47 protein-coding genes (2 of these 47 only partly in view) are annotated in these 57,671 nt (G+C 63.8%); 30 read left to right on the forward strand and 17 right to left on the reverse strand.

Annotation, left to right across the window (positions count from 1 at the left end; all coding sequences use genetic code 11):
• Positions 1–539: the 5' portion of a polyprenyl synthetase family protein gene (locus tag HF916_RS26980; protein WP_168791782.1), read on the reverse strand. It extends 343 nt beyond the left edge of the window; 539 of the gene's 882 nt are visible here — the first part of the coding sequence; the start codon lies at positions 537–539; its stop codon lies beyond the left edge, outside the window.
• Positions 536–844 (reverse strand): exodeoxyribonuclease VII small subunit, encoded by a 309-nt coding sequence (locus HF916_RS26985; RefSeq protein ID WP_007178839.1) that lies wholly within the window; start codon positions 842–844, stop codon positions 536–538. The genes HF916_RS26980 and HF916_RS26985 overlap by 4 nt, the downstream gene beginning before the upstream one ends.
• Before the next feature lie 285 nt (positions 845–1,129).
• Here HF916_RS26985 and HF916_RS26990 point away from each other — a divergent pair, with 285 nt between their 5' ends.
• Positions 1,130–2,236, forward strand: a complete 1,107-nt coding sequence (locus HF916_RS26990; protein ID WP_168791783.1) for an aromatic ring-hydroxylating oxygenase subunit alpha — start codon at positions 1,130–1,132, stop codon at positions 2,234–2,236.
• A gap of 164 nt (positions 2,237–2,400) precedes the next feature.
• Positions 2,401–3,270 carry a sulfurtransferase gene (locus HF916_RS26995; RefSeq protein ID WP_168791784.1) on the forward strand — a complete coding sequence of 290 codons (870 nt, stop codon included), beginning with the start codon at positions 2,401–2,403 and terminating at the stop codon, positions 3,268–3,270.
• 109 nt (positions 3,271–3,379) lie between these two features.
• Here the strand turns inward: HF916_RS26995 and HF916_RS27000 are convergent, their stop codons facing one another.
• From HF916_RS27000 to polA, 3 genes are all read right to left on the reverse strand, one after another.
• The gene (locus tag HF916_RS27000) at positions 3,380–4,264 is read right to left on the reverse strand and encodes a dienelactone hydrolase family protein (RefSeq protein ID WP_168791785.1); all 885 of its coding nucleotides are present in this window, start codon (positions 4,262–4,264) and stop codon (positions 3,380–3,382) included.
• A 113-nt stretch (positions 4,265–4,377) separates the two neighbouring features.
• Positions 4,378–5,727, reverse strand: coding sequence for an NAD(P)/FAD-dependent oxidoreductase (locus HF916_RS27005; protein WP_168791786.1), 1,350 nt, complete (start codon positions 5,725–5,727; stop codon positions 4,378–4,380).
• Positions 5,728–5,892: 165 nt separating this feature from the next.
• Positions 5,893–8,634, reverse strand: a complete 2,742-nt coding sequence (polA, locus tag HF916_RS27010) for a DNA polymerase I (RefSeq protein WP_168791787.1) — start codon at positions 8,632–8,634, stop codon at positions 5,893–5,895.
• Position 8,635: 1 nt separating this feature from the next.
• Between polA and HF916_RS27015 the strand changes: the two genes are divergently transcribed.
• From HF916_RS27015 to HF916_RS27025, 3 genes are all read left to right on the forward strand, one after another.
• Positions 8,636–9,379, forward strand: coding sequence for a TIGR00730 family Rossman fold protein (locus HF916_RS27015; RefSeq protein ID WP_106313288.1), 744 nt, complete (start codon positions 8,636–8,638; stop codon positions 9,377–9,379).
• A gap of 215 nt (positions 9,380–9,594) precedes the next feature.
• Positions 9,595–10,164, forward strand: a complete 570-nt coding sequence (locus HF916_RS27020) for a chromate transporter (RefSeq protein WP_168791788.1) — start codon at positions 9,595–9,597, stop codon at positions 10,162–10,164.
• Positions 10,161–10,685 (forward strand): chromate transporter, encoded by a 525-nt coding sequence (locus tag HF916_RS27025; RefSeq protein WP_168791789.1) that lies wholly within the window; start codon positions 10,161–10,163, stop codon positions 10,683–10,685. The genes HF916_RS27020 and HF916_RS27025 overlap by 4 nt, the downstream gene beginning before the upstream one ends.
• A 64-nt stretch (positions 10,686–10,749) precedes the next feature.
• On the opposite strand, the gene HF916_RS27030 is transcribed toward HF916_RS27025, so the two are convergent.
• Positions 10,750–12,276 carry an AMP nucleosidase gene (locus tag HF916_RS27030; protein WP_168791790.1) on the reverse strand — a complete coding sequence of 509 codons (1,527 nt, stop codon included), beginning with the start codon at positions 12,274–12,276 and terminating at the stop codon, positions 10,750–10,752.
• A gap of 199 nt (positions 12,277–12,475) precedes the next feature.
• On the opposite strand from HF916_RS27030, the gene HF916_RS27035 reads away from it, so the two are divergent.
• From HF916_RS27035 to HF916_RS27065, 7 genes are all read left to right on the forward strand, one after another.
• Positions 12,476–12,871, forward strand: coding sequence for a hypothetical protein (locus tag HF916_RS27035; RefSeq protein ID WP_168791791.1), 396 nt, complete (start codon positions 12,476–12,478; stop codon positions 12,869–12,871).
• A gap of 224 nt (positions 12,872–13,095) precedes the next feature.
• On the forward strand, positions 13,096–14,091 hold the full coding sequence (locus HF916_RS27040) for a homoserine kinase (protein ID WP_168791792.1): 996 nt from the start codon (positions 13,096–13,098) through the stop codon (positions 14,089–14,091).
• Positions 14,082–14,888, forward strand: a complete 807-nt coding sequence (locus HF916_RS27045) for a BPSS1780 family membrane protein (RefSeq protein ID WP_168791793.1) — start codon at positions 14,082–14,084, stop codon at positions 14,886–14,888. The genes HF916_RS27040 and HF916_RS27045 overlap by 10 nt, the downstream gene beginning before the upstream one ends.
• 170 nt (positions 14,889–15,058) lie before the next feature.
• Entirely contained in the window at positions 15,059–15,511 is a 453-nt protein-coding gene (locus tag HF916_RS27050) for a MarR family winged helix-turn-helix transcriptional regulator (RefSeq protein ID WP_168791794.1), read from the forward strand.
• Between the two features lie 174 nt (positions 15,512–15,685).
• Positions 15,686–16,105 (forward strand): organic hydroperoxide resistance protein, encoded by a 420-nt coding sequence (locus HF916_RS27055; protein ID WP_106282649.1) that lies wholly within the window; start codon positions 15,686–15,688, stop codon positions 16,103–16,105.
• A gap of 202 nt (positions 16,106–16,307) precedes the next feature.
• The gene (locus HF916_RS27060) at positions 16,308–17,807 is read left to right on the forward strand and encodes a cryptochrome/photolyase family protein (protein WP_168791795.1); all 1,500 of its coding nucleotides are present in this window, start codon (positions 16,308–16,310) and stop codon (positions 17,805–17,807) included.
• 54 nt (positions 17,808–17,861) lie between these two features.
• Positions 17,862–18,320, forward strand: coding sequence for a TspO/MBR family protein (locus HF916_RS27065; protein WP_168791796.1), 459 nt, complete (start codon positions 17,862–17,864; stop codon positions 18,318–18,320).
• A gap of 85 nt (positions 18,321–18,405) precedes the next feature.
• Here the strand turns inward: HF916_RS27065 and HF916_RS27070 are convergent, their stop codons facing one another.
• Both HF916_RS27070 and HF916_RS27075 read right to left on the reverse strand, forming a co-directional pair.
• The gene (locus HF916_RS27070; RefSeq protein WP_168791797.1) at positions 18,406–18,582 is read right to left on the reverse strand and encodes a DUF3563 family protein; all 177 of its coding nucleotides are present in this window, start codon (positions 18,580–18,582) and stop codon (positions 18,406–18,408) included.
• A gap of 107 nt (positions 18,583–18,689) precedes the next feature.
• Entirely contained in the window at positions 18,690–19,886 is a 1,197-nt protein-coding gene (locus HF916_RS27075; protein ID WP_168791798.1) for an extracellular catalytic domain type 1 short-chain-length polyhydroxyalkanoate depolymerase, read from the reverse strand.
• Between the two features lie 410 nt (positions 19,887–20,296).
• Here HF916_RS27075 and HF916_RS27080 point away from each other — a divergent pair, with 410 nt between their 5' ends.
• From HF916_RS27080 to HF916_RS27095, 4 genes are all read left to right on the forward strand, one after another.
• Positions 20,297–20,998 (forward strand): phosphatase PAP2 family protein, encoded by a 702-nt coding sequence (locus tag HF916_RS27080; protein WP_168791799.1) that lies wholly within the window; start codon positions 20,297–20,299, stop codon positions 20,996–20,998.
• A 135-nt stretch (positions 20,999–21,133) separates the two neighbouring features.
• Positions 21,134–21,907 carry a molybdate ABC transporter substrate-binding protein gene (gene modA / locus HF916_RS27085; RefSeq protein ID WP_168791800.1) on the forward strand — a complete coding sequence of 258 codons (774 nt, stop codon included), beginning with the start codon at positions 21,134–21,136 and terminating at the stop codon, positions 21,905–21,907.
• A 23-nt stretch (positions 21,908–21,930) separates the two neighbouring features.
• Positions 21,931–22,605 (forward strand): molybdate ABC transporter permease subunit, encoded by a 675-nt coding sequence (gene modB / locus HF916_RS27090; RefSeq protein ID WP_168791801.1) that lies wholly within the window; start codon positions 21,931–21,933, stop codon positions 22,603–22,605.
• Position 22,606: 1 nt separating this feature from the next.
• Positions 22,607–23,308: a sulfate/molybdate ABC transporter ATP-binding protein gene (locus tag HF916_RS27095; RefSeq protein WP_168791802.1), complete on the forward strand. Its 702-nt coding sequence runs from the start codon at positions 22,607–22,609 to the stop codon at positions 23,306–23,308.
• A 99-nt stretch (positions 23,309–23,407) separates the two neighbouring features.
• Here HF916_RS27095 and HF916_RS27100 read toward each other — a convergent pair whose 3' ends face one another.
• Entirely contained in the window at positions 23,408–24,244 is an 837-nt protein-coding gene (locus tag HF916_RS27100; RefSeq protein ID WP_168791803.1) for a TOBE domain-containing protein, read from the reverse strand.
• A gap of 203 nt (positions 24,245–24,447) precedes the next feature.
• Here HF916_RS27100 and HF916_RS27105 point away from each other — a divergent pair, with 203 nt between their 5' ends.
• On the forward strand, positions 24,448–25,242 hold the full coding sequence (locus HF916_RS27105; RefSeq protein WP_168791804.1) for an SDR family NAD(P)-dependent oxidoreductase: 795 nt from the start codon (positions 24,448–24,450) through the stop codon (positions 25,240–25,242).
• 71 nt (positions 25,243–25,313) lie between these two features.
• On the opposite strand, the gene HF916_RS27110 is transcribed toward HF916_RS27105, so the two are convergent.
• Complete coding sequence (locus HF916_RS27110; RefSeq protein ID WP_168791805.1) at positions 25,314–25,697, reverse strand: tautomerase family protein; 384 nt, start codon at positions 25,695–25,697, stop codon at positions 25,314–25,316.
• Between the two features lie 101 nt (positions 25,698–25,798).
• Between HF916_RS27110 and HF916_RS27115 the strand changes: the two genes are divergently transcribed.
• Both HF916_RS27115 and HF916_RS27120 read left to right on the forward strand, forming a co-directional pair.
• Positions 25,799–26,650: a LysR family transcriptional regulator gene (locus HF916_RS27115; protein WP_168791806.1), complete on the forward strand. Its 852-nt coding sequence runs from the start codon at positions 25,799–25,801 to the stop codon at positions 26,648–26,650.
• Positions 26,651–26,735: 85 nt separating this feature from the next.
• A complete protein-coding gene (locus HF916_RS27120; RefSeq protein WP_168791807.1) occupies positions 26,736–27,659 on the forward strand; it encodes an HTH-type transcriptional regulator ArgP in 924 nt (307 codons plus the stop codon).
• Between the two features lie 7 nt (positions 27,660–27,666).
• On the opposite strand, the gene HF916_RS27125 is transcribed toward HF916_RS27120, so the two are convergent.
• Positions 27,667–28,290 carry a hypothetical protein gene (locus tag HF916_RS27125; protein WP_168791808.1) on the reverse strand — a complete coding sequence of 208 codons (624 nt, stop codon included), beginning with the start codon at positions 28,288–28,290 and terminating at the stop codon, positions 27,667–27,669.
• A 112-nt stretch (positions 28,291–28,402) separates the two neighbouring features.
• Here HF916_RS27125 and HF916_RS27130 point away from each other — a divergent pair, with 112 nt between their 5' ends.
• Both HF916_RS27130 and HF916_RS27135 read left to right on the forward strand, forming a co-directional pair.
• Positions 28,403–28,840 carry an MbcA/ParS/Xre antitoxin family protein gene (locus HF916_RS27130; RefSeq protein WP_168791809.1) on the forward strand — a complete coding sequence of 146 codons (438 nt, stop codon included), beginning with the start codon at positions 28,403–28,405 and terminating at the stop codon, positions 28,838–28,840.
• Positions 28,837–29,538, forward strand: a complete 702-nt coding sequence (locus tag HF916_RS27135) for an RES family NAD+ phosphorylase (protein WP_168791810.1) — start codon at positions 28,837–28,839, stop codon at positions 29,536–29,538. Before HF916_RS27130 ends, HF916_RS27135 begins: the two co-directional genes overlap by 4 nt.
• Positions 29,539–29,593: 55 nt before the next feature.
• Here HF916_RS27135 and HF916_RS27140 read toward each other — a convergent pair whose 3' ends face one another.
• The 4 genes from HF916_RS27140 to HF916_RS27155 all read right to left on the reverse strand — a co-directional run bounded on the left by HF916_RS27140 (position 29,594) and on the right by HF916_RS27155 (position 34,227).
• A complete protein-coding gene (locus tag HF916_RS27140) occupies positions 29,594–30,331 on the reverse strand; it encodes a metallophosphoesterase (RefSeq protein ID WP_206001865.1) in 738 nt (245 codons plus the stop codon).
• Between the two features lie 144 nt (positions 30,332–30,475).
• Positions 30,476–31,903, reverse strand: coding sequence for a cytochrome c (locus tag HF916_RS27145; protein ID WP_168791812.1), 1,428 nt, complete (start codon positions 31,901–31,903; stop codon positions 30,476–30,478).
• Between the two features lie 19 nt (positions 31,904–31,922).
• Positions 31,923–33,524, reverse strand: coding sequence for a GMC family oxidoreductase (locus tag HF916_RS27150; RefSeq protein WP_168791813.1), 1,602 nt, complete (start codon positions 33,522–33,524; stop codon positions 31,923–31,925).
• A 109-nt stretch (positions 33,525–33,633) separates the two neighbouring features.
• Positions 33,634–34,227 (reverse strand): sugar dehydrogenase complex small subunit, encoded by a 594-nt coding sequence (locus HF916_RS27155; protein WP_168791814.1) that lies wholly within the window; start codon positions 34,225–34,227, stop codon positions 33,634–33,636.
• A gap of 359 nt (positions 34,228–34,586) precedes the next feature.
• Here HF916_RS27155 and HF916_RS27160 point away from each other — a divergent pair, with 359 nt between their 5' ends.
• The 9 genes from HF916_RS27160 (at position 34,587) to HF916_RS27200 (ending at position 55,884) form a co-directional block, all read left to right on the forward strand.
• On the forward strand, positions 34,587–35,249 hold the full coding sequence (locus HF916_RS27160; RefSeq protein ID WP_168791815.1) for a DUF1345 domain-containing protein: 663 nt from the start codon (positions 34,587–34,589) through the stop codon (positions 35,247–35,249).
• Positions 35,250–35,717: 468 nt separating this feature from the next.
• The gene (locus tag HF916_RS27165) at positions 35,718–39,161 is read left to right on the forward strand and encodes a maltotransferase domain-containing protein (protein WP_168791816.1); all 3,444 of its coding nucleotides are present in this window, start codon (positions 35,718–35,720) and stop codon (positions 39,159–39,161) included.
• On the forward strand, positions 39,158–42,622 hold the full coding sequence (gene treS, locus HF916_RS27170; RefSeq protein ID WP_168791817.1) for a maltose alpha-D-glucosyltransferase: 3,465 nt from the start codon (positions 39,158–39,160) through the stop codon (positions 42,620–42,622). The genes HF916_RS27165 and treS overlap by 4 nt, the downstream gene beginning before the upstream one ends.
• Positions 42,615–44,825: a 1,4-alpha-glucan branching protein GlgB gene (gene glgB, locus HF916_RS27175; protein WP_168791818.1), complete on the forward strand. Its 2,211-nt coding sequence runs from the start codon at positions 42,615–42,617 to the stop codon at positions 44,823–44,825. The genes treS and glgB overlap by 8 nt, the downstream gene beginning before the upstream one ends.
• Before the next feature lie 107 nt (positions 44,826–44,932).
• The gene (glgX, locus tag HF916_RS27180; protein ID WP_168791819.1) at positions 44,933–47,152 is read left to right on the forward strand and encodes a glycogen debranching protein GlgX; all 2,220 of its coding nucleotides are present in this window, start codon (positions 44,933–44,935) and stop codon (positions 47,150–47,152) included.
• A gap of 145 nt (positions 47,153–47,297) precedes the next feature.
• Positions 47,298–49,220, forward strand: coding sequence for a malto-oligosyltrehalose trehalohydrolase (treZ, locus tag HF916_RS27185; RefSeq protein WP_168791820.1), 1,923 nt, complete (start codon positions 47,298–47,300; stop codon positions 49,218–49,220).
• Positions 49,217–51,427: a 4-alpha-glucanotransferase gene (gene malQ, locus HF916_RS27190; RefSeq protein ID WP_168791821.1), complete on the forward strand. Its 2,211-nt coding sequence runs from the start codon at positions 49,217–49,219 to the stop codon at positions 51,425–51,427. Before treZ ends, malQ begins: the two co-directional genes overlap by 4 nt.
• A complete protein-coding gene (treY, locus tag HF916_RS27195; protein ID WP_168791822.1) occupies positions 51,424–54,282 on the forward strand; it encodes a malto-oligosyltrehalose synthase in 2,859 nt (952 codons plus the stop codon). Before malQ ends, treY begins: the two co-directional genes overlap by 4 nt.
• Positions 54,283–54,450: 168 nt before the next feature.
• Positions 54,451–55,884 (forward strand): dipeptidase, encoded by a 1,434-nt coding sequence (locus HF916_RS27200; protein ID WP_168791823.1) that lies wholly within the window; start codon positions 54,451–54,453, stop codon positions 55,882–55,884.
• Positions 55,885–55,904: 20 nt separating this feature from the next.
• Here the strand turns inward: HF916_RS27200 and HF916_RS27205 are convergent, their stop codons facing one another.
• Positions 55,905–56,627, reverse strand: coding sequence for a sulfite exporter TauE/SafE family protein (locus HF916_RS27205; protein ID WP_168791824.1), 723 nt, complete (start codon positions 56,625–56,627; stop codon positions 55,905–55,907).
• A 60-nt stretch (positions 56,628–56,687) separates the two neighbouring features.
• A protein-coding gene (locus HF916_RS27210; protein ID WP_168791825.1) for a hemolysin family protein crosses the window boundary here: on the reverse strand, positions 56,688–57,671 show its 3' portion. 360 nt of this gene lie beyond the right edge of the window; only the last 984 of its 1,344 coding nucleotides appear in the window; the start codon falls outside the window, past its right edge; its stop codon occupies positions 56,688–56,690.

Genomic DNA, 57,671 nt, shown 5'->3' on the forward strand with positions numbered 1-57,671 from the left:
CCGGTCTTTAGACGGTGCATGGTTTCGAGTTGCGGGCGCGTCAGCGTGTGGCCGACGCTCGCCAAGTCGATAGCCTGCCCGCCGCACATGCCGATCGAACCGCTCGCCAGCGCCAGTTCGCGCACGAGCGCGGCCTGCTGCGCCGGGGCCAGAACGTCCGACGTGAGCGAGACGAACGCCTGAGATTGCAGCGCGTCGCCAACCAGCAATGCCGTGGCTTCGTCATATTTGACGTGTACCGTGGGCTTGCCGCGACGCAGCGCGTCATCGTCCATGCACGGCATGTCGTCGTGGACAAGCGAATACACGTGGATCATTTCCAGTGCCGCTGCTGCCGCGTCAAGGCATTCGGCGCGCGCGCCGGTCAGCTCGCCGGCCGCGTGGCACAACAGCGGGCGAACCCGTTTGCCGCCGCCCAGCACCGCGTAGCGCATGGCTTCATGCAGCGTGGCGGGCTCGGTTGCCTCGGTCGGCAGGTAATGTTCTAGTGCCGTTTCGACGCGCTCCAGTACCGAGCGCATCCATTGTTCGAATGTCATAGGTCGTCCCCGCTTTCAGTAGCGGCTGTGCCTGCGGTATTCATGGGCAGCGGTTTGAGCGTCTCGCCGTCGAGCACGCGCACCTGCTGCTCGACTTTCTCGAGCTGTTGCTGGCAAAACGCCACGAGGGCGGCGCCGCGCCGGTAGGCGGTGAGCGACTCCTCGAGGCTGAGATTGCCGCTTTCCATGCGTGCAACCAGCCCTTCCAGCTCCGCCTGAGCGGCCTCGTAATTCTCGGGCAGCGGCGTGGTGTCGACGCCTTCGGCTGGCGTGGCAGCAGTATCTTTCGACGCGGTCTTCGCCATGAATAGTCGCAAAATTAAAACAAGTCGAACATTCTACGGCAAAAGCGATATTTCCGAGCCGCCGCCGCCCTACGCCTCGCCTTCCCGCTGTGCGCCGTCCCAGCAGTCTCGCAGAAAAAAAACGATCGGTCTGCGGCTAAAAAGCCGAACTTTCCTGAGATTTTTGACCCAAATCAGGCACTTAACGGCCCCAAACAAGGGGAAACGGGTATAATCGCGGGCTCCCTAAATCGAATCTTCGATGGTTGGGTTGTTCACTGCTTTCACGTCTTCACGGGAGTGGGAATGTCCAATCTGAGCAATGCATTGCAGTTGCGGTCTGTCCACAGCCAGCTGCCAGTCACGGCTTACTTTGACGAAGCGCTTCTAACGCGCGAAATCGACACCCTTTTCAAGAAAGGTCCTCGTTACATCGGCCACGATCTCATGGTGCCCGAGGCGGGGAATTATTTTGCTTTGCCGAGCGAGAGCGAAGGGCGTGTGCTCGTCCGTAACCAGCAGTCGCAAGTCGAACTGCTGTCGAACGTGTGCCGCCACCGGCAAGCCATCATGCTCAACGGCCGCGGCCAGACGGAGAACATCGTCTGCCCCCTGCACCGTTGGACGTACGACCTGAACGGCCAGCTCCTCGGTGCGCCCCATTTCGCGGATAACCCCTGCCTGAATCTCGGCGCCACGTCGCTGCAGAACTGGCAAGGCCTGCTGTTCGAAGCGCAGGGGCGCGACGTCGCGCGCGATCTGGCGCGGCTCGGCACCAAGGAACACTTCGATTTTTCGGGCTTCATGTTCGATCACGTCGAAGTGCACGAGTGCAACTACAACTGGAAGACCTTTATCGAGGTCTATCTGGAGGACTATCACGTCGCGCCCTTCCATCCGGGCCTCGGCAGTTTCGTCAATTGCGACGACCTGACGTGGGAGTTCGGCGAGTGGTACAGCGTCCAGACGGTCGGCGTGCACAAGGATCTGGAGCAACCGGGCAGCCCCACGTACCGCAAGTGGCACGACGAAGTGCTGCGCTTTCGCGGCGGTAATCCGCCGGAATTCGGCGCGATCTGGATGGTGTACTACCCGGGCATCATGATCGAGTGGTATCCGCACGTGCTGGTGGTGTCGTGGCTGATTCCGCGCGGTCCGCAGAAAACCACCAACGTCGTGGAGTTCTATTACCCTGAGGAAATCGCGCTGTTCGAGCGAGAGTTCGTCGAAGCCGAGCGCGCCGCCTACATGGAAACGGCCCGCGAAGACGACGAGATCGCAGAACGCATGGACGCGGGACGCCGCGCGCTGATGAATCGCGGCGAATCGCAGGTCGGCCCGTATCAGAGCCCGATGGAAGACGGCATGCAGCACTTCCACGAATTCTTGCGGCGTGAACTCGGTACGATCTGATCGGCGATGGCCAGATTCACCAGATTTTTCTGGCAGCAATCAACGCATGGAAAGACGGGCTTCGGCCCGTCTTTTTTTGTTTAGACTAACGACATAGCTCGGCCATCCGTTGCCGGCGGCAAGCCGCCAAACGGAGCCGCCATCGCCCGCATCGAGGAGACGTCATGCCCCACACTCATTACACCACTCTGATTTCCGCGACCAATCTCGCGGAACGGCTTGCCGCTGCGCCGGGCAGCGTGTTCGTCATCGATTGCCGGTTCGATCTGGCCGACACGGAAGCGGGCGAAAAAGCCTATCTGGCCGGGCATCTGCCGGGCGCGCATTACCTGCATCTGGACCGCGATCTGTCGGGGCCGAAGAACGGTCACAACGGCCGCCATCCGCTGCCGGATCGCGCGCGGCTGGTGGAGACGCTGGAGTCGCGCGGCCTGAAGCAGGGCCAGCAGGTCGTCGCATATGACGCGCAAGGCGGCATGTACGCCGCCCGTGCATGGTGGCTGCTGCGCTGGCTCGGTCACGACGCGGTCGCGCTACTCGACGGCGGGCTGCAGGCATGGGAAGCCGGCGGTCATCCGCTGACGCAGGACGCGCCGGCCCAGAACACGGGCGACTTCAAAGCAGGCGCGCCGCTGTCCGTGACGGTCGATGCGCAAACGGTCGAGCGCAATCTGGGCTCGAAAGAGCGCGTGGTGGTCGACGCGCGCGCGGCCGACCGTTATCGCGGCGAGAACGAGACACTGGACCGTGTCGGCGGCCACATTCCCGGCGCGCTCAACCGCTTCTTTAAAGACAACCTCACCGCCGACGGCCGCTTCAAGCCGGCTCATACGTTGCGCGAGGAATACCACGCGCTGCTTACCGACACGCCGCCGGAGCACGTGGTCCTGCAATGCGGCTCAGGCGTGACGGCATGCGTGAATGCCCTGGCGATGGAAGTCGCCGGCCTGCATGGCGCGGCGCTGTACGCGGGATCGTGGAGCGAGTGGAGTTCTGATCCGAAGCGGCCCATCGCGACGGGCGCGAATCCTTGAGCGCCGTAGCGAAAACCGCAGCGCGCCATTAGCAAAAAGCCGTTGCCGCCCGAAAGCCGCAACGGCCTTTTTTTATCGCAAGCGAGGAAACGCGGGCCCGCTGGCCGCCTTAAGTCGCAATCCCAGCCACCCCATGCTGTTTGAACCACGCCAGCGCACGACGCCAGCCATCTTCCGCATCGGCCTTCTTGTAGCTCGGCCGGTAATCCGCAAAAAACGCGTGACCCGCATCGTCATACACGACGAACTGCGAACCGCGTCCCACTTGCGGACCTTGCGCGATAGCCTGCTTCATCTGTTCGAGCGTGGCCTGCGGGATGCTCTGATCCTGCAATCCGTAAAGCCCCAGCACCGGCGCACGAAGCTGCGCGACCTCATCGAGCGGGTTCTCCGGCGTCATCGCGTTTTTTTCGCCCGTTACCCGCCCATACCACGCAACCCCCGCTTTCAGCCCCGGGTTATGTTCGGCGTACAACCACGCAATTCGCCCGCCCCAGCAGAAGCCATTCACGCCTAGCCGGTTCAGATCGCCGCCATGTTCGCCAGCCCAGGCGACGGTCGCGTCGAGATCGCCCATCACCTGTGCGTCCGGCACTTTGCTGATCAGTTGCTCGCTGAGCTGCTGAATGCTCGTGTACGCAGTCGGATCGCCCTGCCGTTCGTACAGATTTGGCGCGATCGCGAGATAGACTTGCTTGGCGAAGCGCCGGCACACGTCGGCGATATGCTCGTGCACGCCGAAAGCCTCGTGCACGACGACGATCACCGGCAAGTGCGTCTTGCCCTTCGGCTGCGCGCGATAGGCCGGCACCAGCGTGTCACCGGAGCGCACCGCCACTTCGCCGGCTTCGAGGCCGTCACTGTTGGTATGAATGGTTTGCGCCGAGACCGGCAGCACGGCGGCGGCGAAGCCGGTGCCGAGCGCCGCCTTGATGAAGGTACGGCGGTCAAAGGGAACGTGCGGGACCAGGCTGTCGATCTCGGGTTTCAGCATGCGGCGCCCCTCGGTTGAACGTTGGAGGCAACAGGATACGCCTGACACGCATCCTGTTGCAGATGCAACGTTCCCGAGCGACGGCCGGGCGCATCAGCGCACGTCAGCGCGCCTCAGTGCAGCTTGACGCGCGGTAGCGTGGTGCGGCGCAACCAGTGCGCGAAAGTATCGAGCACCATCCGCGCGTAGCCGTGCAGCGCGGCGATATGCAGCCGGTACAGCGACATGTACATGAAGCGCGCGAACAGCCCTTCGATCAGCATATTGCCGCCGATCACCCCGCCCATCAGATTACCGACGGCGCTGAAATGCCCAAGCGACACCAGCGACCCGAAGTCGCGATAGGTGAACTCCGGCAGCGGCTTGTTTTCGAGCCGCGCCGCCAGCGCCTTCATCAGGAAGCTCGCCTGCTGGTGAGCAGCCTGCGCGCGCGGCGGCACGTTGCGCTCGTTGCCCGGCCACGGACAGGCGGCGCAATCGCCGAGCGCAAAGACGTTATCGTCGGTTTCGGTTTGCAGCGTGCGGCGCACGATGAGCTGGCCCAGCCGATTGACCGGCAGGCCATCGAGCTCGCTCAGAATCGGCGGCGCCTTGATGCCGGCCGCCCACACCGTCAAATCGGCGCGCACGGTTTTGCCGCTCGCGGTGCGGATCATGCCGGGCGCGACTTCGGCCACGGTTTCGCCGATCATCAGCTTCACACCGAGCTTGGTGAGCAACTCGGCCGTGGCGGTCGAAACCCGTTCCTGCAAAGCCGGCAGAATGCGCGGCCCGGCTTCGATCAGCACGATGCCGACGTCATGCCGCGGATCGAGCTTGTGCAGACCGTAGGCGGAAAGCACTTGCGCCGTGTTGCGCAATTCCGCCGACAGTTCCACGCCCGTCGCGCCGCCGCCGACAATCGCCACCTGAATGCGCGGCTCGCCCGGCGCGCCAGCGTCCGGCACTGCTTCAACGGGCTCATGCACCTGATGCTCGGCGCGCATGCACGCCGCGATCAGACGCTTGCGAAAACGCTCGGCCTGGCTGACCGTATCGAGTGCGAGGGAAAATTCAGGCGCGCCTTTGACGCCGAAGAAGGCGGTCGTGCTGCCGATCGCGATGATCAGCGTGTCGTATTCGAGTTCGCGTACGGGCAGCAATTCGGCGCCGTCGTCGTCGAGCACGGTGCCGAGCGTGAGGCGCTTGTTCGCGCGGTCCAGCCCCGTCAGGTCGCCCTGCTGAAATTCGAAGCCATGCCAGCGCGCTTGCGCCGCATATTCGAGTTCCTGCGTGAACGGGTCCATGCTGCCCGCCGCCACTTCATGCAGAAGCGGCTTCCAGATGTGCGTGGGGTTGCGGTCCACGAGCGTGACCTGCGCCTGCACACCGCCCTTGTTCTTGTGGGGTGCATAGCGATCGCCCAAACGCGTCGCCAACTCCAACCCCCCCGCGCCTCCGCCAACGACGATAAAACGATGCATGGAACTCTCCGTGTTTGCCGATGGGTTATGCGTCGTGCGGCGCCCACTAGATTTCACATAAGCGCCGTCTTTCAGCGATTGTCCGCGAGCAGCACGGGTTGTCACAAGCCATCAATACGCATGTGTGACATGCGCACGACGATATCGCGTCCCGTCACACGCACGTCAATGCGCTTCTTCCCAGTTCAGACCGGCGCCCACTTCGGCGACCAGCGGCACTTTCAGGTCGGCGACACCGCACATCAACTCGGGCAAGCGCTTGCGCACGTCGGACAATTCCGCGTCCGGGACTTCGAGGATCAATTCGTCGTGCACCTGCATGATCATGCGCGTGCCGATCTTCGACGCTTCGATCCAATCCTGCACCGCGATCATCGAAAGCTTGATCAGATCGGCGGCCGTGCCTTGCATCGGCGCGTTGATCGCGGCGCGCTCGGCGGCTTGACGACGCGGGCCATTGCCGCCGTTGATCTCCGGCAGCCACAGGCGGCGGCCGAACACCGTCTCGACGTAACCCTTGGCCTTCGCGCTCACACGCGTTTCGTCCATATAACGCGCCACGCCCGGATAACGCGCGAAATAGCGGTCGATATAGAGCTTGGCTGCGTCGCGCGTGATGCCGAGGTTCGCGGCGAGACCAAACGAACTCATGCCGTAGATCAGACCAAAGTTGATGACCTTGGCCACGCGGCGTTGATCGTTCGAGACTTCGAGCGGCGTCACGCTGAAAATCTCCGCCGCCGTGGCGCGGTGAATGTCTTCGCCCTGCGAGAACGCGCGCAGCAACGATTCGTCGCCGGAAATGTGCGCCATGATGCGCAATTCGATCTGCGAATAATCCGCCGACACCAGCTTGTGTCCGGGCGGTGCAATAAACGCTTCGCGAATACGGCGGCCTTCACCGGTACGCACGGGAATGTTCTGCAGGTTCGGATCGTTCGACGCCAGACGCCCCGTGACCGCCACGGCCTGCGCATAGTTCGTATGCACGCGGCCCGTGGTGGCGTTGACCATGCGCGGCAGCTTGTCGGTGTAGGTCGACTTCAGCTTCGACAAGCCACGGTGTTCGAGCAGGATCTTCGGCAGCGGATAGTCTTCGGCGAGCTTTTGCAGCACTTCTTCGTCGGTGGACGGTGCGCCGCTCGGGGTCTTCTTGATGACCGGCAGTTCCAGCTTCTCGAAGAAGATCTGCCCGATCTGCTTCGGCGAACCGAGATTGAATTCGCCGCCGGCCAGCACGTACGCTTCGCTTTCCAACTGGATCAGACGCGTGGCGATTTCGCTGCTCTGCCGACGCAGTTTCTCAGCGTCGATCAACACGCCGGTGCGCTCCATCTTGCGCAGCACGCGCGAGGTCGGCAGTTCGATGCCGCGATAGACGTATTCGAGCGTCTTCTCGGCGGTCACTTGCGGGTAAAGCGCCTGATGCAGCCGCAAGGTGATGTCGGCATCTTCCGCCGCATATTCGGCGGCCTTGTCCAACGCAACTTCGTCGAAGCCGATCTGCCCCGCGCCCTTGCCCGCGACCTCTTCGTACTTGATCGTCTTCACGCCGAGATGGCGCAGCGCGAGGCTGTCCATGTCGTGCGTGCGATGCGATTCGACCACATACGATTGCAGCAGCGTGTCGTGTTCGACACCGCGCATTTCAATGCCGTAGTTCGCCAGCACCTGCTCGTCGTACTTGAGATGCTGGCCGACCTTCTTGTGCTCGGCGCTTTCGAGCCACGGCTTGAGCTTGGCGAGGACTTCGTCGCGTGGCAATTGCACGGGCGCGTCCGGGCCGCGATGCGCGAGCGGCACATACGCCGCCCGGCCGGCTTCCACCGACAACGAAAGCCCCACGATCTGCGCGGTCATGGGATCGAGCGAGGTGGTTTCCGTATCGAACGAGGTCAACTCGGCCGCATTGATCGTTTCGAGCCACGCGTCGAATTGTTCCCACGTCTGCACGGTGTCGTAGTGCCGCTCGTGATCCACCGACAAAGCCGGCGGCACATCCGTTTCCGGGCCTTCCACGGCGTCCGCGATTTCCACTTCGCGCAGCCACGTCTTGAAGCCGTGGCGCGTGAACACCTCGCGCAACTCCTCGCGCGATTCCGGCCGGCTTTGCAGGTTTTCCTCGATCGACACGATATGGTCGGTCATGTCGCAGTTGCGCTCGACGGTGACGAGTTTCCTTGCCATTGGCAGAAAATCGAGCGCTCTGCGTAGATTGTCTCCTACCGCACCTTTGATTTCGTCCGCATGTGCGACGATGCCATCTAGCGAATCGAATTGCGTCAGCCATTTGATCGCTGTTTTCGGCCCGCATTTCTCGACGCCGGGCACGTTGTCGACGGTATCGCCGATCAACGACAGGTAGTCGATAATGCGCTCCGGCGGCACGCCGAACTTGGCGAGCACGCCGGCGCGGTCGAGCGTTTCGTTAGTCATCGTATTGATGAGGGTGACATGATCCGACACAAGCTGCGCCAGATCCTTGTCACCCGTCGACACGATCACATTCATGCCACGCTTTTCTGCTTCCGTGCTGAGGGTGCCGATCACGTCGTCGGCCTCGACGCCCTCTATCATCAGCAAGGGCCAGCCGAGCGCGCGCACGGCCACATGAATCGGCTCGATCTGGCGCGAGAGGTCGTCCGGCATCGACGGGCGATTCGCCTTATAGTCGGGATACCAGTCGTCGCGAAACGTTTTGCCCTTGGCGTCGAACACGCACGCGCTATACTCTGCTGTGACTTCCTTGCGCATGCGCCGCAGCATGTTGATCATCCCGTAGAGCGCGCCCGTCGGACCACCGTCGGGGCTCCGCAGATCCGGCATCGCATGGTAGGCCCGGTACAGATAACTCGAACCGTCGACCAATAGCAGGGTCTTACCTTCAAGGCTTCGTTCTTCAGGCATTATGACTAAGAGAAAAGTGATTCCGAGTCTGCGATCACTCGCAGATCAAGAGCGCGCAACGGCCAAAAAGGCCCGCGCATCGTGGCAGATGTTCACGATTATGGCAGAGTTTATCGAGGCGACCGAGTACCTCTCGGAGATTCGTCCGGCTGTCAGCATCTATGGTTCAGCGCGCCTGAAACCGAACTCGCCCTACTACAAACTTGCCACGCAAATCGCGCGCAAGCTCTCGGACGCCGGCTTCGCAGTGATCTCGGGCGGCGGCCCGGGCATCATGGAAGCGGCCAACAAGGGCGCGCATGCGGGCAAGGCGCCTTCGGTCGGCCTGAACATCGAATTGCCGCACGAGCAGTCGGGCAATCAGTGGCAAGACATCTCGTTGCGCTTCCGCCATTTCTTCACGCGCAAGGTCACGTTCGTGAAGAACTCGGACGCGGTGATCGTCATGCCCGGCGGCTTCGGCACGCTGGACGAACTCGCCGAAGTGCTCACCCTGATTCAGACCAAGAAGTCGCGCCACGTGCCGATCATTCTGGTGGGTGCCGAGTTCTGGGAAGGCCTGCTTGCGTGGTTCAAGAACTCGCTCACGCCCATGGGCCTGATCAATCCGACCGACATGGACCTCATGCAGGTCATCGACGATCCGGACCAGGTGCTCGAAGCAGTGCTCAAGTTCTATGAAGACCGCGAAGAAGCCGAGCCGCAACCGACCAAGTCGGACGAAGACCGGATGTTCTATCTGTGAGGCTGCCGCTTCGCGCTCCTGCGCGAGGTGAATGCAACGCAACGCGACGAACACGCGGACGCAAACGGGCAGCCTCAAGGCTGCCCGTTTGCGTTTCATCGGTTTGATCGCCTTGCGCATGTGACTCCAGATCACAAGGGCGACGTTCAAAAAAGCGTTTTCCTCGACGCTGGTTCGGCGCTAACCTCCTGAGCTTGAACCGGAAGCTAACCGACATGGACCACGATCTCACCTCTTCCGAGCCCGCGCTGGCGCCTACGCCCACATTGCGGGAAATCTTCGGCGGCTTTCTCGGCCTCGGGCTGATCTCCTTCGGCGGCGCACTGCCGCTGGCGCGGCGCGCACTGGTCGAACAACGCCGCTGGCTGAGCGCCGACGAATTCACCGACTTGCTGGGCCTCTGCCAGTTTTTACCGGGCGGCAATGTGATCAACCTCTCGGTGGCCATGGGCATGCGCTTTCGCGGCGTGCCGGGCGCGCTGGCCGGCCTGCTCGGACTGATCGCGGGACCGTCGCTAGTGGTGATCGGCCTCGGCGTGCTGTACGAACACACGCAAAACGACCCGCACGTTCGTCGTCTGTTTGCCGGTCTCGCCGCCGCCGCGGCCGGCCTGTTGATCTCGATGGCCGTGAAAATCCTGCTGCCGCTGCGGCATAGCCCAATGGCCGCGCTCATCGCGGCACTCGGCTTCATCGCGATTGCGATGATGCGGCTGCCGCTTCTGCCCACCATGCTGGTGCTGACGCCGCTCAGCATCTATATCGCGTCGAGGAGCGCACGATGAACGACACGCTCATTGCCCTCGCCGTTATTTTCAGTCAGCTTTCGCTGCTCGCGTTCGGCGGCGGCAATACGATTCTTCCGGAGATGCAGCGTCAGGTGGTGGACGTGCATCACTGGATGCCGGCCAGCGAATTCAGCGCCCTGTTCGCGCTTGCGCAAGCCGCGCCGGGGCCGAATCTGATGATCGTCACACTGATCGGCTGGCACGTGGCCGGTTGGGCGGGCATGCTGGTGACGTCGGTGGCGAAGTTCGGGCCCTCGTCGCTGGTGACGATACTTGCGATGCATGCGTGGGAGCGATTCAAGGACCGCCCGTGGCGACGCTACGCGCAGCTGGGACTGGTGCCCGTAACCGCCGGCATTATCGCCGCGAGCGCGGCGCTGATTGCCGAAGCCTCGAACTCGACGGCAATCACGTGGGCGATCACCTCTTTCACCGCTGTCATGGCAATGAAGACGCGCATCCATCCGCTTTGGCTTCTGGCGGCCGGCAGTTTGATCGGGCTGATCAGTCTCGGGTAGCGTTGACTTTGATCGAGCAGGAGCGAGCCGAAGCAGCGCTCGCCCTTGCCTGCCAAAAACGCGCTTACTGAAACGCGACTTCCGCGAAGCTGCGCAGTTTGCGGCTATGCAAACGATGCAGCCCATTCATCCGCAATAGTTCCATCGCCTTCACGCCGATCTGCAGATGCTGATCGACCTGCGCGCGATAGAACTGATCCGCCATGCCGGGCAACTTCAATTCGCCGTGCAAGGGCTTGTCCGACACGCACAGCAAGGTGCCGTAAGGCACGCGGAAACGGAAGCCGTTCGCGGCGATGGTCGCGCTTTCCATGTCGAGCGCAACCGCACGGCTTTGCGAGAGCCGCTGCACCGGCTCGCGATGATCGCGCAACTCCCAGTTGCGGTTGTCCACACTCGCCACCGTGCCCGTACGCATCACGCGCTTCAGTTCGACGCCGTCAAGCTGCGTGACCTGCGCGACCGCGCGCTCCAGCGCGACCTGCACTTCGGCGAGCGCCGGAATCGGCACCCACAGCGGCAGGTCGTCGTCGAGCACGTGATCCTCGCGCACATAGCCGTGCGCCAGCACATAGTCGCCGAGACGCTGCGTATTGCGCAGGCCCGCGCAGTGGCCGAGCATGATCCACGCATGCGGGCGCAGCACGGCGATGTGATCGGTAATGGTCTTCGCGTTCGACGGCCCGACGCCGATGTTGACCATCGTGATGCCGCTGCCGTCCGCGCGCTTCAGGTGATACGCGGGCATCTGCGGCAGACGCGGCGGCGCCGTGCCTTCCTGCTCCTGTTCGCCGAGATTCGCGTTGTACGTGACCACGTCGCCGGGCTCGACGAACGACGTGTATTCGCTGCGATAGGCGCGCTGTTCTTCTTCGTCGGTATGGGCCATCATCGTGCGGCCGAGTTTGACGAACTCGTCGATATAGAACTGGTAGTTCGTGTACAGCACGTAGTTCTGGCAATGCGTGGGCGAGGTCGCCGTATAGTGCTTCAGCCGATGCAGCGAGAAATCGACCCGCGCCGCCGTGAACAACGCAAGCGGATGCGGCTCGCCCGGCGGCGGTTCGTACGTGCCGTTGACGATGCGATCGTCGAGCAGCGCCAGGTCCGGCGTATCGAACACGTCGCGCATCAGGAACAGGCGCTCGCGATCCAGGTCGCCTTCGAGGTGGATGCCCTCGGCGAAAGCGAAATGAATTGGAATCGGCTGGTCGGACACGCCGACTTCGATCTGCACGTGATGATTCTTCGCCAGCAAGCGCAATTGCTCGCGATAGTAGTTGCCGAACAGATCGGGCCGCGTGACGGTCGTCTCGAACACGCCCGGACCCGCGACGAAACCATACGAACGGCGCGAGTCGATATGCGTGTTGACCTCGGTGCACACTCGCACGAACGGATAGCAGGCGCGTACCCGGCGTTGGAACAATTCGTTGCGGCGATAGCGCGCGAAGGCGTCGCGCAAAAACGAAGTGTTCGCTTCGTAGATCGCCGAGAGGCGGGTGACGGCCTCGGTAGCGTCGTCGAAGGATTCGGTTGGGAAGCTGTTGGCGGGAGTCTGCACCGCGCGTTGATTGGTATCGTTGTTCATCTTCATTCGCCTCGATGGATGAGGCCACATTACCACGGAACCCGCGGTCGCCAAATGACCTGGCGGCGCTGCAACACACGCCGCCACACCGCTCGCAAGTTTGCGCGCACGCCGCGCGAAAGCGGCGCAAAATAAGGCGGTCGCGCCCGAGGACCAGGTGGGATTTGCTAGAATCGGGGCACCATATTGGAGAATCACCATGAAGCCGCTCCTTCCCGTCGCCGTTGCACTGGCCTTCGCCTTTGGCAACGCCGCGATGGCTGCCCAGCCTGTCGACGATACACCTGCTCCCGGCGCGCCCCAGTCCGCCAACGAACGGGCCGGTCTGCCCGACCTGGAGAAGATCAATCGTCCGGCCGCCGAGGTCAGCTCGAAGGTCGAAATCAACGTCCCGCGCACGCCGAGCTTCTACGAACGCAGCGCCAACGGCACCGAAATCACCGAATACCGCGACAAAGGCAAGCCCGTCGAAATCAACGTGCATTCGAACCTCGGCACGCGCTATCAAATGAGCGCGCCGCTCGACACGTCGCCCACCGTGCGTGACAACGGCCGGGCAAGCACGCGTTTGCCGTCGGTGAACCTGACCTATTGATGCATGCCGGGGCGGCGCCCCGGTGTGGGCCGCCGCCCGGATGCACGCGCCCGCAAGGCGCCGTCCCGAGCCTCGGCCTGCCTGGCCGGTCACCCTGGCGGTAAGGCGTTGAAATACCGCCGCGCTTGACGGCGCCGCAAGAACGCTTTCTCGATACCGCATTTGCCGCACATCGCACTGGCCGCACTGCGCCAGCCCGACCAACCTGATCTGACGTTTCCCGCATGGCTGTCTTCACCGCTGTCACCGAACCCCAACTTGCAGAATGGATGAGCCATTACGATCTCGGCGACGTCGTCGAATTTCGCGGCATTTCCTCCGGTATTGAGAACAGCAACTTCTTTCTGACGACGACGCGCGGCGAATACGTCCTCACGATTTTCGAAAAGCTGACGGCCAAACAACTGCCGTTCTATCTCGACCTCATGCGGCATCTGGCCGCGCATCGCGTGCCGGTGCCGGACCCCATGCCGCGCGAAGACGGCGCGCTGTTCGGCACCTTGCATGGCAAGCCAGCCGCCATCGTGACCAAGCTCGAGGGCGCGCCGGAGCTGGCGCCGGGCGTCGAGCACTGCATCGAGGTCGGGCAAATGCTGGCGCGCCTGCACCTGGCAGGACGCGACTACACGGGCTATCAGCCGAATCTGCGCAGCCTGCCGTGGTGGCAGGAAACCGTGCCGACCATCCTGCCGTTTCTGGAAGGCGAGCAACGCGACCTGCTGTCGTCCGAACTGGCGCATCAGGAAGCCTTCTTCGCCTCGGCCGATTACGCCGCGCTGCCCGAAGGCCCGTGCCACGCAGATCTGTTCCGCGACAACGCCATGTTCGCGCACGCCGCGCCGGAGACGGGCCACGAAGTGCGCCTGGGCGGCTTCTTCGACTTCTATTTCGCCGGCTGCGACAAGTGGCTGTTCGACGTGGCGGTGACGGTCAACGACTGGTGCGTCGACCTCGCCACCGGCAAGCTCGACGATGCGCGCACCGAAGCCATGCTGCGTGCCTACCAGACCGTGCGTCCCTTCACCGCCGAAGAAAACCGCCATTGGGGCGATATGCTGCGAGCGGGCGCGTACCGCTTCTGGGTCTCGCGCCTGTATGATTTTTATTTGCCGCGCGCGGCCGAACTGCTCAAACCGCACGATCCCGGCCATTTCGAGCGCATTCTGCGCGAACGCCTAACCGGCGTTGCACTTCCAGGCATTCATACCTCATGCAACTGATCGAAGTCCCCGCGAAAGCCGGCTATGTGTGGTTCCGGCAGGGTATCTGGCTGTTCCGCAAGAACCCGCTCGCGTTCCTGACGCTGTTCTTCACCTATCTGCTGGTGATGACGCTCGTGGCGCAAATTCCGGTGGTCGGCGGCGTGTTGCCGCTGGCCTTCATTCCGGGCGTCGCGGTCGGCTTCATGGCGGCATGCCGCAACACGATCGCCGGCAAACCGGTGTTCCCGACCATTCTGGTGGACGGTTTTCACTCGTATGGCACGGTGGTCGCCAAACGGCTGCTGGTGCTCGGCGTGCTCTACGTCATCGCGATGGCATTGGTGCTGGCCGCTTCAGCGCTCGCCGACGGCGGCATGCTGCTGAAGGTCATGCTCGGCGCCGCCACGATGGATCAGGACGCGATCGCCAACAGCAATATCCCGCTGGCGGTGATCACGGCTTTCGTGGTCTACATTCCGGTGGCGATGATTTTCTGGTTCTCGCCGATTCTTGCCGCGTGGCATGACGTGCCGCCCGTCAAGGCGATGTTCTTCAGCCTCGTCAGTTGCTGGCGCAACCGCGGCGCGTTCATCGTGTTCGGCGCGCTTTGGTTCGCGGTGGCGATGACGGTGTCGCTCGGCTTATCGGCGCTGATGCAGGCGCTGGGCGCGGGCGACTTCGCGTTCGCGATTCTGATGCCCGCCACGATGATCGTTACGACCATGCTGTACTGCTCGTTCTACGCGACCTATCGCGGCTGCTTCGGCGTGCAATCGCCCGAAACGCCGGACTTGCCGACCACGCCGGCGGCTTGATTCCGTTCAGGCGCGGGCGCTGTTCTGGCGCCCGTGCCGCGCCGCCCTCGCGACGGCGCCTGCCTTCGCCTTTTCCTGAATTTCCAACTGCACTCGTCAACCTGCGCCGATTTGCGGCACAATGGTTTGCGCGCAATCCATTTGCACGCTCTTTTTATACGAGATGCACCATGACCCAGCGCCCCGCTTTGCCCTTCACGCTCGACGAGCAACTCTGCTTCGCCCTCTACTCGACCTCGCTTGCCATGACCAAGGCGTACAAGCCGCTGCTGGACAAGCTGGGCCTGACGTATCCGCAATATCTGGCTATGCTGGTGCTGTGGGAGAGCGACGACGTCACGGTCAAGGACATGGCCGCGCGCCTGAACCTCGATTCGGCGACGGTCACGCCGCTGCTCAAGCGCCTCGAAACTCAAGGACTGCTGGAGCGGGTACGCGGCGTCGAGGATGAGCGTCTCGTGTATATCCGGCTCACCAAAGCCGGCTCGGCACTCAAGCGCCAGGCGCGCGAAGTGCCGGCGGAAATCTTGTGCGCGACCCAGCAGACACCCGAATTTCTGCTGCGTTTGCGCGACGACCTGACTCGCCTGCGCGGCACCCTCAACGATTACATGGACCACTAGCCGGTTCGTTGCAAAACGCGCGCTATCGCCACGATGTGAAAATTCATTTGCACACAAATGATTTGTGTACTATCTTACTCACATGCCGCAGCGACAGCGCTCCGCCAGAACGGCGGGCCCAGCAAAGAGCGGCAAATTTGCAGATCCTGACAACCCAGACAAAGGAGCAACACCATGAACATCCTCTACAAAGCAAGCGCAACGAGCACCGGTGGCCGCGACGGCCGTGCAGTGTCGTCGGACAATGCGTTGGACGTTAAGCTGGCAGCACCGCGTGAACTGGGCGGCACCGGCGCAGCGGGCACGAATCCGGAACAACTCTTTGCAGCAGGCTACTCGGCGTGTTTCCTGAGCGCCATGAAGTTTGTCGCCGGCCAGAAGAAGCAGACGTTGCCGGCGGACACGCAAGTCACGGCGGAAGTCGGGATCGGTCCGAACGACAAGGGCGGCTTCGCACTCGACATCGATCTGCGCGTCTCGCTGCCGGGTCTGGACGCCGGCGCGGCGAAGGAACTGGTCGACGCGGCGCATCAGGTCTGCCCGTACTCGAACGCTACCCGCAACAACGTCGACGTCCGCTTGCAAATCGCCTGAGCGACGGATTCGATGCATCGCTAGAGAATCGCTCGAGCGGCGCGGAAAACCACGCCGCTTGGCACGGACAGCGCCCGCACCCTGCACAATAGGGGCGGGCGCTGTGCCGTCTGCAGACGCGGCATGCAATGTGCGACGCAGGTCCGTGCCGGCGCCGGCGATAGCGCAGCCATTCGCCTTAATTCAACTATCCACGTTCCTGATGACACGTGTTCGACAACTGAATGACTCCTTCGACACCGGTCTGGTCTGGTTTCGCCGCGACCTGCGCAGCACGGACAACGCCGCGCTCTACTACGCGCTCAAGCATTGCGAGCGCGTGTGGTGCGTATTCGTGTTCGACACGACGATCCTGCAGCCGCTGGTCGACGCATGGCAGGTTCGTCATCCAGATACGCAGCCGCAGGATCGCAGGATCGAGTTGATTCTTGGGGCGCTGGGCGAACTGGACGAAGCGTTGCGCGCCAATGGCGGCGGCCTGATCGTGCTGTATGGCGAACCCGCCGACCTGGTGCCGAAGCTCGCCGACGAACTCGGCGTGGACGCGGTTTTTGCGAATCACGACTACGAACCGATCGCCATCGAGCGCGACGAGACGGTCCGCGAGACGCTCACTGAAGCCGGACGCCAATGGTTGACGTTCAAGGATCAGGTGATTTTCGAGCGCGATGAGGTGCTCACCGGCCAGAACAAACCGTTCACGGTATTCACGCCGTACAAGAACGCCTGGCTCAAGCAACTGACGGCCTTCGATCTGAAGCCCTATCCCGTCGAAACCTACACGAAGCATCTGGCCGCGCCGCCGCCGAAGCTGGACCGCCGCTTACCGACGCTCGACCAACTCGGCTTCGCGCCGAGCAATCTCGCGGAACTGGAGTTGCCCCCCGGCATGAGCGGCGCGCAGCGTCTGCTCGACGACTTCGCGACGCGCATTGACAGCTACAAGGACCGGCGCGACTTTCCCGCCGCGAAGGGTCCGAGCTATCTGTCGATACATCTGCGTTTCGGCACGGTCTCGATCCGCACGCTCGCGCGCCTCGCCCACGAGATGTCGTTGCAACCCGACGGGGAAGGTTCGGCGACATGGCTGTCGGAGCTGATCTGGCGAGACTTCTACTTCATGATCCTGGCGCATCATCCGCGGCTCGCGAGCGGCGCGTCGTTCAAGGAAGAGTACGACCGGCTGCGCTGGGAGCGCGGCGCGGAAGCGGACGAGGCGTTCGCCGCATGGTGCGACGGCCGCACCGGCTACCCGCTCGTCGACGCGGCGATGCTGCAACTGAACCGCACCGGCTATATGCACAACCGCTTGCGGATGGTGACAGCGAGCTTTCTGGTGAAGGATCTGGGCGTGGACTGGCGGCTCGGCGAGAGGTACTTCGCCGAAAAGTTGAACGACTTCGATTTCTCGGCGAATAACGGCGGCTGGCAGTGGGCGGCGTCGACAGGATGCGATGCGCAGCCTTACTTCCGGATCTTCAATCCGATCACGCAGTCCGAAAAATTCGACGCCGAAGGACGCTTTATCAAGCGTTATCTGCCCCAACTCGCGAAGCTGCCGTCGAAGTGGATTCATGCGCCGTGGCTGGCGGGCACGCAGCGGCTCGCGGAATTCGGCGTGGTATTGGGCAAGGACTATCCGGCGCCGATCGTCGACCATGCCGAAGCGCGGGCGCGCACGCTGGCCCGTTTCGGCAAGTGAGCACACGCTTACGTTGCGCTGCTTGGATTCAGAACGTCTGAAGGAGACTGGGAAATGCGCCGATTGCCGTCGCTGGTGGTGTTTCTTGTTTTGACGCTGGCAGCCGCGTTCGTCGGCAGCAGGTTTCTGCCTGACGCGTGGTACGTGGCGCTGCAAAAGCCCGCGTTCAATCCGCCGGATTGGGTTTTCCCGCCGGCGTGGTCGGCGCTTTATGTGCTGATGGCGATTGCCGCCTGGCGCGTGTGGAAACGCGACGGCCTGAGCGCAGCGATCGTTATATGGCTGGTGCAATTGCTGTTCAACGCAGCCTGGATGTGGCTCTTCTTCGGCCTGCATCGACCGGACGTGGCGCTGGCCGATATTCTGGTACTGCTGATATTGATCGCCGCGCTGACATTTGCTTTCTGGCGACGAGACCGCTGGGCAGGCGGACTATTGATGCCCTATGTGGCTTGGGTGGCGTTCGCCGCGGTGTTGAATCACGCGTTGTGGCAATTGAATGCGGCTGTCTGAGCGCTTGTTACAACTTGCGACAGCTTGGGCGCCTCACCCCGAACACCGGCGTTGCAATCCGCGCCGATGCTTTGACTGACGCAGCTTAGTGCTGGGCCATCCACGACGGTTGGCGAACGTTCGCCTCACGGTCCAGCTTGCGCATACGGAATTCCAGATCGTACAGATCAGTTGCTTCAGCGAGGAAAGCGTCGGCGCGTTCTTTCGCGAGTTGATCGGGCGATTTGGTCAGAAACAGAAACAGGCGGCTAAGCAGATACATGGTCAACCTCGACAATGAGTTTAGGCGTTAACGCCTAAGGGATAACCCGTATTATAGGGAAAACCCTAGGAACATGCCAGCACTCATTTCGAAGTGTTGCTTCACGGTCAACGCGCACCCGCCGAGGCCGCTGCGGCGTCGGCTTCAGCGATACGGCCGGTGCCCGTGCGGCGCTGGTGCTTGAAGAATTCCCACACCATGGCGCTTGCGTCGGGACCTTTGGCGGAATGAAACGGCACGGCGTCGTCGCCGCCGCTCCACGCATGGGCGAGTCCTTGCACGCGGCACAGCCGCACCACACGCCGGCCGCCGCGCAGATAGTCGCGCATGATCACGCCGCCCTTGCGGTCCTCGCGGACTTCGCCGGACTTGCGCGCGCCGTTCTGGTCGACGATGCGGTTCAGGCGGAGAAACTGCACCGCCAACTGGTCGGCATTGACCGGCGAAACCACATGGTCGGCGTCGCCGTGGATGATGATGGCCGGCATGCCGGGGTAACGCGCCACGTCGGCGGTTTCGTCGACCAGTTCGGCCGGTTCGCGGCGCGCACCGCGCCGCATCACATCCATCGCCATAATGCCGGAACGCGCCTCGCCAAAAGCAGGGCCGGAGTGCAGCGCGACCGCCGCGAAATGCTCCGGATGGTTGAGGGCGAGCAGCGCCGTCAGGCCGGCACCAGCGGAAATTCCGGCAACATACACGCGCTCGCTGTCGAAGCCATGCTGCGCGACCAGCGCATCCACCAGCGAGACCACCGCGCGCGCTTCGGCGCCGCCGGCGCTTTCGCCGGCGTCATACCAATGCCAGCAGCGGTGCGAATGCACGTGCTTCGACTGTTCCGGATAAACCACGGCAAAGCCGAAGCGGTCGGCGAGCACGTTCATCCGCGTGCCTTCGGCGAATTCATCGATCGACTGTGTGCAGCCGTGCAGCATCACCACCAGCGGCATGGCTTCGAGCGCATGGCCCGTCGGGACATACAAGCCGTACTGAAGGTGATTGACGAGCCGGCCGGGCGCGGCAGGCGCCGAGTGGAACGAGCGCGTCCACGAGCCACTCGCCCATGCCGACGCCCGCGGGCGCACCCGTGATTCGCGAGCAGTGGCGCGCGGCACCTCGCGTTTGACGGGCGCGCGCACGGCCGCTGCCGGCTTGATTGGGCGAACTTTGGTGGACGGCTTACTGGTGGCGGGCCGGGCCGGTCGCGTCGTGGTGCGCTTGGTGGTCTTGCGAGCGTGCTCGGTCTGAATCGCGAGCAGGCGCTTCAAACCGCGCAGCCAGATTTTCGATAGACTTTTTGCCATTGGCGGAAAACCTCGCAAAAAGGGGCAGGGTCCGTCCGGTAGAACGGTGCTTTGTTGTGCAATGCACAATAACACCAATCCTCATGAGATGCTGGAACCCCGGACTGCTATCCGGGCCCGAAATTTCCTCTCGGCGAACCTTGTCTCAAGGCCAGCGTCAAACCCCGGCAAGGCTCGTCCGTCGCTTGTTTGCCGGGTGTCGGTCGAATCTTTGCCGCTTGTTCGCGAGCCAACGTCCAGCGGCAAAAAGTCTCGCGCGCGGCGCGACCGCCCCGCAGCACCCGTCTATACTGGCGGTTAATTCTTTGCCGCACGGACCATGCCACGCCGGCCGAGTCGGCGAATTGCGCCGCTCGTGCGTTAACTCACCACCAACCGGATTCTACGCGGCCCTGGTCGCGCTTTTTGCCATGCCAGATCTACCTGCCCACCTTTGGTATTCGATCACCAGCCTCGGCAGCGCGGGCATGACGCTGCCGCTCGCGTTCGCCATCGCGCTATGGCTGGCGGTCGGCTACACGTGGCGCATGGCGGCGGGCTGGCTACTGCTGCTCGGCGCGGCCATCGGCATCGTGACGGTGACGAAGCTGGCGTTCCTTGGCTGGGGTGTCGGTGTGCGCGAGTTGGACTTCACCGGCGTCAGCGGCCATGCCATGCTGTCCACCGCGGTCTATCCGGTCGTGCTGTTCCTGATGCTCTTGCCGGCGCGGCCGGCCATCCGGCTGGCCGGCGTTCTGCTCGGCCTTGCCGCGGGGATCGCGGTGGGTTTGTCCCGCGTCGTGTTGAGCGCTCATTCGCCTTCTGAAGCGATTACCGGCTGTCTGACCGGCGCCCTGGCGGCACTGGTGTTCGTCCGTCTCGCGTGGCATGCGGAGCCGGGCCGGTTGTCAGCGCTGCCCGTCGCCGTCAGCATGATGGTCCTCGCGGTGCTGGTGCACGGCGTGCACGTGCCGACGCAGCGCTGGGTCACGCATATCGCGCTGAAAGTGTCCGGCCACGACAGGCCGTTCATTCGCGCGAAGTGGAAGGCGGTGCGCGATGTCCGTCCGGCCACGGCGCCGCTGTCGCAAACGCTCAACACGCTGGCGCCGCCGCATTCGTCCGACGTCTGAATCATCTCCCGTTGTTTGACATACCGCTTCATGCGTACCGCTGAATAATTGTCATAGGCCACCGTTATAACCTTTCGTATATTACGATAGCGTTTTAACCCGCCGATCCGGTTCACGCCGGACTTCCACGCCTTCATGACACTCTCCCGCCGTCTTCTGACGCAAGCGCTGTTCGTCGCCAGCGCCGCCTCCGTCGCCATCAGCGCCAATGCGCGCGCCGACGAACTGGTGGTCTCGGCCGCCGCCAGCCTGACCAACGCGTTCAAGGCGGTCAGCGAAGTGTTCGAGCAGCAGCATCCGGGCACCAAGGTGCTGCTGAACTTCGGCGCCTCCGACGTGCTGATGCAGCAAATCGTCAAGGGCGCGCCCGCCGACGTGTTCGCGTCCGCGGATCAAAAAGCCATGGACAAGGCCGCCGCCGAAAAAGTGATCGTGCCGGCCACGCGTAAGGACTTCGCCGCCAATTCGCTGGTGCTGATCGTGCCGACCGACAGCCATTTCGCGCCGACCGGTCTGAACGATCTGACGTCGGCAAGCGTGAAGCGCGTCGCGTACGGCGATCCCGCGTCCGTGCCGGTCGGCCGTTACACCCAGGGCGCACTGCAGGCCGCGGGCGTGTGGGACGCCGTGAGCGCGAAGGCCGTGCTGGCGTCGAACGTGCGTCAGAGCCTCGACTATGTGTCGCGCGGCGAAGTGGACGCCGGCTTCGTCTTCAGCACCGACGCCGCCGTCATGCCGGACAAGGTCAAGGTCGCGCTGAACGTGCCGACGCAAATGCCGATCACCTATCCGATCGCGCAAGTCGAAGGCAGCCGCCATGCCGCGGACGCGCAAGCCTTCATGAACTTCGTGCTGTCGCCGGCCGGCCAGGCCGTGCTCGCCAAGTACGGCTTCAGGCCCGCGCACTAACCTCACCGGGACGACGCACGCTCATGCAACAGGCCTGGATTCCGCTCCTGCTGTCGTTGAAAGTGGCGGGCTGGGCCACCGCGCTGAATCTGGTATTCGGCGTCGCTGCGGGCTTCGGTTTGTCGCGCTGGCGCTCCGGCGCGCGCGACGTGATCGATTCCCTGCTGATGCTGCCGCTCGTCATGCCGCCCACCGTGCTCGGCTATTACCTGCTCGTCCTGCTCGGACGGCGCGGCGTGATCGGCGGCTGGCTCGACCGCTTCGATATCCAGTTGGTGTTCACCTGGCAGGGTGCGGTGATCGCGTCGACGGTCGTGGCCTTTCCACTCGTGCTGAAATCGGCGCGCGCCGCTTTCGAGGCCGTCGATCCGCAACTCGAGCGGGCCGCGCGCACGCTCGGCGTCAGCGAAACGGCCGTGTTCTTTCGCGTGACGCTGCCGCTCGCCGCGCGCGGCATTCTCGCCGGCGGCCTGCTGGCGTTCGCGCGGGCGCTCGGCGAATTTGGCGCGACGCTGATGATCGCGGGCAATCTGCCGGGACGCACGCAAACGCTCTCAGTGGCGGTTTACTCAGCCGTGCAAGCCGGCGACGACAGCACCGCGAATTTCCTCGTGCTCGTGACTTCGGTGACGTGCGTCGTGATCCTGTTGCTCGCGGGGCGTCTCGTGCCGCAGCACGCCCTGTTGAAGTCGGGTTGATATGCTGCTCGCCGTCGACATCCGCAAGACCTTCCAGAGCGCCGAGCGCCGCTTTACGCTCGACGTCGCCTTCAAGGCCACCTCGCAACGCGTCGTACTGTTCGGACCGTCCGGCGCGGGCAAGAGTGTGACCTTGCAGGCTATCGCTGGCCTGCTGCGTCCCGACGAAGGCTCGATCACGCTGCATGGCAACGCGCTGTTCGACAGCGCGCGCGGCGTCGATCTGAAACCGCAAGCGCGCAAGCTCGCCTATCTGTTTCAGGACTACGCGCTATTTCCGCACCTGAATGTGCGGCAGAACATCGGCTTCGGCTTGCAGCAGGGCTGGCTCAATCCGCGCAAGCGCATCACGCATCCGCAGATCGATTACTGGCTCGATGCGCTGGAATTGAACAGCGTGGCGGGCAATCATCCGGCGCAGCTTTCCGGTGGACAAAAGCAGCGCGTGGCGCTGGCGCGAGCGCTCGTCGCGCAACCTCAGGTGCTGTTACTGGACGAACCGTTTTCGGCACTCGACAGCGCATTGCGTCAGCGCATGCGCCGCGAGCTGTCCGATCTGCAGACGCGGCTCGATATTCCGATGGTGTTGATCACGCACGATCCCGACGATGTCGCCGCCTTCGGCGATCAGGTCGTGCAGGTCAGCGACGGTTGCGTGCGCGAGGATCATCCGTTCGCGGGCTATGTGCGCAGCGAGCCTTGAGTCTCGACAGCGAGCCCGTCGTACGCCAGGTCTCTTCACGCGAAGCGAGCCCCCTTCCCGCGCCCAATCCTTCAAACCGGGCGCGAACCCGTCGCCCGCTCAGTCCTTCACGCCAAGTATCACACTTGACGCCTTGAACGCCGCGACGGCGCTCCCGCCTTCCACGAGGCCGAGCGTGTCGACGCTTTCATTGGTGACGACCGCGGTGATCACCGCGCCACCCTCCAGCACCAACGACACCTCGGCATTGACCGCACCGCGCTTCACGCTCTGCACTGTGCCACGCAACTGATTGCGCGCGGAGAGTCTGAGCGGCGCGCCGCTTGCGTTGTCGACGAGCAGCACGACCCACGACGCCTTGATCAACGCGAACGCCGTCGCGCCCTCGACAAGGCCCAGCGTCTCGGTGCTCTCATGTGTGATGACCGAGACGATCGCGTGGCCGCCGGGCAGTGTTAGCGCGATTTCGTCGTTGACGGTGCCGCGAGTGATCGCCGACACCGTGCCGTAGAGTTGATTGCGCGCACTCGTCTTCACGCCGATGCGGCCGATCAGATCCCAGTCCGTCGCGAAGCCTTCGATTGCCGCGCCCGCGCGTTCGAGAAAGCGTCGATGCTCGCGCTCCACCGCGCGAAACGTCTCGATCAGTTTGACGGCGCGCGGCGTCAGCGTGGTGCCGCCACCGCCTTTGCCGCCGGTCAGGCGCACCACGAGCGGCTCGCCGGCGAGGTTGTTCATCGTATCGACGGCATCCCACGCGCCTTTGTAGCTCATGCCGACGGCTTTCGCCGCGCTGGTGATCGAGCCGGTCTCGCCGATCGCCGCGAGCAGCGCGATCCGCGACGCGCCGCCGAGCGTCTGCGCGCCCGCCTGAAACCAGACAGAGCCGCCGAGTTCAAGCGTTTCGCGGGAAGGATCGGTGCGGTCGGAAGTCATGGCGAGGAGCGGTCGGTGACCGAGGAAAGGACGACGAACCATTATAGCGACGCAGGCCCGCGCCACCGGGCCGCTCGCCTGGCGGACCTCAAAAACGGATAGATGGGATACTTTTGGTTCGACGCTTCGAACACCGCCCCTTTGCATGTGTCGGCGCGGCTGGCCACGGCCGGTGCGCTGCAACTTCGATAAGGAGCAAGACAGTGAACATCGATCTATCGGGCAAGACCGCTATCGTCAGTGCATCCACGGCGGGCATCGGCCTTGCTATCGCCACCGGCATTGCCGCATCAGGCGCGCAGACCATCATCAACGGACGCAAGCAGGAGGCGGTGGACCGCGCGATCGACACGATCCGCAAGGCCGCGCCGCAAGCGAAATTGCAGGGCTTCGCGGGCGACCTCGGCACGCTGGAAGGTTGCGAAGCGTTGACGAAAGCCCTGCCGCAGGCGGATATCCTGGTGAACAACCTCGGCGTCTTCGGACCCGGCGACATCTTCACCACCGAAGACGATGACTGGGAGCGCTACTTCCAGGTCAACGTGATGTCGGGCGTACGGCTCGCGCGCCACTACCTCAAAGGGATGATGGAGCGCAAATGGGGCCGCGTGGTGTTCATCTCGTCAGAGTCGGCATTGAATATTCCGCCGGATATGCTTGCTTATGGTTTCTCGAAGACCGCACAACTGAGCATTGCGCGCGGCATCGCCAAACAGGCGGCCGGCAGCGGCGTGACGGTGAATGCCGTGCTGCCCGGACCGACCTTGTCCGACGGCTTCCGTTCGATGGTCGAAGACACGGCCAAAGAGCAAGGCAAAACCGTCGAACAGGTTGCCACGGAGTTCGTGCGCGAACACCGCAGCAGTTCGATCATTCAGCGCGCGGCCACCACCGAGGAAGTGGCGAACATGGTCGTCTACGTCTGCTCGCCGCAGGCCTCGGCGACAACTGGTGCGGCGCTGCGCGTCGACGGCGGCGTGATCGATACGATTGCGTGACGTTGCCGCTTTTCCAACGAACGACGGGCGAGATGGTCGCCCGTCTTCACGTCATAAGATGGCCGTCGCCTTCACAACGCGTACTGCGCGATCCCGTTGCCGAACGACCAGTTCTCCTTCAGCACTTCGACGAGATTGATGAATACATCCTCTCGTCGCAGCCCGGGCGATTCCGCCAGTTCGTCCGCCATACGCTTGTACAGCGCCTTTTTCATCTCGAGCGTGCGCGTGTTGTTCAGTGTGATCTGAATGATCACGAGATCGTCGCTTCGCTCGACGTTCAGATACTGGTTGTCGTACACAAAATTACCGGCCTCATGCTCGGTGATCAGCATGAAGATGTCGTCCTTCGGTACGTTGAAGGTGTCCACCAGCGCGCGCTGGATGCTCTCCGTCACAGCCTTCCGGTATTCGACGGGCTTACCTGCGCGCAATGCGATTCGTGTGAGCGGCATGATGAAATCTCCTTGGCTGCGTTGATTGGGTAAACACAGCTTAGGCGCGCTCAGTCATAATGAACAGACATCATTGATGATTTCATCTATATTCACTGGAAATGAAAGTTCTCGATCTCGATGCGGTCCGGGCGTTCGTGCTGGTCGCCGACCTGCATAGCTTCACGCGTGCCGCGGACGCGCTCGACACGACCCAATCGGCCGTCAGTTTGAAACTCAAGCGGCTCGAAGCCCATTTGGGCAAGCAATTGCTGGAGCGCACGCCGCGCGTGGTGCGCCTTTCCGCGGACGGTAACGCGTTCCTCAGCGCCGCACGCGACCTGCTGAACGCGCATGAACGCGCGCTGGGGTCGCTGTCAGTCGAACGCCGGCGGCTCGCGTTGGGGCTCAGCGAGCACGTCGCGGGACCGGACTTGCCGCTTCTGCTCGGCAAACTCAATGCGCACGATCCGGGGCTGGTGATCGAACTGCATCTGGGCACGTCGGCCGCGCTGCTCGCGCAATTCGACGAACGCCGCCTCGACGCGGTGATCGTCCGCTATGGCGCCGACGAACCGCCGCGCGACGACGCCCAGGTGCTCTTCAGCGAACCGCTCGGCTGGCTCGCCACGCCGGCATGGCTGCCGCGAGTCGGCGAGCCGTTGGCGCTCGCGCTGCTGAGCCCGCCGTGCAACGTGCGCGACGTGGCGCTGCGAACCCTCGCGCAGGCCGGCGTCGGCTGGCAGGAGGTGTTCGTCGGTGGCGGCGTGGCGGCTGTCGGTGCGGCCGTGGCGGCGGGACTGGCGGTGTCGCCGCTGGCGCGTCGCGTGGCGCCGCGCGGTCTGATCGACGTCGGCCCGCGGCTGGGTTTGCCGACGCTGCCGGAATCGCGCGTGACGCTGCATTCGCGGGTTAGGGACGAGCGGTCGGCGGAGACGTTGCGGCTGGTGACGAATGGGTTGGCGATGCAATGACCAAACGACTCGCCGCCTTCGCCCGCGGATAAACTTCGCCGGCTTTCGCTTAAGGTAGGAAAGACAACCCTTTCAAAGTAGATCCGTGGACCTCGACCCCCGACAAACCACCGCCGTCCGCGCGGTCATCGAAACCGGCAGCTTCGAGCAGGCCGCTGTGCGGCTGAACCTCACGTCGTCGGCGGTATCGCAGCGTGTGCGTGCGCTCGAAACACGGCTTGGCAATCCGCTGATCGTGCGCACGCGGCCGTGCCGTGCGACGCAGATGGGCCAGCGTCTGTTGCAATATCTGCGGCGCGCCGCCCTGCTCGAAGACGATTTCGCCAGCGATCTGGCAGGCGCGAACGAAGCGCTCCTCAGCGTCGCCGCCGCCGTCAACGCGGACACGCTATCGACGTGGTTTTTCCCGGCCCTCTCCGACATCCTGCTGCAGGAAAACGTACTGCTCGACCTGACCGTCGACGACCAGGACCACACGCACGCCCTGCTCGCCTCCGGCCTCGCGATCGGCTGCATCACCACCGAACCGGCGCCCATGCGCGGCTGTTTCGCCGAGCGGCTCGGCGCCATGCGTTACCGGCTGGTAGCGTCGGCGGTGTTCGTGGCGCGGTGGTTTCCGAATGGCTTGACACGCGAAAGTGCGCGCCGCGCGCCGGTGATCCTGTCTTCACGCAAGGATGCGTTGCAGGCGCATTTTCTCGAGACGCGCTTCGGCCTGCCGCCGGAAGCCTATCCCTGTCACTACGTTCCCGCGCCGGTCCCGCGTTACATGGCGATCCAGCGCGGCCTCGCGTATGGCATGGTGCCCGAACTGGAATTCGGCGATGCCGTCGAGCGCGGCGAGCTGATCGACCTCGCGCCGAAGCAACCTACCGATGTCGAGTTGTACTGGCACGCGTGGAAGGTCCAGTCGCCGCGCCTGGAAAAGCTGTCGGCGCGCATCGTCGAACTTGGACGCACGGCGTTAGGGCCGCCGGGCAGCAAGCCGAAACGCAAACGCGCGGCTTGATTGCGGATCAGTGGAGAATCGGCGGCAGCGAACCGCTGCTGGCGGTAGCGGGATTGCTCGTTGCGTTCGCCGGATTGGCGCTAACGTTTGCGGATGGCGGCGGCACATTCACGTGAGATGCCGCCGGTGTCGCCGCGCCGGTTTTCGCCGCGACCTTAGCCGTTTGCGGATGAGCCTGACGAGCCGGGACCACCAGATTCGCGCGCACGACCTTGCCCTGCCCGGTTTTCGTCTGGACCAACTGCGCGCGCGGCTTTTTACTCTGCGCCGTCACTGCCGTTTTCGATTTGGTTTTGCCTGCGTGCGTTGCGTTGATCCCGCTCTTCGTGGCGCCCTTGGCGGCTACCTTGTTCACGCCAGCATGGGCCGCGGGTTGATTAGCGTGCGCTGTCGTCGCTACGACGTGCTTCGAAGCGGCCTTTGAAGCGGCCTTTGAAGCGGCCTTCGACGCCGTCTTCGAACCGGCATTAGACTTAACCTTAGCCGTCCCCGGCTTCGTCTTGGCCTGCCTGGTGACATGCCCGCTCGCTTCAGGCGGGTTCCACACTTCGGCATAACCGGCGGCCGTCGCCGCGCCCGACACACACCACACGGCAAGCGCCGCTCCTGCTGCTACTGCTCGAACGCCCATCTCCTGCTTCTCCTGATCTTCGACTCCATGACGAGCCGGGATTATATTCTCTTGCTAAAATCCATATTTAGACTAATATCAATTTCAAGTACAAATTAGGACTTACCCGCTCATGGCTCACGCTGCCCGTGCCACCCAGCCTGAAGCGCCGATTCGTCGGCCGGTTTCGGAACCCACGCTAACGGAAATGTCCGCGGCGGGTCTGCGCGCGTTCTTCAACATTGCGCGCGACTGGAACCTGAGCGCGGAAGAACAGATCGTGCTGCTCGGTTCGCCGGGCCGTTCCACTTACTTCAAATGGAAGGCGGCGCCTGAAACGGCCCGCCTCGGGCGCGACACGCTCGAACGCCTGTCGCTGCTGCTCGGCATCTACAAGGCGCTGCAAATCCTGCTGCCGCAAGCCAGTGCCGCCGACACCTGGATCAAACGCCCCAACAGCGCGCCGCCGTTCGGCGGCCGCCGCGCGCTGGACCGCATGCTGGCGGGCAACATCAGCGACCTCGTGGCCGTGCGCCAGTATCTCGACGCAATGCGAGGCGGCTGGGCGTGACACAACCGCATTGGCAGGACCGCTGGCGCACGGCGCCGCTCGATTGGTCGCCCGCGTATCGCGTGATTCCGACGCGCTTTCCGGCCGTCAATCTGTTCGATCGGGTCGCCTCGCCGGGAGATTTCGACGCCCTATACGCGCTCGAAGCCATGACCAACGACCGTCTGCGCACGGAAATCGGCGAACTCGATCTGGTGCCGCGCGACGAGCGCCGCTTCGGACCGGGCTACGGGCCGATCATGGCCGCATTGACGCATCTGAATCCGCTCGGCAGCCGTTTCTCCGACGGCACGTACGGCGTCTTCTATTGCGCCCGTTCACGCGCCACCGCGATCGCCGAAACGCGTTATCACACGGGGAAGTTTCTGGAAGCGACGGCCGAGCCGCCCATGCGTCAGCAGATGCGTCTATACACCGTCGTCGCTCACGGCAACGTGGTGGATATTCGTGACGACACGTCGGTGGATCTTGCGGTGCTGTCGCCGGACGACTACCTGGCCGGACAGTCGCTCGGCCGGGCCGTCCGCGAGGCGGGTGCGCCGGGTATCGCGTATCCGTCGGTGCGGGATGACGGCGGCGAATGCCTCGCCGCGTTCAAAACCACGCTGCTGCGCGACTGCCATCACGCGGCGTATCTGGAATACAACTGGAACGGCACGAGCGTGGATATGGTGTTCGAACTCAACCAGGTCGGCTGATCGCGCGGCCTCAATGGTCGGCGTGTGGCCGGCGTGTGGTCGGTGCGCGCCGCCGTCAAGGGAGCGCCAGCGCCGCGGCGCCTTCCGCGCGCGCCTCTTCGGTCGAGATCGACCAGCGCCGCAACGCGAGCGGCTCCACGATTGTGAGCTTGCCGCCCGGCCCGAACGCGCCAGTGTCGATGAACAGCTGTGAGCCGACCTGCTTGATGTCGCGCATCGGCGTGTGGCCGCAATAAGTCAGCGAGAGACCGCGCTGCCGCTGCGGATCGCCATTGCCCAACGCCAGGTCGCGGCCCCACAGCAATCGCTGGCGGGTGTCCTCGGAAAAATTCCCCGCGTCGAGCTCCGCGTCTGAGCCGAAGAATTCGGCATGCAGAACATTGAAGCGCTCCTTGCCGCTGCCGACCACGCGCGCAAGCGGCAACCCGCGCAAGACTTCCGCGTAATGCTGCAAGCGTTCGTCGGATAATTGCGCCGCCCAGATGCCGCCGATTCCGTACCACCACTGACGCCGCAAGCGTCCGTCGGCGACGGCGCACAGCGTGTCTTCGTGATTGCCGAGCACGGCAAAAAACCACGGCTTGTCGAGCAGCGCCAACGCCAGTTCGGAATGCTCGCCACGATCCACCAGATCGCCGACCGAAAACAACCGGTCCCGCGCCGGATCGAACGTGATCACGCGCAGCAGATAGCGCAATGCATCGACGCAGCCATGCAGATCGCCGACCACGAAGTCGCGGCCGCTCTGGTTGACCGGGTGATGCTGGACGGAATTGACGAGTACGGAAGCCATGGGTTCATGATAATGCGGCATCCGCGATGCGTATGCGCGCTGCCCATCGTTTCTTGGCGCCGCAAGAGCGAGAATGACGCAAATCAACGCAAAAGCGGCGCGTTTCCGGCAGGCCTTACCGGAAACACACCGTCTGCGTGGTCACTATTGCTGAGTTCGCAATTTGCCGACTTGATCGGCCGTCACGGTCGACTGGGGATTGCCGAACTGTTTGGTCACATAGTTGGTGATGGCGGCCACCTGGTCGTCGGTGAGTTGATTGGCGAAAGCGGGCATCAACACGTCCGCCTGTTTCGTCGTACGAGTGACGCCGTGCAGGATCACCATGGCCAGATTGTTGGCATCGCTCGCGCCCACCACGGAATTGTGAATCAGCGACGGATACGCCCCCGGCGCGCTCGCGCCGACGCCTTGGCCCGTCCAGCCATGGCAGCTCGCGCAATTGGCGACGAACAACTGCGCACCGTTCACGGCATGGACGGCGGTGCCGCGCAGCGCCGTCACGTCGTCGGCGGGATTGCCCCACTGGTCGCGCGGGCGCGATTCGCCGCCGCTGATCGGCGGCACCGCGCGCAGATACGCGACGATCGAGCCGAGATCCTCACGCGTCAGATATTGCGTGCTGTCGGTCACCACTTCGGCCATCGGTCCGGCCGCATTGGCACGGCCCGGCGCCGCACCGGTCGACAGATACGACACCAGTTCGTCGTCGCTCCAGTTGCCCACGCCGCTGGTTTTGTCGGACGTGATGTTGTACGCGTGCCAGCCGGCCTGCACCGCGCCGGAGAAACGCGCACTCGACTTCAAACCCTGCGTGAAATTGCGCGGCGTATGACATTCCTCGCAATGCGCGAGCCCTTGCACCAGATACGCGCCGCGATTCCATTCGGCGCTTTGCTTGGGATCGGGCACGAAGCGGCCCTCGGTGAAATTGAACAGGTTCCAGAACACCATCAGCCAGCGCTGATTGAACGGGAAATTCAGGCTGTTGCCCGCCGGCGTGTAGTGGATCGGCGTGAGTGTGTTCAGATACGCGCGAATGGCCAGCACGTCCTGATCGGTGACCTTGGTGTACTCCGCATACGGGAAGGCCGGATACAGGCGCTCGCCGCCTTTGCCGATGCCCTCATGCATGGCGCGCAGAAAATCGGCGTCGCTCCATTGACCGATGCCCGTATCCGGATCGGGCGTGATGTTCGGCGTCACGATGGTGCCGAACGGCGTGTTGATCGACAGCCCGCCCGCGAACGGCCGCGCTTTGTCCGCGGTGTGGCACGCCACGCAATCGCCGGCGCGTGCGAGGTATTCGCCGCGCTTGACCAGGTCGCTGCCGGCCGCCGTCACCGGCAAGGCCGCGCCGCTGATCGCTTGCGAGGCGTCGTCGGCGCGGGCCTGCGTAATCGGCAGTTCATCGTTGCGTTGCGTGTTGGGACCGTGCGCCTCATACCAGGCGACATACAGCGCGAACAGCGAAAAAATCGCGGCCAGCGTCGCGACCCTGAGGTGGTGGCGGCGGCGGGCGTTCTGCACCAGCGCATCGAGCGGCTGCACGCGAGAGGTGTTCTTCGTCATTGTGGCTCTCCGTTCACGCTCAGATTTCACGCTTGAGCTTGTCGGCCAGCTTCAGCGACAAGGCCGCAATCGTCAGCGTGCAATTCACCGATGCCGCGGTCGGCATCACGCCGCTGCTGGCGATGAACAGATTGGAGTGGTCGTGCGTGCGGCAATCCGCATCGACGACCGAATCCGCCGGATCGCTGCCCATGATCGTGGTGCCCATGATGTGATTGTTCGGCGCGAAGGTGTCGTCGAAAGTGACCTCGGCGCCGCCGAACAGCGCGGCGATCTGCGCATACAGCTCGTGCGTGTTGGCCGCGCTTTTCTTCACGTAGTCGTTGATCGAGTAGTAGATTTCCGGCTGCGGAATGCCGAGCGAATCCTTGTGATCCGCCGACGGCACCACGCGGTTCTGCGGCTCGGCCAGATGCTCATGGAAGCTGTTGATACTCAGCGTGCGCGCCGCGCGGTCGCGTATCTGCCGGTCGAGTTCGGCGCCGGTCAGACCTTTTTTCAGCAGGTCGGCGGTCACGCTCATCGTCGGCACGCCGTTCGAGAGATGCAGCTTTTTCGCGGCGTAGTCCGAACGGAACGCGCCATCGCGGAAATTGACGACCGAGGTCATCTCCATCGGTCCGCGTCCGGGCCATAGCGGTTCATTGGCGAGGAACGTGACGCCCGTGCCCGGATGGTCCATCAGATTGCGACCCACCTGGTCGGAACTGTTGCCGACGCCGTGCGGAAATTTATCGGACGTCGACATCAGCATCAGCTTCGGCGTTTCGATGCCGTTCGCGGCGAGCACGAACAGTTTGCCGGTCACGCGCGTGCTGTTGCCGTTCGGGTCCTTGTAGTGGACCGCGGTGATCAGCCCTTTGTTGTCCGCTTCGACGCGATACACCACCGCTTCGGGAATCAGTTTCGCGCCGGCCTGTTCGGCTTTCTCCGCATGCGCGACGCCGTTGTACATCGCGGCGATCGGGCAGATCGGCATGCAGTTGTTGTTGCCGCAGCAGGTGGGCCGCGCGTCGTACGGACGGCTGTTGCGCGCCACCGGCTCGGGCACGACCTTGAAGCCTTGCGCATTGAGCACGTCGCTGAAACGCTGATCCATATACGAGAGCGGAAGCTGGCTCATCGGATACGGTTTCGAGCGTGGCGAGCCGAGATCGATCGAACTGCCGGGGCCGGACACGCCGAGCTGCACTTCAGCCGCCGAATACCACGGCTCCAGCGTTTCATACGGATAAGGCCAGTCGCGTCCCACGCCGTACAGCTTGTGCAACTGGAAGTCCGACGGCAACAGCCGCCACGCGGCCGCCGCCCAATGCCAGGTCGTGCCACCCACCAGCCGCAGGTACTGCGAGCTATACGGATAGTCGCCTTTCTGGATCAGATAATTGTTGGCGGGAGCGTACTCGGGATGCGGCGCGTAGGGCGTCGATGGATACGGCGTCGCGAAGTCCGACTTGACCGGCGAGTTGCGGAAGTTCTCGACGATCTGCCAACGCGGAATGCGCGGCCCGGCTTCGAGCAGAATCACCGACGCGCCGGCCAGCGCCATCTGATGCGCGACCAGTCCGCCCGCCACGCCCGAACCGACCACGACGATATCGGCGGAATTTGAGTTTGCCATTGTTGCCCTCTTGCTGGCTTGCTGTGCTTGTTATGCTTGCTGTATTCACGTACCGGCGCTGCGTCGAATGATTCAATCAAGCGATGCGGCACGCGCGAGAGGAACGTCGTTAAGCGCTCAGCGGTTTCTTGGCCCAGTAGAACGGCACGTCCCGGCAATAGGACGGAATCGTGAGCACGTCCTTGACGGGCTCGAACATCAACGCCTTTTCATAAGCGACCACGTCGACATGCGGCATCTCGCCGACAAGGCCGAGATACCACGCGCGCATGATCGCGCTCACGGATTTCGCGAGCGCGGGCTGGTCGACTTGCAAAGCCTGCGCGACGGTATCGGACGGTACGCCGCCATGACCTTGCAGCCATGTGTTGAGCGCAGCGACGTTCTGCGTGAACTGACTGTCCGATTTGACGAGGGCGTCGTAGACGCGTTTGCCGAGCGGGGCATCGAAGCCCGTGCGGCCGGTGAGGCGCTGCGAGAGTGCGAGGAAAGCGTCGAGCCCGCCGCCTGCGGGCGTATCGGCAAACGCTGGGGCGATCCATGAAAGCGAGCGGCCGGCGCCGGCAAACGCGAGCGCCGCGGCCGCCGCGCATGCACCGAGCACCCACGCTCTGCGCGAGGCGGAAAACGATGCTGACAGCGACAACTCTGCTGGATGCGTCACTTCGTGGTGCGCATCATTATTGTTGGGTACATCTGTCATGGGGACTCCAGATGGTGAGTGATTCTCAACGTGCCTCGCGACCCTGGCTTAATGCCATTCGCGCGTGGCGTCGATCTCTACCCCAAACCTGGTCTAAGCGCCGCTTGAGCGGTCTTTTATGAGCCCGCACGCACCCAGTGCGAGCTGAGTGACGTGGTGCTGATGACATCCGTATGAAACCGCATGCACGGCGTGGCATGCTTGGCAAAAAAACCGTGCCGCCTGCCAATCGCCTTTCAACTGAAAGCGGCTCGCAAGGGCGTTGCGAAAGACTATAGCCTGTGACCCGCCCATTCGACAAATGATGGCCCAGGCGCGGGTAGAATCCGCGACACCGAGAGCCCTACACCCAACATTCCATGCTCACCAAATACTATCCACAGGTTCTTCGCAATCGACCGCGCATGCTGGTCGGCCTTGCGCTCGGCATTATCGGCGCGCTGCTTGTGCCCGCGCACACACGCCCGATGGTCCGCGTGCTGGCCGGCTGGGACGCGACCATCTGGAGCTATCTGGCGATGATCTGGGTGCACATGGCCCTCGCCGACGAAGGCCGCGTGCGCGAATTCGCCCGTCGCGACGACGAGAACGCGGGCGTGGTGCTGATGGTGATCTGTGTGGCGACCATCGCGAGTATTGCCGCCATCGTGATGGAACTGGCCTCGGCCAAGGGGACGGCAGGCGCTTCCACCGTCTGGCACTACGCGCTGACCGGGCTCACGATGTTCGGCGCATGGTTCCTGATCCCGACCATCTTCACGCTGCACTACGCACGGCTTTACTACGACACCGACGCAAAGGAAACGCCGCTGCTGTTTCCCGACCATGCGCTCCAGCCGGACTACTGGGACTTCCTGTATTTCTCATTCACCATTGCCGTGGCCTCGCAGACCTCGGACGTGGTGTTGCGCTCGCGTTCGCTTCGCCGCGCCGCGCTCGCGCAGTCCATCCTGTCGTTCTACTTCAACGTGGCTGTACTGGGTTTGTGCGTGAACATCGCGGCGGGCTTGCTCGGCTCGTAATACGGCTGACACAAGCTGTCCCGGCAAACGCCCCTGCCACATAAAAATCCGCCTTTTGCGGTCATCGCCCCGCCTCCCACGCGCCACGTGTAAATCCTGGACCGCGGTCGCCCGTTTTACACGCGGCGACCGTCCATTCCACGTGTTCTAGCGCCTCGCGCCTTTTTTTTGCACCTCCCTGCGAAGCTTACTGCGAGGCGTACGCTCAGCTATCCATCGCTCCCGTCCGAGCCGCACTGGCACAGCGTTTGCTGCGTCTTCCGAATCGATCTGGCCAGCCCGTGCCATCGACGCCTGGCGTTAAAGCACCCTTTACTGGCCAGCGGCGTGACGATCTTTGCACTACATTGACCAGTACGCGCCTTCGCTATATGCATCGCGCGGTATCCGGCTCTGGAAGCCCAATGAGCGCTGTGATCGCATGCCAATTGCATCCACACCGCAGCAGGACGAATCTGGAAACGATCGATGGAACCTCGAAACGGGTACGCGCCGCGGATTTACTTTTTTCATTCACTTCTGGTTGGGCCGCTCGATGTATGGCCTGCGCAATTCGCGCATGCAGCCGCGCTGGGCTTCGATCACGCGCTGATCGGCAGCCTCTTCGAGCCGGGACAAGCCGGCCATGGACAGGTGGTCGGCAACCACGCCCGCCTGCATCCAGTGTTCGAAGCCAAGCAGCAGTCTGCTGCCGAGGCGATACGCACGCTCGCCAACGCGGCGAAACAGAACGGCCTGACCTTGCTGGTCGATCTGGTGATCGACCGGATGGCCGCCGATGGCGCGCTATACGCCGAACATGCCGACTGGTTCCATCCCTTCGAGTCTGAAGAGGCGCGGCTCGATCCACGCCATGTGCATCGCGAGGACAACGTCGCGTATGCGAACTTCAACGATGCCGGCAGCAGCGCCGCGCTGGTCGGCTGGTGGACGCAACAACTGCTGACGCTCGCCGAGGCCGGCGTGGGCGGCTTCCGGTTCGATTCGCCGCATCGCGTGCCGGCCGCCGTCTGGCGGCAATTGAGCGACGCGGTCCGGGCGAAGCATCCCGAGGTGAGTTTTCTCGCCGCCACGCCTGGCTTGGCGCGTGGCGATCTGCTCGACCTGCAAGGCGCCGGCTTCGACAACGTGTTCTCGTCGGTGCGCTGGTGGGACTTCCGCGCGAGCTGGATGGTCGAGGAACATGCCGCGCTCGCGCGCATCGCCGCGCCGATCGGTTTTCCTGAAGCGCCATACGGCACTCGCCTCGCCGCCGAACTGACCGATGTGCACGACGCCGCCATCGTCGAGCGGGCCTACCGGCGCGCGCTGTTTACTTCGGCTTCCATCGGCACGGGCTGGATGATGCCGATGGGTTTCGAGTACGGTATCGCCGAGCCGATGTCGCAAACGCGCGGCGACGCTGCGCAGTTCGCCCTCGCCGCTCAAGCCAAAAAATTCGATCTCACGAAAGCCATCACGCACGTGAACCTGGTGGCGAGTAAAACGAAAACGCTGCACGCCAACGGTGAATTGCGCCCGCTCAGCGGGCCCGGCGCACCCGCAGCGGTATTGCTGCGCGCCGACCAGCCCGACCTGCGCCATGCCGACGAGGCGATCCTGATCGCGATCAATCCCGGGCTCGGCGCGCCGGTACGCGTCGATCCCGCGCGCTTCCTCGCGGGCGTGCCCGGCAACTTCACGCGCTTCGTGCCGCTCGACGCGCCCGGCAACGCCGCACCCGCCACGCTCACCTCATTCACACTCGCACCTGGCGCGGTCCGCCTGTTCCGCGCGGTCACGGAGAAACCGATCCGTCTCGCGCCGCCCATCGACAAGGCGAACAGCAAGCGCAGCGGCCGCAAGACCGTGGTCGAGGCGCTGAGCGCGCCGCGCGTGGCCATCGAGAGCGTGACACCCTCGGTCGATAACGGCCGCTTCGCGGCTAAGCGCAGCGTGGGCGAACGCGCCGAAATCACCGCCGCGATCTTCGCCGAAGGTCACGACAAGATCGCCGCCGCCGTGATCTGGCGCGCCGCCGACGAAACCGCGTGGCACGAAGTATTGATGGAACCGGCCCAACCCGCCGGCCTCGACATCTGGAAGGCGCGCATTCCGCTCGAACGCATGGGCCGTCACGAATTCACCGTGATCGCGTGGCGCGACGACTTCGCTTCGCTGGTCGAGCATATTCAGAAAAAACTGAAGGCGGGACAAACCGTCGAACTCGAACTCGACGAAGCGTCGCATCTGTTCGCGCTGGTGCTCGCCGAGGTCGAAACCGCGGAAGGCGCGCTCACCGAACCGCTCGAACATATCGTCAAGCTCTTCACCAAGGCCGACGCGGAGACGAAGCTCGCGCTGCTGCTCTCGCCGACCACGGCGAAGGCGATGACCGCCGCGCGCCACCGGCCGTTCCTGAGCCGCGATCCGGTCATCTACAAGATCGACGCCGACCGCACTGCCGCGCGCTTTGCGAGCTGGTACGAAATCTTCCCGCGCTCGATGAGCGATGACGAATCGCGCCACGGCACTTTCGCCGATGTCACGACGAAGCTGCCGCGCATTCGCGACATGGGCTTCGACGTGCTGTATTTCCCGCCGATCCACCCTATCGGCGTGGCGAATCGCAAAGGCCGCAACAATACGCTGAACGCGCAGCCGGGCGACGTCGGCAGCCCGTATGCGATCGGTGGGGTCGAAGGCGGCCATACGGCCGTGCATCCGCAACTCGGCACGCTCGACGACTTCAAGACGATGCTCGCCGCCGCGCACGCGCACGGCCTCGAAATCGCGCTCGACTTCGCGGTGCAATGTGCGCCCGATCACCCGTGGCTGAAGGAGCATCCGACGTGGTTCGCGTGGCGCCCCGACGGCACGCTGCGCTACGCGGAAAATCCGCCGAAGAAGTACCAGGACATCGTCAATCCCGACTTTTATGCGCACGACGCCAAACCCGATTTGTGGCTCGCGCTGCGCGACGTCTTCCTGTTCTGGATCGAAGCGGGCGTGTACATTTTCCGCATCGACAATCCGCACACCAAGCCGCTGCCGTTCTGGGAGTGGGTGATTGCCGATGTGCGGGCGCGCTATCCCGCCACCATCTTCCTCGCCGAAGCCTTCACGCGGCCGCGCATGATGAACCGGCTCGGCAAGATCGGTTTCTCGCAGTCGTACACGTACTTCACGTGGCGGGAATCGAAGCGCGATTTCATCGAATACATGACCGAGCTTACGCAAACCGGTGCGCGTGATTCGTACCGGCCGAACTTCTTCGTCAATACGCCGGATATCAACCCGCGGCATCTGCAATCGCAGGGGCGCACGGGCTTTCTGATTCGCGCCGCACTCGCTTCGACACTGGCCGGTTTGTGGGGCGTGTATAGTGGTTTCGAGCTATGCGAGGCCGCCGCGCTGCCGAACAGCGAGGAGTATCTTGACTCGGAGAAGTACCAGTTGCGCGCGTGGGACTGGAACCGGCCCGGCAACATCGTCGGCGAGATCAGTGCGCTGAACCGGATTCGCCGTGCGAACCCGGCGCTGCAAACGCATCTCGGCCTGACATTCCTGCCCGCGCACAACGACCATGTCCTGTTCTTCGAGAAAGCGACCGAATCGCGCGACAACGTCATTCTTGTCGCGATCAATCTCGACCCGTTCAACGAACAGGGCGCGGACATCGAATTGTCGTGGGAGACTTTCCAGAAATGGAATCTGCACGATCATGGCCCGCTGGAAGTCACCGACCAGATGACCGGCGCGCGCTTTGAATGGCACGGCCGCTGGCAGCACGTCCAGCTCGGGTCGGGCCAGCCGTTCTCGATCTGGCGCATTGCGCCGCTCGGCGGCCTGCCCGCCGAACGGCCGGATGAAGCCGACAGCGACTATCACGCAGACGCTGGCAACCCAACCCCAACGGAAGGTGCGACATGAAGCGTGACGATCCAGCCCAAAGCACGTCGCAGGACCATACGAGCGCAGCCACCGGCAGCGCCGCGAAGGCGCGCACGCATCGGCGCGGCAAGCCGGCGGCCTTGAGCGACGATCCGCTCTGGTATAAGGACGCGATCATCTATCAGGTGCACATCAAGTCGTTCTTCGACGCGAACAACGACGGTGTGGGCGACTTTCCCGGCCTGATTGCGAAGCTCGACTACATTGCCGAACTCGGTGTGAACGCGATCTGGCTGCTGCCGTTCTATCCATCGCCGCGGCGCGACGACGGCTACGACATCGCCGATTATCGCAACGTGCACCCCGACTACGGTCAGATCGCCGACGTGAAGCGCTTCATTCAGGAAGCGCACGCACGCGGCATTCGTGTGATTACAGAGTTGGTGATCAACCACACGTCGGATCAGCACCCGTGGTTTCAGCGCGCGCGGCGCGCGAAGCCGGGTTCGAACCACCGCAATTACTACGTGTGGTCCAACACCGATCAGAAGTACCAGGAAACGCGGATCATCTTCATCGACTCGGAGCCGTCCAACTGGACGCACGATCCGGTGGCGGGCGCGTATTACTGGCACCGCTTCTACTCGCATCAGCCCGATCTGAATTTCGACAATCCGGCCGTGCTGAAAGAGGTGCTGCAGGTCATGCGCTTCTGGCTCGATATGGGCATCGACGGGCTGCGGCTCGACGCGGTACCGTATCTGGTGGAACGTGAAGGTACGAACAACGAGAACCTGCCGGAAACGCACGCGGTGCTCAAGAAAATCCGCGCGACCATCGACGCCGAGTATCCGAACCGGATGCTGCTTGCCGAAGCCAACCAATGGCCGGAAGACGTGAAGGAATATTTCGGCGATGAAGACGAATGCCACATGGCCTTCCACTTCCCGCTGATGCCGCGCATCTACATGTCGATTGCGAGCGAAGACCGTTTCCCGATCACCGACATCATGCGGCAAACGCCGGACCTCGCCGAAACGAACCAGTGGGCGATTTTCCTGCGCAATCATGACGAACTGACGCTGGAGATGGTCACGGATTCCGAGCGCGACTATCTGTGGAACACCTACGCGAGCGATCGCCGCGCACGCTTGAATCTCGGCATTCGCCGCCGCCTCGCGCCGCTGATGGAGCGCGACCGCCGCCGTATCGAGTTGATCAATTCGCTGCTGCTCTCCATGCCCGGCACGCCCGTGATCTATTACGGCGACGAACTTGGCATGGGCGACAACATCCACTTGGGCGACCGCGACGGCGTGCGCACGCCGATGCAGTGGTCGTCGGATCGCAACGGTGGATTCTCGCGCGCCGACCCTGAGCAACTGGTGCTGCCGCCGGTCATGGGCTCGCTGTACGGTTTCGACGCGGTGAACGTGGAAGCGCAAAGCCGTGACCCGCACTCGCTGCTCAACTGGACCCGGCGCATGCTCGCCACGCGCCGCGCGAAGCAGACTTTCGGGCGCGGCACGATTCGTTTCCTGAAGCCGGAAAACCGCAAGATTCTCGCGTATCTGCGTGAAATGCCGGGTGAACCGCCGATCCTGTGCGTGGCGAATCTTTCGCGCGCGCCGCAAGCGGTGGAACTCGACCTGTCCGAGTTCAACGGTTCGGTGCCGATCGAAATGACCGCGGACTCCGTGTTCCCGGCCATCGGCCAACTGACTTATCTGCTGACGTTCCCGCCGTACGGCTTCCTGTGGTTCATGCTGTGTCCGGGTGCTCAGCGTCCGACGTGGGCACAGGCCCATTCGGAATCGCTGCCGGAATTCGTCACGATCGTGATCCGCGAAGGTCAGGTCGGTCCGACGCCGGAGAACGTACGCCTGCTCGAATCGGAAGTGCTGCCTTCGTGGCTGAGCCGGCGCCGCTGGTTTGCGTCGAAGGATCAAAAGCTCAATGCGGTGCGGCTCGCGGCGTTGACCACGATTCCGCACGGCGGCTTCGCCTTCACCGAAATCGAAGCGGACGTGGGCGGTCACACCGAACGCTACGTGGTGCCGATCGCGATCACATGGGGCGGCGAAACGACTTTCCCGTTGTTCAAGCAACTGGCCTTCGCGCGCGTGCGGCGCGGCCGCAACGTGGGGCATCTGACGGACGCCTTTGCCTTGCCGATCTTCGCTCATGGCGTGATGCGCAAGCTGCGCGAACGCGCCGTCGTGCCGACCGTGCAGAAGAGCGAAATCAAGTTTCTGCCGACCGAACGTTTCGCCGAACTCGAAGGACTCGGCGAACGGCCTGAGATCCGCTGGCTCGCGGCCGAGCAGAGCAATAGCTCGTTGATCATCGCCGACACCGTCGTGCTGAAACTGGTGCGCCGCCTCGTGAGTGGTGTCCATCCGGAAGCCGAAATCAGCCGCTATCTGACGCAATTGGGCTACGCGAACACCGCGCCGTTGTACGGCGAAGTGGTGCGCGTCGATCCCGAAGGCGTGCCGCATACGCTCTGTATCCTGCAAGGCTATATCGAGAATCAGGGCGACGCGTGGAACTGGTCGCTCGACTATCTGCGCCGCTCGGTGGACGAACTCGCCATCGCCGTCGATACCGAAGCGCAATCGGCGCCGGACCGTACCAACGAGGCGATTCTGGTGGAAGGCTACAGCACGTTGGCCGGCATCATCGGCAGACGGCTGGGCGAACTGCACGTGGCGCTCGCCTCGCCGACGGACGACCCGGCGTTCGCGCCGGAACCCGCCAGCGCCGAGCAGGTGAAGGCATGGGTGGACGGCACGCAGGCGATGCTCGCCAGCGCACTCGATCTGCTCGCGCCGCGCATCGAGCAGATGAGCGATCCGGAAACCAGGGCGCTGGCGCAAAGCCTGATCGACCGCCGCGCGGCCTTGGTGGCCGCCGTCGACAAGCTGGTTTCCGCCGACGCGGGCGCGCTGCGCATTCGCGTTCACGGCGACTTCCATCTCGGCCAGGTACTGGTCGCGCAGGGCGACGCATTTTTGATCGACTTCGAAGGCGAGCCGGCACGGTCGCTTGAAGAACGTCGTCAGAAATCGAGCCCGCTGCGTGACGTGGCTGGTCTGATGCGCTCGCTGTCGTACGCAAGCGCGGCGGCGCAGTCCACCATGGAGGCCGCGCCGCAACAGACCGCCGATCGCAAGCGCACGCTGTTCGACCGTTTCCGCGCGTACGCCACCGAAACGTTCCTCAGCGAGTACCGCGCGGCTGCCGCGGAATCCGCGACGCCGCTCGTCGCGCCCGAAGCCGAACAGGCCTTGCTCGATCTGTTCCTGATCGAAAAAGCCGCCTACGAAATCCGTTACGAAGCGGCCAACCGCCCGACGTGGCTCAGCTTGCCGGTACGCGGCCTCGCCGCGCTCACCAGCCGTTTGCTCGGCGACACCGGCGCGCCAGGCCACGATTCCTCAACCCAGGCGCCAGGCGCCGCCACGCCGCCTAACCCGGCCGAGGGCGACTATGAGTGAGCATGATCCGGCCGTAGGCCTCCAACCGCTCGAAATCGACGCGCTCGTCGAAGCGCGTCACCCCAATCCTTTCTCGCAACTCGGGCTGCATCAGACGGACGCGGGGCCGGTGGTGCGCGCGCTGTTGCCGAACGCCGCGCACGTCAGCGTGATTGCGCGCGCCGACGGTGCGCTGCTCGGCGAACTCGAGCAAGTGCGGCCGGGGCTGTTTGCCGGCCGTGTCACGACTGCGGCGCCGTACCGTTTGCGGATCGACTGGCATGGCGTGGTGCAGGAAATCGAGGACACGTATTCGTTCGGTCCCGTTCTCGGCGACGAGCCGCTTGGCCGGCTCGCCGGCGGCGATCCGTACGCGGTGCTCGAATGTCTCGGCGCGCATCCGATAGAAGTGGATGGCGTGCCTGGCGTGCGCTTCGCCGTGTGGGCGCCGAACGCACGGCGCGTTTCGGTAGTGGGCGACTTCAATGCGTGGGACGGCCGCCGTCATCCGATGCGGCTGCGGCATCAGGCCGGCGTGTGGGAGTTGTTCGTGCCGCGTGTCGGGCCGGGTACGCGCTACAAATACGAACTGCTGTCGCGCGATGGGCATCCGCTTCCCCTGAAGGCTGATCCGTGCGCGATGCAAACGGAGAAGCCGCCGGGCACCGCGTCGATCGTGGCGCATGTGGATGAGATCGAGCAGTTTCCGTGGACCGATCACGAATGGATCCAGTCGCGCGCCGATAAGCAGACGCCGCGCTCGCCAATCTCGATCTACGAAGTGCACGCGGAATCATGGCTGCGCGTCGCGGAACAAGGTCAGCGCGGACTCGACTGGGATGAACTGGCGGAGCGGATGATTCCGTACGTGAAAAGCATGGGCTTCACGCACGTGGAGTTCATGCCGATTGCCGAGCATCCGTTCGGCGGATCGTGGGGTTATCAGCCGCTCGGGCAGTTCGCGCCGTCGGCGCGGTTCGGCAAACCCGAGCAGTTCGCGAGGTTCGTCGACAAGGCGCACGAAGCCGGACTCGGCGTGATTCTCGACTGGGTGCCCGCGCACTTTCCAAATGATGCGCACGGTCTGATCGACTTCGACGGCACGCCGCTCTACGAGCACGCCGACCCGCGCGAAGGCTATCACCAGGACTGGAACACGATGATCTACAACCTCGGCCGCAACGAGGTGAGCGCGTTCCTGGTCGCTTCGGGGCTGGCATGGTTGAAGCGCTATCACGTCGACGGTCTGCGCGTGGACGCGGTCGCGTCGATGCTGTATCGCGACTATTCGCGCGCCGCCGACGAGTGGGTACCGAACATCTACGGTGGCCGCGAAAACCTTGAATCGATTGCTTTCCTGAAGCGGCTGAATCACGAAGTCGGCTACGTGCCGGGCGTGCCGGGTGCGATCACGATCGCCGAGGAATCGACCGCGTGGCCGGGCGTGACGGCGCGTGTCGAAGACGGCGGCCTCGGTTTCCAGTTCAAGTGGAACATGGGCTGGATGCACGACACGCTGCACTACATGGAAGAAGATCCCGTCTACCGCCAATACCATCACCACAACATGACGTTCGGCATGGTGTACGCGTATTCGGAGCGCTTCGTGCTGCCGCTCTCGCACGATGAGGTGGTGCACGGCAAGGGCTCGCTGCTCGGCAAGATGCCCGGCGACAGGTGGCAAAAGTTCGCCAACCTGCGCGCGTACTTCGGTTTCATGTGGACGCATCCGGGCAAGAAGCTGCTGTTCATGGGCGGCGAATTCGGCCAGATGGCGGAATTCGACCACGACACGTCGCCACATTGGCATCTGCTCGACGATCCGCACCATCACGGCGTGCAGAAGCTGGTGCGCGATCTGAACCGGCTATATAGCGAGGAGCCCGCGTTGTATCTGCTCGATTGCGAGCCTGGCGGCTTCGAATGGCTCATCGGCGACGACAGCGGCAACAGCGTATTCGCCTATCGCCGCACCGATGGCGCGGGCCGCGAACTCGTCGTAGTCTGCAATATGACGCCGGTGCCGCGGGTCGGTTACCGGATCGGCATGCCGCGCAGCGGACGCTGGTCGGAAGTGCTTAATACGGACGCGGGCGTGTACGGCGGCTCGAACATGGGCAACGGCGGGTTGATTCACACCGACGCCCAATCGAGCCATGGCTGGCCGCATTCCGCTTCACTGACGCTGCCACCGCTGGCGACCATCGTATTGCGCGCGGACTGAAGGGGATGCTGTAAAGCGAGCGCGCGGCGTGCGACATTCTCGCGCCGCGCGCTCGTTGCATGAAGACCCACGAAAGCGTTCAACAATCAGAACAGGGAAGGGGAATCATGTCGCATGCAATGCCCGACCGGCTTCTGCCCGGTTCGCCCTATCCGCTCGGCGCTAGCTGGGATGGCCTCGGCGTCAACTTTGCAGTGTTCTCGGCGAACGCGCAAAAAATCGAGCTTTGCCTGTTCGATCCCACCGGCCGCAAGGAAATCCGCCGTTTCACGCTGCCCGAATGCACCGACGAGATCTGGCACGGCTACCTGCCGAACGCGCATCCGGGCACCGCTTACGGGTTTCGCGCGCATGGGCCGTATCAGCCGCAACATGGGCATCGCTTCAACCCGCACAAGCTGTTGCTCGATCCGTACGCGCGCAAACTGGTCGGACAATTTCGCTGGTCGGATGCGCTGTTCGGTTATCGCGTGCATTCGAATCGCGCGGACCTGTCCATCGACCGGCGTGATTCGGCGCCGGCCATGCCGAAGTGCGTGGTGATCGACGAAGCGTTCGACTGGTCGCACGACAAACGCCCGAATGTGCCGTGGGGCGAAACCATCGTCTACGAGACGCATGTGCGCGGCGCCTCGATGTTGCGCGCCGATTTGCGTCAGCATGAACGCGGCACGTTCGCGGCGCTGTCTTCGCCGGAGTTCATCGAGCATCTGCTGAAACTCGGCGTGACCGCGGTCGAACTGCTGCCCGTGCATGCGTTTCTCAACGACCGCTTTCTGGTGGAGCGCGGCCTGCGCAACTACTGGGGTTACAACACGGCGGCCTTTTTCGCGCCGGAGCCGTCGTATCTCAGCACGCACCGGCTCGACGAAATGCGCATCGCCGTGCGTCAGTTGCACGCGGCCGGCATCGAAGTCATTCTCGACGTGGTCTACAACCACACCTGCGAAGGCAACGAGATGGGACCGACCGTGTCGTGGCGCGGCCTCGATAACGCCAGCTACTACCGTCTGATTCCCGGCGACGAACGTCACCATATCAACGACACCGGTTGTGGCAACACCGTGAATCTGCCGCATCCGCGTGTGCTGCAAATGGTGATGGATTCGCTGCGCTACTGGTCGACGGCGTTCAATATCGACGGCTTTCGTTTCGATCTGGGCGTCACGCTCGGCCGCGAGCAGCACGGTTTCGATCCCGGCTCCGGTTTCTTCGACGCGTTACGGCAAGACCCGATCCTGTCGCAACGCAAGCTGATTTCAGAGCCGTGGGACATCGGGCCAGGCGGTTATCAACTCGGCAATCATCCGCCGGGCTTCGGCGAATGGAACGACCGTTTCCGCGACACCGTGCGCCGTTTCTGGCGCGGCGACGCCGGCCTGCGGCCCGATCTCGCCGCGCGTTTGACCGGCTCGGCCGATCTGTTCAACCGGCGTTTCAGGAAGCCGTGGGCATCGGTCAATTTTGTCACGTCGCATGACGGTTTTACGTTGGCCGATGTCACCGCTTACGAGCAGAAGCACAACGAAGCCAATCGCGAAGACAACAACGACGGCCATAACGAAAACTGCAGCCGCAACTGGGGCGTGGAAGGCACGAGCGACGACCCCGCGATTCTCGTCACTCGCAAACGCGTGGCGCGCTCGCTGATCGCCACGCTGCTGATGGCGCTCGGCACGCCGATGATGCTGGCCGGCGACGAATCGCTGCGCACGCAGAATGGCAACAACAATGCGTATTGCCAGGACAACGAAATTTCATGGCTCGACTGGGAACGCGCGGATTCGCCGGACGGTCAGCAGATGACCGCGTTCGTCGCGCGTGTGATCGCGCTGCGCAAGCGACATCCGCTATTGCGCGAAACGCGTTTTCTGTTCGGCGATCGTGAAGTGTTGCCGGGCCTGTTCGATGTCGGCTGGTTCGACGAACACGGCGACCCGCTCACCATCGAAGCCTGGCAGGACCCCGAAGGCCGCGCGTTCACGCTGCGTCGCGCGGGTCCAGGTTTAAACGGCGAAACAGAAGTATTGTTGATGATGCTCAACGCCAACGAGGAAACACTGCGTTTTACACCGCCCGCCCCGCACCTGGAATGGCACGTGCTGTTAGACACTGCTGAGCCGGAGAGCGTGCCGCATCGGCTGGCGGTGGCGGAGGTCGAAGTGGCCGCGCATAGCCTGGTGATGCTGGCTGCGCAGCCGGTGGGCGAAGCGGATTGGCAAGCGGGCTGGAAGGCCGGCGCGCAGCATGGGCCGCGGCTTCTGACTGCGCTTCCGCCCGATCCGGGTGCGCATCCGCCCAGTAGCGATACGTCGCCGACCACTTAGGCGGCAGCGGCGCCGCGACCCGACAGCATGCGGGCTGCGTTATTGCGCGTCGTCGTTGTACGCGTTGTGCGTTGTGCCTCACACACCGCCGGCGCGAACGACGCGTGACACGCGGCTCGAAAGCAAAACTGAATGGTGACGAATCATGTCCGAAAGTCCGATTGATCCTCATGCGCATCATCACGCGCATTGTTTGCCGTTCGGCGCGCAGTTGCTTGGCGCGACGGGCGCGAAGCCGCGCACGCGGTTTCGCTTCTGGGCGCCTTCCTGCAAACACGTCCAGGTGGAAATCGAAAACGGCCCTGCCCAAGGCGCGCACGACATGACGCCCGCCGGCAACGGCTGGTTCGAAGCGAGCGTCGATGGCGGCGCGGGCACGCTATACCGCTTCCGGCTGGATGGCGAGCATGCGGTGCCCGATCCGGCGTCGCGCTTCCAGCCGCAAGACGTGCATGGACCGAGCGAAGTCATCGATCCGCGCGCCTACCATTGGGAACACACGAACTGGCACGGCCGGCCTTGGGAAGAAACGGTGTTGTACGAGTTGCACGTCGGCGCAATGGGCGGTTATGCAGGCGTGCAGAAGCGGCTGCCGCAACTCGCCGCGCTCGGCGTCACGGCCATCGAGTTAATGCCGCTGAACGACTTTCCCGGCAAGCACAATTGGGGCTATGACGGCGTGTTGCCGTATGCGCCCGATTCCGCTTACGGCCGCCCTGAAGATCTGAAAGCGTTGATCGACACCGCGCACGGTCTCGGCCTCATGGTGTTTCTCGACGTGGTCTACAACCACTTCGGCCCGGACGGCAACTATCTGCACCAGTACGCCCGCACATTCTTTCGCGAAGGCACGCACACGCCGTGGGGCCCGGCGATCGACTTCGAGCGCTGCGAAGTGAGCGACTTCTTCACGGATAACGCCGTCTACTGGATCAACGAATATCGGCTCGACGGCCTGCGTTTCGACGCGGTGCACGCCATCGACAACCACGCGTGGCTGCGCGAACTGTCCGACCATATCCGCGCCAAAGTGCAGCATGGCCGGCATGTGCACCTGGTGCTGGAAAACGAGCACAACAGCGCGAGCCTGCTGGAAACGCATTTCGACGCGCAATGGAACGACGACGCGCACAACACGTTGCACGTGCTGCTGACCGGCGAAACCGAAGGCTATTACCACGCGTACGAAGACCAGCCGATCCGCCGCCTTGCGCGCGTGCTGTCGGAAGGCTTCACGTATCAGGGCGACCCGTCGCCGATTCACGACGGCAAGCCACGCGGCGAAGCGAGCGGCCATCTGCCGCCCACTTCGTTCGTGATCTTCCTGCAGAACCACGATCAGATCGGCAACCGCGCGTTCGGCGAGCGCTTGCGCAAGCTGACCTCGGACGATGCGTTGCGCGCCGCCACCGGCCTGCTGCTGCTGTCGCCGCAAATTCCGCTGCTTTTCATGGACGAGGAATACGGGTCCACGCAGCCCTTCCTGTTTTTCACCGACTACGCCGGCGATCTCGCCGACGCGGTCCGCGAAGGACGCCGCCGGGAATTCGCGCGCTTTTCCTCGTTCAGCGACGAGAAACGCCGCGCCCAGATTCCCGATCCGAACGACGTGAAGACGTTCGCGGCCTCATCACCGCCGGCGTCGCACGAAGCGCCAAAGCATGACGCCGATGAAGCGAAAGACCGGCTCGACTGGATGCACTTCTACAAATCCGCGCTGGCCGTGCGCGCCAAGCTGATCACCCCACGCCTCCAACATAGCAAGTCGTGCGGCGTGACAGTGCTGACCGCGGCGAATGGCGGCGACGCCAATGCACTGATCGCGCGCTGGAAACTCTGCGACGGTGAGACGTTATCGGTCGCGCTGAATCTCTCGAAAGAGAACGTGGCGTGCACTGAGATTCCCGCCGGCAAAGTGATTTTCGAAACGCCGGCGCGGGTGCGCGAACAGGTCGACGTCAAGGTGTTGCCGCCCTACGCGTTCGTCGCGTGGCTGACCGGCGACGTCTGCGACTATGCCAGCGGCCACGATGCTCGCATCGCGGGACAACAGGAGCGCCACGCGTGACTACCCGACGCCCTCACGACACGATCGTCACTCTCGCCTCGCGCGCCGGCTTCGAGGTGGAGTGGCAGGATGCGCACCATACGACGCAGCATGTGCCTGAAAGCACACTTGCCGTGCTGCTCGAACGGATGGGGTTGCCGTGCGGCAACGCCACGGAAATCCGCCACAGCGCGGCGGCCCTGGAGGCCGAATTGTCAGGCCGTAGACTGCCGCCGCTGATGACCGCGGAAGTCGGACGCGGCATCGCGTTGCCCATCGCGGCGATCAAGCACGGCAGCCACTATCGGATCGAACTGGAAAGCGGCTCGATCATCGACGGCCGGTTTACGGCGCCCAAAGGCGAAGAAGCCTTGCTCGCACCGATCGACGAAGCCGGCTATCACACGCTCGTGATCCACGAACAGCGCATCACGCTGGCCGTGGCGCCGCCGCGTTGCTATACGGTCGCCGACGCCTGGCGCACGCTGCACGACGACGACACGAACGACGACAGCCCCGCGCCGCCGCTGTGGGGCATCGCCGCGCAGTTGTACGGCTTGCGCCGCACCGGCGACGGCGGCATCGGCGATTATTCGGCGCTCGCGCAAATCGCCGTGGAAAGTGCGAAGCGTGGCGCGCACGCGCTCGCCGTCAGTCCGACTCATGCGATGTTTAGTGCGGAGCCGGAGCGCTTCAGCCCGTATTCGCCGTCGTCGCGTTTGTGGTTGAACGTCACGCATATCGATCCCGCCGCGGTGTTCGGCGCGGATGCGGCTCACGCCGCCCTCGAAGCCGCGCAGGCCGGCGACGCGTGGTCGAAACTCGAACGCTTGCCGTTGATCGACTGGCCGAACGCGGTCGTGCTGAAGCTGAAGGTCTTGCGCACGCTGTACGAGCATTTCTGCACGCACGAACGCGCGCAGAACACGCCGCGCGCGCTGGAATTTCATGGTTTCTGCGAACGCGCCGGGCGCGCGCTCGAAGACCACGCACGCTTCGAAGCGTTGCAGGCGTCGCAGCTCTCGCAAGAAGGCGGCAATGGACATTGGCGCAACTGGCCTGAGGCATTGCGCGATCCGCGCAGCCCGGAAGTCGAAGCCTTCGCCGAGGCCAACCGTCACGAGGTCGATTTCCATCTGTTCCTGCAATGGCTGGCCGCCAAGGGTTTGTCGCACGCGCAACATGCGGCGCGCGATGCCGGCATGGCCGTCGGCCTGATCGCCGATCTCGCGGTGGGCTGCGATAGCGCCGGCAGTCATGCATGGTCGTATCGCGACGATATGCTGCAAGGCGTGTCGGTCGGCGCGCCGCCCGATCTGTTCAACCAGGCCGGCCAGGCGTGGGGACTTACCACGTTCTCACCGCGCGCCATGCGCACGCAGGGCTTCTCTGCTTTCATCGATATGCTGCGCGCGGCGTTCGCGCATGCCGGCGGCATCCGCATCGATCACATTCTCGGCTTGCGACGGCTGTGGCTCGTGCCCGAAGGCGAAAGCGCGCGTCACGGCGCGTATCTGCGCTATCCGCTCGAAGACCTTCTGCGGCTGATTGCGCTCGAATCGTGGCGGCATCGTGCGATCGTGATCGGCGAGGATCTCGGCACCGTGCCGCCCGGTTTTCGCGAGCGGCTCGCGGAGCACGGTCTCGCCGGCATTCGCGTGCTGTGGTTCGAGGGCGCGCACGACGGCAAAGGATTCAAGTTGCCTTACGCGTGGGACCGCAATGCGGTCGGCACGACGACCACGCATGATCTGCCGACGGTCGCCGGCTGGTGGCGTGGCAGCGACATCACGTGGCGCAACCGGATCGGCCAGACGATGGCGCGCGCCGATGGCCGCGATCCCGAGGAAGCCGCCCAGGAAGAGCGCGCGAAAGACCGCGCCGAGTTGTGGCGCGCGTTCCAGCAAGCGGGCGTGGCCGCGCCCGACGTCGCTGCGCCGCCGCCCGACAGCGCGCCCGTGGACGAAGCGCTCGCCTTCGTCGCCGCGACGCCCGGCCCACTGGTGACGTTTCCGCTCGAGGATCTGCTCACGCAAGTCGAGCAGCCGAATCTGCCCGGCTCGATCGACGAGCATCCGAACTGGCGCCGACGCGTGAGCGTGCCGATCGACGAACTGTTCGAGGACGACACGTTCTGCGACCGGCTGCTCGCGGTCGATCGCGCACGCCGCGCCGCAACCGCGCCGGTTCCTTCTGCCAACGCTTCTTCGGAGCCTGATACGCCATGACCGTCCCGCGCTCCACGCTTCGCCTCCAGTTTCATCGAGGCTTTACCTTCGACGATGCCGCGAAGCACGTCGACTACTTCGCCGCGCTCGGCATCAGCCACGTGTACGCGTCGCCCATCACGACGGCCGAGCCGGGCTCGATGCACGGCTACGACACCGTCGACTACACCCAGGTCAGCGCCGAATGCGGCGGCGAGGCGGGTTTGAAGCGCCTCGTCGACAAACTGCGCGCGCATAACATGGGGCTGATCATCGACACGGTGCCGAACCATATGGGCGTCGGCGGCTCCAGCAACGCGTGGTGGCTCGATATCCTCGAATGGGGCCGTCATAGCGCTTATGCACGCCATTTCGACGTGGACTGGCATTCGCCGGATCCCGCCTTGCGCGGCAAGGTGCTGCTGCCCACGCTCGGCGCGGCGTACGGGGAGGAGCTCGCGGCGGGCCGCATCGCGCTGCATTTTGCAGCCGACGTTGGGCGCTTTTATATCGGCTACGGCCCGCACGTGTTTCCGATATGCCCGACCGATTACGCGTCGATCCTGCAAAGCGCCGACCGCTCTGATCTCAACGCGCTCGCCGAACGCTTCCATGGGCTCACGACGCAGCCCACCGATCATCCCCGCGCCGCCGAAGGCCGCGACATGCTGCGCGAATTCGCCACGCAAAACGGCAACTCGGCGATCGAGATCGCGCTGCAGGCCTATTCGCCCGACGATCCGGTGACGCGTGACCGCCTGCATCGGCTGATCGAGCGGCAACACTTCCGTCTGGCGTGGTGGCGCACCGCGTCGGACGAAGTGAACTGGCGGCGTTTCTTCGACATCTCGACGCTCGCCGGTGTGCGCGTGGAGCGGCCCGAAGTGTTCGAGGCCGTGCATGCGCTGCCTTTCCGTCTGTACCAGGAAGGCGTGGTGGACGGCCTGCGGATCGATCACGTCGACGGCCTCGCCGAGCCGCGCGAATACTGTCAGCGTTTGCGGCAACGTCTCACGGAACTGCGCGATACCGCGCCGTATGTGGTGGTCGAAAAGATTCTCGGACGCGGCGAACCGCTGCGCGACGATTGGCCGGTGGACGGCACGACCGGCTACGATTTCATGAGCGACGTCGGCGCGCTGCTGCACGATCCGGCCGGCGCCGAACCGCTCGCGCAAACCTGGACCGAACTGACCGGCCGCAGCCCGCGTTTTGCGGACGAAGCACTAATCGCACGCCGCAAGATCCTCGCTGAGAATCTTTCGGCGGAACTCGACCGCGCGGCGCGCGCGTTGCATCGCATTGCGCGCGATTCGCTGACCACGCGCGACTTCACTTTCACCACGCTGCGGCGTGTGCTGACCGAACTGGTCGTGCATTTTCCGGTCTATCGAATCTATCCGCAGAACGGTCTGCGCAGCGCGACGGATAACGTCTATTTCGACCAGGCTTTGGAGGGCGCGCGACGCTCGCTTTCGCGCGCGGACCTTGTCGCGCTCGATCGCGTGAACGCGTGGCTCGGCGGCAGTCCGGAAGAACCGCCACCTGGACGAAGCGGCGCACCGCCGCAACAAGGCCAGAATGGTGCGCCACCGAGCCATGCCGGTTCCGCGCGACGCACCGCGCAAACGCTGTTTTCGCAGTTGACCGCGCCGGTCGCCGCGAAGGCGGTCGAGGATACGGCGTGCTATCGCTATGGCCGGCTGTTGTCGCGCAACGAGGTCGGCTCGGACCCAGGCGAGTTCGCGTTGTCGGTCGAAGCGTTTCACGCGGCGAATCTGGAGCGTTCGCAGCGCTTTCCTCACGCCATGCTCGCGACAGCCACGCACGATCACAAACGTGGCGAGGACGTGCGTGCGCGGCTCGCCGTGTTGAGCGAGATCGCGCGGGACTGGAGCGCGACGTTGCGCGCGTGGTCCACGTTGAATGCGCCGCATCGTCGCGCGCTCGATGGCAAACCCGTCAACAGCGTCGGCCAGGACACGAGCTACGACTGGGCGCCCGGCCCCGCCGCCGAAGCGATGCTCTATCAAACGCTGGTCGGCTGCTGGCCGCCGGATCTGCAACCCGACGACGAAGCCGGCGTGAAGGAACTGGCCGAACGCGTCGCGCAATGGCAGTTGAAGGCGCTGCGCGAAGCCAAGCTGCAAACCAACTGGCTCGCGCCCGACGAAGAGTACGAGGCCGCCTGTCGCGATTTCCTGTTCGACATCCTCGCGCCGCAACGGCGCGACGGCTTCCTGAAGGAGTTGTCCGCGTTCGTCGCACGAATCGGGCGCGCCGGTGCGCTCAATAGCTTGCAGCAGACGGTTCTGCGGCTGGCATCGCCTGGGATTCCCGATCTTTATCAGGGCACCGAGTTGTGGGACTTCAGTCTGGTCGATCCGGACAATCGCCGGCCCGTCGATTTCGCCCAACGCGAGGCGTGGCTCGTGCAGACGCCGCCGTCGGAATTCCTGCCGAGCTGGCGCGATGGACGCGTGAAGCTCGCGGTGGTGCAGCGCGTGCTCGCGTTGCGAGCGCATCTGCCGGAATTGCTGAGTCAGAGCGAATATCTGCCGCTCGCGGTGCGCGGTAAGCACGCGTCGAATGTGCTCGCGTTTGCGCGGCGGCATGGCAATGCGTGGGCCGTGGTGGTGGCGAGCCGGCTCGCGGCTGGATTGCTCGGCGAGGAAGGCGATATGCCAATGGTCGATCCCGCGAAATGGGAGGACACGGCGCTGGAGATGCCGTCCGATCTGTCCGCGAGAGCGCTGTTCGACTGGCTGAGTCCCGCCGCGCCGAAGGTCGATGAAAACGGTCTGCTGTATCTGCGCGATGCGTTGGGCGCAATGCCGATCGCGGTGTTGGTGGAGGATGGCGTGCCGCGCGGTTGATCTTGCAGATTTTGTGGGCGAAGGCGGTTGGAGCGTACGTGCTCTAACCGCCTTTTTTCGTGGGCGTATTCGAAATGAGGCGTCATTCCACTGCACTGTTCTGCTGTTCGTGTCCCAATACACCGCCCCTTTGTACAATCAGGATGCGAATAACCAAGGGAAGCGCTGATGAACATCGACTGGCCGACGATCCGCAACTGCGACGCCGACGCACGGCACGGCGCGACCATCGAACTATCGGGCTGGATGATTCCGCTCGATCCGCAGGCCGACTCCGTCGACTATTTCTTACTGAGCGCTGACGAACCTTGCTGCGGCGGGTGCGTGCCACGAAATCCGTTGACCTCGATCGAAGTGCATGCGGCTATGCCGATCGCGCCGCAAGCAGACGCCTTGACACTGCGCGGCCGGCTCGTGCATCTGGTGGACGACCCTGCCGGCTGGCGGTATCGATTGGTCGATGCGAAGCCGCTCGATCTTGTCGAGACGCCGTCGCCACGAACGTTCAGCCGGCGCGCGTTTCTGACATCCGGTGCGGCGCTCGGATTGACGGCTTGTGCGCCCGGCCGTTTCGGTGGCTACACCGAGGCGCACGACGGCGCCGCGGCGCCGACATGGCAGCCGCCCGCGGGCACGCTCACCATCGACATGCACAGCCACGGCGGCCGCGTGATCGTGTCGCGCAATCCAGCGATCGGCGCGCATCGTCCGTTCATTCCGCTTGCCGCGCCGATGCGCGCCGGCGGCATGAACGTCATTTGCCTTGCGATCGTCACCGATACGACCGTCACGCGTGTTGCCGACAACCGTAAGCGTTTCGAAGCCTGGCGCGATCCGCAGCCCGGCGAACTCTATGCGCTCGGTCAGACCGAATTCCAGCGAGCCCGCGAGCTGATCGAACGTCAGCAGATGCAACTGGTCACGAACACGGCGTCGCTGACGGCTTCCGGTCCGCTCGGGCCGTGCGCGATCATCTCCGCCGAAGGCGCCGATTTTCTCGAAGGCCAGGTGGATCGGGTCGATGAGGCGTACACGCAGCACCGGTTGCGGCACCTGCAACTGACGCACTACCGCGTGAACGAACTCGGCGATATCCAGACCGAGCCGCCGGTGCACGGCGGCCTGACCGATACCGGCGTACAGGTGATACGCCGTTGCAATGCATTGGGGATCGTCGTCGATGTCGCGCACGGCACGTACGATCTGGTCAAGCGCGCGGCCGACACGTCGACCAAACCGCTCGTGCTGTCACATAGCGCGTTGGCCACGCATCCGGGCGCGCGAAGCCGGCTCATCACGGCGGACCATGCGCGCGCGATCGCGGCCACGGGTGGCGTGATCGGCGTGTGGCCAAGCTCGGGGACATTCAAGGATTTGCATGCGATGGCCGAAGGCGTCAAACGCGTGGCGGATGTGGTCGGCGTGGAGCATGTCGGCCTCGGCACGGACATGCTCGGGTTTATTTCGCCGCCGGTGTTTCGCAGCTACGAGCAGTTGCCCGATCTGGCCAGCGCGCTGCTGCTTGCCGGTTTCTCGCCGGAGGAAGTGGGCGCGATTCTCGGTGGGAACTATCGGCGCGTGTTTCAGGCGTCTGTGGGTTAGGCCGATCGTTCAAGCAAGCCCTAGCGCCCCGCCGCCCACAGTAGCGACAGCCCCGAAGACAACATCAACCCGTCGACGACCAGTTTGAATGTCGAGGGACTCATCCGAACCACGATCGACCGCGCGGCAAACGAGCCGACCATCAATGCCGAGCCGGTGATCAAGCCATCGATCACCACATGCAAAGGCAACGCGCCGAAATGATTGAAGACCGCAACTTTGGCGGCATAAACGGTCAGGGAACCCGCCGCTTCGGTTGCGAGAAAAGCGCCTTTCACGAGGCCGTAAGACATGAACACGGGCACCGTGATCGGTCCGGTAGACACGACGATTCCGGTGAGAAAACCCACCACGCCGCCGATCAGGGAAAGCTGCCACAACGAGAACTTGATATCCCGGCGCGCGAGCCAGCGCCGCGTGGGCACCATCGCGACGAAGAACAACCCCAACGCAATTTCGACCGCATGCGGCGGCAATGCGAGCAGCGTTCGCACGCCCAGCGCCGCGCCCGGCACGGCGGTCACGCAGTAGGCGCCGCACGCCCGCCAGTCGATCTCGCGCCACCACGCGAGGACCTTGCCGAAGTTGCCCATGATCGCGGCGATCGCCATGATCGGCACCGCCTGTTGCGGACCGAACAGCATCACGAGAACGGGCATCAGCATCATCGACGAGCCGGTGCCGACCACGCCGCTCAACATGCCGGCCAGCAATCCGACGCACAGCACCAACAGATATCCCATGTCGCCCCCAATGGTGTGGACGACAATTCTACCTGTGGCGTGTTGCAGCGCTATCGCAGCTTAGCCACCTTCGTCGTCGAAGGTTTTCGGATAGACCCGCACAAGCACGATACGCGGCCCTTTCATCTTCTTGACCACGACGTCGAAGCGGTCGAACTCGACTCTCTGCCCTTCGCTGGGCAGATCGTTGAGCGCCTGAATCACGAGGCCGCCGACCGATTCGGCCTTGCCTTCGTCGATGTCGATCCCCAACGCGCGTTCCAGCGACACCACCGGCAAGCTGCCCTTGCCCATCAAGGTGCCGTCGTCCATGCGCGTCCAGTCGGCGTCGCCCTGACGGAACTCGTCGTGAATCTGGCCCACCAGCGCGCCGAGCAGATTGTCGAGCGTCAGGAAACCGATCGGCTTCTCCCGCTTGTGGCCGACCAGCGCGAAGTGCGGCGCGCCCTTGCGGAAGCGGCGAAACAGTTCGAGCGCCGGCATTTCCGGCGTGACGTATTGCACAGGCCGCGCGTATTTGGAGAGATCCTCAAGCGTGCTGCCCGCATGGCGGGCCAGCAGCAAGTCCTTCAAATGGATCATGCCGGCCACGCGCTCGCCGGATGCGTCTTCGAACAGCGGATAACGGCTGAAGCGATGCCGCGCCACCACCTGCATGTTTTCGCGCAACGGCAAATCGCGGCGCAAGCCGATCATTTCGTAGGCCGGACGCATGAGGTCCGACACGGTCATGCGCGAAAAATCGAGCGAGTGCGCGATCGTGTTCCACTCGTCCTGACTGTAGGCGCCGTCCGCCGAACCCAGTTCCGTGGCGACGTTAGCGCGGCGGCCGCGCAGGATCAGCTTGAGTTCGTCGGTGGAGTAATGCGAGTCGTGGCCGTGATCGGCGTCGAGCCCGGTGAGTTTGAGCACGGCGTTGGCGCTCGTATTGAGCACCCAGATTGCCGGATACATGGCCCAGTAAAAGCCGTAGAGCGGCGTGGCGGCCCAGAGCGATACCTTTTCCGCCTCGCGGATCGCCAGCGACTTCGGCGCCAGTTCGCC

It is taken from the genome of Paraburkholderia aromaticivorans (genome assembly GCF_012689525.1).
Classification (GTDB): domain Bacteria; phylum Pseudomonadota; class Gammaproteobacteria; order Burkholderiales; family Burkholderiaceae; genus Paraburkholderia; species Paraburkholderia aromaticivorans_A.

Excerpts from the sequence above, each read along its gene's own strand:
- HF916_RS26985 (WP_007178839.1), bottom strand. The coding sequence starts at position 844 with ATGGCGAAGACCGCGTCGAAAGATACTGCTGCCACGCCAGCCGAAGGC.
- HF916_RS26990 (WP_168791783.1), top strand. The coding sequence starts at position 1,130 with ATGTCCAATCTGAGCAATGCATTGCAGTTGCGGTCTGTCCACAGCCAG.
- HF916_RS26995 (WP_168791784.1), top strand. The coding sequence starts at position 2,401 with ATGCCCCACACTCATTACACCACTCTGATTTCCGCGACCAATCTCGCG.
- HF916_RS27000 (WP_168791785.1), bottom strand. The coding sequence starts at position 4,264 with ATGCTGAAACCCGAGATCGACAGCCTGGTCCCGCACGTTCCCTTTGAC.
- HF916_RS27005 (WP_168791786.1), bottom strand. The coding sequence starts at position 5,727 with ATGCATCGTTTTATCGTCGTTGGCGGAGGCGCGGGGGGGTTGGAGTTG.
- polA (WP_168791787.1), bottom strand. The coding sequence starts at position 8,634 with ATGCCTGAAGAACGAAGCCTTGAAGGTAAGACCCTGCTATTGGTCGAC.
- HF916_RS27015 (WP_106313288.1), top strand. The coding sequence starts at position 8,636 with ATGACTAAGAGAAAAGTGATTCCGAGTCTGCGATCACTCGCAGATCAA.
- HF916_RS27020 (WP_168791788.1), top strand. The coding sequence starts at position 9,595 with ATGGACCACGATCTCACCTCTTCCGAGCCCGCGCTGGCGCCTACGCCC.
- HF916_RS27025 (WP_168791789.1), top strand. The coding sequence starts at position 10,161 with ATGAACGACACGCTCATTGCCCTCGCCGTTATTTTCAGTCAGCTTTCG.
- HF916_RS27030 (WP_168791790.1), bottom strand. The coding sequence starts at position 12,276 with ATGAACAACGATACCAATCAACGCGCGGTGCAGACTCCCGCCAACAGC.
- HF916_RS27035 (WP_168791791.1), top strand. The coding sequence starts at position 12,476 with ATGAAGCCGCTCCTTCCCGTCGCCGTTGCACTGGCCTTCGCCTTTGGC.
- HF916_RS27040 (WP_168791792.1), top strand. The coding sequence starts at position 13,096 with ATGGCTGTCTTCACCGCTGTCACCGAACCCCAACTTGCAGAATGGATG.
- HF916_RS27045 (WP_168791793.1), top strand. The coding sequence starts at position 14,082 with ATGCAACTGATCGAAGTCCCCGCGAAAGCCGGCTATGTGTGGTTCCGG.
- HF916_RS27050 (WP_168791794.1), top strand. The coding sequence starts at position 15,059 with ATGACCCAGCGCCCCGCTTTGCCCTTCACGCTCGACGAGCAACTCTGC.
- HF916_RS27055 (WP_106282649.1), top strand. The coding sequence starts at position 15,686 with ATGAACATCCTCTACAAAGCAAGCGCAACGAGCACCGGTGGCCGCGAC.
- HF916_RS27060 (WP_168791795.1), top strand. The coding sequence starts at position 16,308 with ATGACACGTGTTCGACAACTGAATGACTCCTTCGACACCGGTCTGGTC.
- HF916_RS27065 (WP_168791796.1), top strand. The coding sequence starts at position 17,862 with ATGCGCCGATTGCCGTCGCTGGTGGTGTTTCTTGTTTTGACGCTGGCA.
- HF916_RS27070 (WP_168791797.1), bottom strand. The coding sequence starts at position 18,582 with ATGTATCTGCTTAGCCGCCTGTTTCTGTTTCTGACCAAATCGCCCGAT.
- HF916_RS27075 (WP_168791798.1), bottom strand. The coding sequence starts at position 19,886 with ATGGCAAAAAGTCTATCGAAAATCTGGCTGCGCGGTTTGAAGCGCCTG.
- HF916_RS27080 (WP_168791799.1), top strand. The coding sequence starts at position 20,297 with ATGCCAGATCTACCTGCCCACCTTTGGTATTCGATCACCAGCCTCGGC.
- modA (WP_168791800.1), top strand. The coding sequence starts at position 21,134 with ATGACACTCTCCCGCCGTCTTCTGACGCAAGCGCTGTTCGTCGCCAGC.
- modB (WP_168791801.1), top strand. The coding sequence starts at position 21,931 with ATGCAACAGGCCTGGATTCCGCTCCTGCTGTCGTTGAAAGTGGCGGGC.
- HF916_RS27095 (WP_168791802.1), top strand. The coding sequence starts at position 22,607 with ATGCTGCTCGCCGTCGACATCCGCAAGACCTTCCAGAGCGCCGAGCGC.
- HF916_RS27100 (WP_168791803.1), bottom strand. The coding sequence starts at position 24,244 with ATGACTTCCGACCGCACCGATCCTTCCCGCGAAACGCTTGAACTCGGC.
- HF916_RS27110 (WP_168791805.1), bottom strand. The coding sequence starts at position 25,697 with ATGCCGCTCACACGAATCGCATTGCGCGCAGGTAAGCCCGTCGAATAC.
- HF916_RS27115 (WP_168791806.1), top strand. The coding sequence starts at position 25,799 with ATGAAAGTTCTCGATCTCGATGCGGTCCGGGCGTTCGTGCTGGTCGCC.
- HF916_RS27125 (WP_168791808.1), bottom strand. The coding sequence starts at position 28,290 with ATGGGCGTTCGAGCAGTAGCAGCAGGAGCGGCGCTTGCCGTGTGGTGT.
- HF916_RS27130 (WP_168791809.1), top strand. The coding sequence starts at position 28,403 with ATGGCTCACGCTGCCCGTGCCACCCAGCCTGAAGCGCCGATTCGTCGG.
- HF916_RS27140 (WP_206001865.1), bottom strand. The coding sequence starts at position 30,331 with ATGGCTTCCGTACTCGTCAATTCCGTCCAGCATCACCCGGTCAACCAG.
- HF916_RS27145 (WP_168791812.1), bottom strand. The coding sequence starts at position 31,903 with ATGACGAAGAACACCTCTCGCGTGCAGCCGCTCGATGCGCTGGTGCAG.
- HF916_RS27150 (WP_168791813.1), bottom strand. The coding sequence starts at position 33,524 with ATGGCAAACTCAAATTCCGCCGATATCGTCGTGGTCGGTTCGGGCGTG.
- HF916_RS27155 (WP_168791814.1), bottom strand. The coding sequence starts at position 34,227 with ATGACAGATGTACCCAACAATAATGATGCGCACCACGAAGTGACGCAT.
- HF916_RS27160 (WP_168791815.1), top strand. The coding sequence starts at position 34,587 with ATGCTCACCAAATACTATCCACAGGTTCTTCGCAATCGACCGCGCATG.
- HF916_RS27165 (WP_168791816.1), top strand. The coding sequence starts at position 35,718 with ATGGAACCTCGAAACGGGTACGCGCCGCGGATTTACTTTTTTCATTCA.
- treS (WP_168791817.1), top strand. The coding sequence starts at position 39,158 with ATGAAGCGTGACGATCCAGCCCAAAGCACGTCGCAGGACCATACGAGC.
- glgB (WP_168791818.1), top strand. The coding sequence starts at position 42,615 with ATGAGTGAGCATGATCCGGCCGTAGGCCTCCAACCGCTCGAAATCGAC.
- glgX (WP_168791819.1), top strand. The coding sequence starts at position 44,933 with ATGTCGCATGCAATGCCCGACCGGCTTCTGCCCGGTTCGCCCTATCCG.
- treZ (WP_168791820.1), top strand. The coding sequence starts at position 47,298 with ATGTCCGAAAGTCCGATTGATCCTCATGCGCATCATCACGCGCATTGT.
- treY (WP_168791822.1), top strand. The coding sequence starts at position 51,424 with ATGACCGTCCCGCGCTCCACGCTTCGCCTCCAGTTTCATCGAGGCTTT.
- HF916_RS27200 (WP_168791823.1), top strand. The coding sequence starts at position 54,451 with ATGAACATCGACTGGCCGACGATCCGCAACTGCGACGCCGACGCACGG.
- HF916_RS27205 (WP_168791824.1), bottom strand. The coding sequence starts at position 56,627 with ATGGGATATCTGTTGGTGCTGTGCGTCGGATTGCTGGCCGGCATGTTG.